Below are 56520 nucleotides of genomic sequence, written 5' to 3'. Positions count from 1 at the left end.
GCCTGGGCCAGCGCCGTGCCGAGGTTCACCGTCGTCGTCGTCTTCCCGACGCCGCCCTTCCCGCTCGCGATAGCATAGACCGTCTCGTGAGACATACTGGATACTGTCCGGACAGTGGAACGGCAGGACCTTAAAACGTGACCTCGGCACGCGACTCGACATCGGCCCGCAAATGGCGAGCGGGCGACCGCGAACGCGACGGTAGTCGCCCGCCAGGCCGCCGGTCGACATCGCCGTCTCAAAGAATACTTACCCACAGGACCGTTTCCTAGGGACAATGAGCCAGGAGGGCGAACAGGAGCAATCCGACCGGAAGAAATACGAGTTCCGGAAGGTTCTCGAGGATCTCAAGGAGTACGACGGCTCCGGGACGCAGCTCGTGACGATCTACATTCCCGAAGACCGTCAGATCAGCGACGTGGTCCAACACGTCACGCAGGAACACAGCGAAGCGGCCAACATCAAGTCAAAGCAGACGCGGACGGCCGTCCAGGACGCGCTGACGAGCATCAAGGACCGCCTGCGGTACTACGATACGTTCCCGCCGGAGAACGGGATGGTGCTGTTCTCCGGAGCCGTCGATTCCGGCGGCGGCCGCACCGAGATGGTCACGAAGGTCCTCGAGAGCCCGCCCCAGCCCGTCGAGTCCTTCCGCTATCACTGCGACTCCGAGTTCCTCACCGAACCGCTAGAGGAGATGATGGCGGACAAGGGCCTCTACGGCCTGATCGTCTTGGACCGCCGCGAGGCCAACGTCGGCTGGCTGAAGGGCAAGCGCATCGAGGCCGTCAAGTCCGCGTCCTCGCTCGTTCCCGGCAAGCAGCGCAAAGGTGGCCAGTCCGCCCAGCGATTCGCCCGCCTGCGCCTCGAGGCCATCGACAACTTCTACCAGGAGGTCGCGGGGATGGCGAACGACCTGTTCGTCCCCCGGCGCCACGAACTCGACGGGATCCTCGTCGGCGGTCCCTCGCCGACCAAAGACGAGTTCTTAGACGGCGACTACCTTCATCACGAGATCCAGGACAACGTCATCGGCAAGTTCGACGTCGCCTACACCGACGAGTCCGGCCTGAAGGACCTCGTCGACAACGCCGAGGAGGCGCTGGCCGACGCCGAGGTGATGAAGGACAAGAAGGTGATGGAGGAGTTCTTCGAGGAACTCAACGCCGGCGATCAGGCCACCTACGGGTTCGAGCAGACCCGCCGGAACCTGATGATGGGCGCGGTCGACCGGCTGCTCATCAGCGAGGACCTCCGCAAGGACGTCGTCACCTACGACTGTCCGGAGTGTGGCAACACCGACCGCGAAGTCATCGACCGCCGCAAGTCCACGCCCGACCACACATGCACCGACTGCGGCACCGAGGTCGAGGCGACCGAAGACGACCGCGAGGACGCGATCGACCACCTCATCGAAATCGCCGAACAGCGGGGTACCGAGACCAAGTTCATCTCGACTGACTTCGAGAAGGGCGAACAGCTCTACAACGCCTTCGGCGGCTTCGCCGGTCTCCTGCGGTACTCCACCGGCGTCTAAGCGCCCCGCGCTCGCTCCGTTCGCCCGTCCGATCGCCGATCCCTTCGCTCTCCTCCGGACGGACCGATTCGCTCGTCGACCGTCGTCGATCGAACGCGTTCCCCGTACGTGGCCGTTACCAGTCAGCTGTAATCTCTCCAGTACCGGGAGAAGGGGTGCATTCGCCGATTAGAAGATGTAACGGACTCGACCCTTTTCGATCGTTCGCCGCCGTCGATCGAGTATGTGGCAGACACCGACGCGCCGGGGGGTACTCGAGGGTGTCGCGGTCGGGGGACTCGTTCCCGTCGCCGCCACGGGGACCGCCGCGGCGCGGACGGCGATACAGGACGCACCGATCGACGTAACGATTCAGGGGACGAACAGTCCGGTCGAGACGGGGGCCGTCCTCGAGGTGACCGCGACGGTCGAGAACGGCGGCAGCGGGTCCCTGTCGACCGACGCCGTGCTCGTCGTCGGTCACGATCCGACGGTCGTCGACACGCAGTCGATACAGGTGGGAGCCGGGGGCACGGCGACCGTCGAACTCACGTTCGAGACGGCGATCGTCGACAACGATCAGGAGTTTCCCGTCTGGGTCGTCGTCGACGGAGCGACCGACAGCGCGGACGTCCTCGTCTACGCGGATACGCCGCCGGTCGCGATCGACATCTACCGGACGAACGACCCCCTCGCGACCGGCGAAGTCCTCGAGGTGACCGCACGGCTCGAGACCGAGGGCGACGTGTCGACGACGGAGACCGTCGAGTTGATCGTCGGCCACGATCCGACGACCGTCGATTCGGCGACCGTTTCGGTGCCGTCCACCGGCGGCCGACTGGTGACCCTGGAGTTCGAGACGGCCCTCGTCGCCAACACGCAGGAGTTCCCGGCCCGGGTGGTCGGCTCGTCCGATTCGGCCGAACGGACCGTCCGCGTGATCGGAACGAACGACGACCCCGTCGAGACGGAGGTGACCTTCACCTCGTGTACGCGGGCCGAGGTCTCGGGCACGTTCGGCGACGGCGACAACGTGGCGGCGAGCACCGGCTTCTACAACGAGGGCGGGGGCGAACCGCTCTACGGGAACACGCTCATCGAAGACTGGATCGAGATCGGCACCCACGTCGACGCGCCGTTCGCGGGCACGATCGTCTTCGAGATCGGCGACGAACGCGACGTCTCCGCCACGCCCGACGGCGCTCGCGTGGAAGTTCCGGATTACGGCGATCTCGGGACGGTGCTGACCGGGATCACGCTGCCACCGGACTACCCGACCGCGACGATCTCCCGCTCGAACCCGCAGGCCCGATCCTGTCTCGAAGAGATCGAGAGCGGGGCCGGTGGCGGCGGCGAGGGGACCCTCTCGGTTTCGATCTCCGGAACGAACACGCCGCTCAACGCCGGCGATTTCCTCGAGGTGACGGCGGTCGTCGAGAACACCGGCGACGGATCGGCCTCGGGCACCGTCGCGCTCGTCGTCGGTCACGACCCCGAACAGGTCGACTCGACGAGCGTCTCGCTCGAGTCGGGTGCGAGCACGACGGTGTCGCTGGGCTATACGACCTATCCCGCGGCCCGGACGACTCAGTTCCCGGTTCGGGTCGAGAGCCCGGACGACTCGGCCGTCCGGTCGGTCACCGTCTACGGCACCGAGAGCTAGGGTCGCAGGTCGCGAGGGCGGTCACGTCCGCCGCGGAGCGGTCCTCGAAGCGCGGCCGGCGACGGCGGCCTCGACTCGAGGCGCCGAGACGGCGATCCGACCGTCCCGATCGAGACGGCCCGACAGGCCGGAGGGACGAACTCGCGGTCGAGCGGCCAAAACTAGAGCGTTCCGCGGAGGTGGACCGCGTCGTCGGTGATCTCCGCGATGCTTCCCTCGTCGAGCGGGTGGGCCTCCTCGCTCCTGGATCCCCAGCCGAGTTTCGCCGCGATCGTGTCCGTCAGGCTCGGATCCGGTTCGACGTAGCCGCGTCCGTCGTGGACGTCGACCAGCCGGCCGACTTCGGTCCCGTCGGTGTTCAGGACCCGTTTCCCCTCGTCCGCTTCGGTGAGTGTCCTCTCGCTCATACTCGTTCGACGATGGTTCGCGCGTCGAGTCCGGTCCGGCGGCCGGACCGACTACCCGACGACAGGCAGACGCGAGCAATAAATCGCCGAAACCGTTCCGCCGGTCACCGGCCCGTTATCGCCCGCTCGCACGCTATCGCTCGAGTAGGCGCCGGTTACGGCGCGATAGTGGCGCTCGACGCCGCTCGACCCGGTGCACAACAGAAGGGTTATGCCGGTAGTCGCGTATTACCAGTCGATCAATGGACGAATCCCCTCCCTTCGCCGCGTCGTTCGACGACCCCCGGATCACGCCCCAGTTTTGCCGCCGGGTGCCCGGGTCGTCGGGCGACTGTATTCTTCTCGGCGTCGTCCACGACCACCCCGCAAGCATCGCGCGCGTTGATCACATCCTCGAGTCGGTCGACCCCGAGACGGTCGCCCTCGAGTTGCCGTCGGCGGCCCTTCCCCTGTACCGCGCCTACGCCCGCGACGGCTCCGCGTCGTCCCCGCCCCGCTTCGGTGGCGAGATGAGCGCCGCGATCAACGCGGCGCCCGAGGCCGACGTCGTCGGCATCGACGCGCCGAACTGGTCGTTCGTCCGGCGGCTCGTGGCGCGGCTGATCGCCGACCGCGTCTCGCCGTCGACGGCCCGCCGCGTCCTCTCGGGACTGGGCGGCGCGACGCGGGAGGCGCTGACCTGCCGCGTCGCGGCGACGCTGACCCACGCGACGTCGATGACCATCGCCTGCGACGATCCGATCGAATACGACTGCGACCACGACGACACGCCGGAGCGCCAGGCCGCCCACGAGCGCTCCCACGTCGCCAGCGTCCAGGCCCTGCTTGGCAGCGTCGCGACCGAGGGCAGCGCGCTCACCTACCGCGACGACACCCGCGAGCGCTGTATGATCGATCGGCTCGAGGCCCTGCGAACGGAGACCGAGGGCGACATCGTCGCCGTCGTCGGCGTCGATCACCTCGAGACGCTGGCAGACGCGCTGTCGGCGTAGAGCGGCCGAATCGCTTTTCGCGGCCGTCGGCGTCGCATCGGCGGTCCTCGCTTCGGAGGAGGCGAGGGTTCGTCGCCGACCGCCGTCACTACGGACGTGCCGGACCGTCGACGACCGACGAGAAGAGGGTTACCGCTTCGCGGGCGGTTCGATCAGGATTTCGCCGTCGCTCGAGACCGTCACGTAGTGGTCGCGGACGGTGAAGCCGAGCGAGCCGCCGCTTCGCTGGCGGCCGTCGTGGCGCGGGCGGAAGAGTCTGTCCAGAGCCTCGGGATCGATGGCGTCGTACAGCGAGACGTACCCGTCGGTGACGTCGGTACCCATGCAGTCGGCCAGCGCGTGGCTCACGGTCGTGCTGAGCCTGGCCGAACCGTCCGGGTCGTGCGTTGCGCGGTAGACCGATGGAGAGCGAGACTGCGAGGCGGGGGAGTGAGTAGGGTTTCCGTGCATGACTGTTCGTCGTCCCTGCCCACTGTGTGCTTGAAGACCAAAAGCGTAATCGTTCATTACTCGGCTATTTTGATGGATGTATCGGATATTTATTGAGTGGTCTGACAGTCCACTTTCCGAGAATGGCGAATCGCGGGGCGAAGGACCGACTCGAGGAAGGGTTCTCGATCGACTTCGGCGAGGTAGTCCCCGACCGTCGAGGCGGCGACCGGAATCGAGACCGATGCGACGGGCTCACCGGCGGAGCGCCGAGATGCAATTCCAGCAGTAGGTGAACGTCTGGTCGGCTTCGTTCCGGACGCCGCAGTGGGGACAGCGGATCGTCTCGCCGTCGAACTCGAGGTCGTAGTCGCCCTCGGGATCGTCGGGGTCGCCGATGTCGTCGACCGCGCGCGGATACCGGTCCGGTCCCGGCGGGGTGCGGGAACTCGCGCGGTCGGGGTCGGCGAACGAGGGCGAACTCGTGCTGTCGCCGTCGTCTCCACGGAGGTAAACGTAGTACAGTACCAGGTGGAGGAGGGCGAACAAGACCACGTAGCCGATGAGCCAGCCCCAGAGCTCCATCAGTGTGCGATAGGTTCTCAAGGCACTTGGATATTCCCCGCCTCAGGAATTGCTGAGAGTCAGCAGGGGGCGACTAACAGGCTCGACGAACGGTCAGCGGAGGTCGCGTTCGAACTCGTCGAAGACCTCGAGATCGTCGGGGAGGTCGTACTCGATGCGGCGCTGTTCCTGGCGGTTGACGCCGGCCTCGTCGATCGGCGTGGCGACGTCCTCCCAGCCGGGTTTGATCTTGACGCTCTTGGCGGGCGTGCCGATGGCGATGTGGTGGGCGGGCACGTCGTGCTGGACGATGCCGCGCGCGCCGACGATGGCGTTCTCGCCGACCTTACACCCCGCGCGGACCATCGCGTCGTAGGTGAGGCGGACGTCGTCCTCGACGACGGTGTGGTAGTTGCGGACCTCCGTCTGGTCGACGACGTCGTGGTCGTGGCTGTAGATGTGGACGCCGTCGGAGATCGAGACGCGGTCGCCGATGGTTAACTTCCCGCGGTCGTCCAAGTGGACGTCGTCGTGGACGACGGTGTTGTCCCCGATCGTGATGTTGTGGCCGTAGGTGAACGTGATCCCCTTGAAGAAGCGACAGCCGTCGCCGCAGTCCTCGAAGAGGTGATCGGCGAGCATCCGGCGGAATCGGAGCGCGAACTCGACGTTGTCCGCGATCGGCAGGCTGTCGAACTGCCGCCACAGCCACTGGAGGTGCTTCGAGCGGCGGAACTGTTCTTCGTCCTTCTCGGCGTAGTACTCGCTCTCGAGGGTCGTGTTACAGGGGTCGTAGCTCTGCAACCGAACGCGCTCGGCCGGCGAGACCGACTCGCCGTTCCGCCAGCGCTCGTAGGCCTCGCGGTCGCCCGAGAGATCGATCAGGACGTCCTCGACGACCGAACAGGTGTCCTCGTCGCTCGAGAGTCGCCGGTCGACCTCGTCGATGAACTCGCGCATTCCCGCCTCCGCCTCCCCGGGGAGCGAGACGTACCGCTTTGTCATAGTCTGAGGTATTGTCGCCGTGTTCATAGGAGATTCGATTGAGTAATCGGCTTGCCGGATCGATCTAAAACCGCGAGAAGCCGGCGAGCGGACCCGTCGGCGGCGATAGGACCGAAGACGGTCTCGAGACAGCGGCGGTCGGACCGGAGGCGGCCTCGAGGCGATAGCGCGAGTTCGCCGTGCCAATCGTGCCCAGTGAACACGAGGCGTCACAGTGAACGACGAGACGTCGGAACCGCCGTCGCTCGGTCGGTCGGCTGCGACGACAGTCACCGTAACCCGGGAAAACCCTCAATTCCGTGTCAATCGTACGCTCGGTACGCGCGCCCCGTTCGTCGGCGCACGGGTATCCAATGAGTGAACAACGTCAGCGAGAACCGAAGGGCATCGATCCGGAGTACGACCACCTCCGGGAGGACGGCGTCGACGAGGAGCGCCTCGAGTCGCTGCTCTCCGAGTACACGCTCCGCCGGGACGAACACGAGAACGCGCCCGGATTCGTGATCCGCCCGGACGACGTCCAGGAGGTGCTGGCGCTGTTGCGCGACGAAGCCGGCTTCGACCACCTTTCGTGTATCACCCCCCAGGAGTACGAGGATCGCTACGAGTCGATCCTCCACCTCACGAAGTACGGGAACCGCACCCACGAGGTGACGCTGGTGGTCCAGCTCCCGAAGCACGATCCCGTCTGTCAGACCGCCGAACCCGTATTTCGGACCGCCGACTGGCACGAGCGGGAGGCCTTCGACCTCGTCGGCATCGAGTACGAGGGCCACCCCGACCCGCGGCGCATCCTCCTGCCCGAGTCGTGGCAGGGCCACCCGCTCGCGCTGGACTACGACCAAGAGAAGCCCCAAGTGGTCAGCTACACCGAACACGCCAATCCGATCCAGCCGGACCACCGCGAGGCCGAGAGCGACACGATGTTCTTAAACATCGGCCCCCACCACCCGGCGACCCACGGCGTGCTCCACCTCGAGACGGTGTTAGACGGGGAGACGGTCGTCGACGTCGACCCCGACATCGGCTACCTCCACCGCTGCGAGGAGCAGATGTGCCAGAACGGCACGTACCGCCACCAGATCATCCCCTACGCGGACCGCTGGGACTACACCGCGAACCTCCCCAACGAGTGGGCGGTCGCCCGCGCCATCGAGGACCTCGCCGACATCGAGGTCCCCGAGTACGCCCAGATCCTGCGGACCATGTCCGTCGAGTTCGGGCGGATGCTCGGTCACTTCCTCGCGGTCTCGACGTTCGCGCTGGACGTCTACGGCGACTTCACCGCCATCTTCCAGTACGGGATGCGCGATCGGGAAGTCGTCCAGGACATCCTCGAGGACCTCACCGGCCAACGGATGATGTTCTACTTCTTCCGGCTGGGCGGCGTCGCCTGGGACCTCCCCGAACCCCGCGAGGAGTGGATCGAGAAGTGCCGGGACTTCCTCGACGAACTCCCGTCCAAGGTCGACGAGTACCACGACCTGCTCACCGGCAACGAGATCTTCCAGCTCCGAACGATAAACACCGGCGTTCTCGAACCCGAGGTGGCGAAGGACTACGGCTGTACGGGGCCCGTCGCCCGCGGCTCGGGCATCGACTACGACGTCCGCCGGGACGATCCCTACGGCTACTACGACGAACTCGAGTGGGACGTCGTCACCGAGGACGGCTGTGACAACCACGCGCGGGTCCTCGTGCGCCTGCGGGAGGTCGAGGAGTCGGCCAAGATCATCGAACAGTGTCTCGACCTGCTCGAGGACTGGCCCGAAGACGAGCGGACGGTCCAGAGCAACGTCCCCCGGACCCTCAAGCCGGACGCGGGCACCGAAACCTACCGCGCCGTCGAGATCGCCAAGGGCGAACTCGGCGTCTACGTCCGCTCGGACGGCTCGAACTCGCCCGCCCGCTTCAAGATCCGCAGCCCGTGTTTCCACAACCTCTCGGCGCTGCCGGAGATGGCGAACGGCGAGTACGTCGCCGATCTGATCGCCTCGCTCGGCAGTCTGGATATCGTCCTCGGGAGCGTCGACCGCTGAGACCCCCCGTTCTCGACCGCCTCACTCGGTTCTCGGCTGTTCGTCGCCGCCGCCCTCTTCGACGTACTCGAGGCAATGGTTCCGCGCGGAGAGGATGTGATCGACAGTCTCTCCCGACGCCTCCTCGGCTAATCCGTCGAGTTTCTCCGCGACCTCGACGATCCGATCGACCTTCGGTCCCGGTTCGGACTGGGTCAGGTGGCCCTCCTGTTCCTCGAAGACGCCCGCCGTGATCGAGTTCAACTGAGTGTCGATCGGACGGTCGGCGGTTTCGGTCGCCGCCTGCAGGCGCTCGCGCACCCGCTTCAGGTGTTCGTCGGCGCTCATACGTCAGTCGAGGGAGCGAGTGCGGAAGTGATCTCGCCCTGAATGGGACGCCCCGCCCGGTCGGTCCGGCGACACGCGTCGACGAGCCGCCGATCGGCGGAACGCTCGTCGCAGCGTACCGAAATACGCGGCGCGACCGCCGACGGAATCGAGAACAGTTAACTGCGACGTCACCCGAGCACGGGACACATGTCGATCGATGGCTGGCGGCCGACCGCCGTCGCCGCGATGAATCGCCGGAGGGGCCTCGAGCGCGACTGGCGGAGCGTCCGCGTCGGCGCGGCGATCGTCGCACCGGCGAGCGCGTTCGAACTGCAGGTCCCGCGGTGACACGATGAACGGCCGTCGACTGTTGCCGGGGCTGCTGGCCCTCTGTCTCGGCGCGATACTCGCCCGAGCGCTCGCCGTCTCGCTGGGGTTCAACCGGCTCCTGCTCGCGATCGCGCTCGGGTTCGTCGCGACGAACGCCGCGGGTATTCCCGACCGCCTCGAGCCCGGGATCGCGACGCACGGCCTGTGGCTGGCCGGGGGGATCGTGCTCATGGGCGCGTCGATCTCGCTCGGGACCGTCCTCGAGGTCGGCGGACTCGTCCTGCTGCTCGTGGTCGGCGTGACCGCGACGACGCTGCTCGCCGTCGAATTCCTCGCGCGCAACGTGTTCGGACTGGCCGATCGGATGGGGTCGCTGCTCGCGGCCGGCGCCAGTATCTGCGGCGTCTCGGCGGTCGTCGCGGTCGCGGGTGCCGTCAGCGCCCGCGAGGAACAGATCGCCTACGCGGCCGCGACGGTCCTCCTGTTCGACGCGATCACCATCGTCGTCTACCCGATCGTCGGCGACCTGCTGAACCTCTCCGGGATGGTGTTCGGCACGTGGGCCGGCGTCAGTATGTTCTCGACGGGCCCCGTCGTCGCCGTCGGCTTCGCCCACTCCGACGTCGCCGGCCAGTGGGCGACGATGACGAAGTTAGCGCGAAACGCCCTGATCGGCGTCGTCGTCCTCGCGTACGCGAGTTACTACGCCCACGCGGGTGGCGGCGGTCGCCCCTCCGTCCGGACGCTCTGGAACGAGTTCCCGACGTTCGTGCTGGGCTTTCTCGCACTCGCCGTCGTCTCGAGCGCGGGCGTCCTCTCTTCGGCCCAGGTGACCTCGATCGAGAACGCCTACGACTGGCTGTTCGTGCTCGCGTTCGTCGGCCTCGGAACCGAGATCAGACTCGCCGATCTCCGGGCGACCGGGCCGATGCCCGCCGTCGTCGTTCTACTGGCGTTGCTCGTCAGCAGCGGGCTCTCGCTCGCGGCGTTGCTGGTGCTGTTTTGACCGGGCGTCGAAGTAGCTACAGCTAGCACGCGTGTGCGCAGGCGCCAGCGACCCGGCGACCATCCTCACCGGTCGGCTCTCCCGGCCGCGAGCAACGCGCGCGCTCGAATCGGGCTCGCGCACGGAATATATTTGCCGTCGGCGCGCCACTGCGAACGTATGTCTGACGGTGCATTCGAAGGATACGGCGGGCGACACGTCCCCGACCCCCTGCAGGAGCCGCTCGAGCAGCTCGCGACCGCCTACGACGAGGTCGCCGATACCGACGACTTTCGATCGGAGCTACGCGGACTCCTCGAGGAGTTCGCCGGGCGACCGACGCCGCTGTACTACGCCGGCAACCTGAGCGACCGGTACGGCGCCGAGATCTACCTCAAGCGGGAGGATCTGCTCCACGGCGGCGCGCACAAGATCAACAACGCGCTCGGCCAGGCCCTGCTGGCTAAGCAATCCGGCCGAGAGCGGCTCATCGCCGAGACCGGCGCCGGCCAGCACGGCACCGCGACGGCGATGGTCGGCGCCCTGCTGGGCCTCGAGACGGAGATCTACATGGGGAAGAAAGACGTCGAGCGCCAGGAGATGAACGTCTTCCGGATGCGCCTGATGGGCGCCGAGGTCAACGAGGTGACCCGCGGCGACGAGGGGCTCGCGGACGCGGTCGACGCCGCGCTCGAGGACTTCGCCGAGAACGTCGAGAACACGCACTATCTGGTGGGTAGCGTCGTCGGTCCCGACCCGTTCCCGCGGATGGTCCGGGACTTCCAGAGCGTCATCGGCCGGGAGGCTCGCGAGCAGTTTCAGGAACGGACGGGCGACCTGCCCGACGCGGCGGTCGCCTGCGTCGGCGGCGGCTCGAACGCCATCGGGCTCTTCCACGCCTTCCGCGAGGACGACGTCGACTTCTACGGCGCCGAGGGCGGCGGCGAGGGGAGCGACTCGAGCAAGCACGCCGCGCCGCTCGCGAAGGGGAAAGACGACGTCATTCACGGGATGAAAACCCGCGTGATCGACGACGACGTCGAGGTCCACTCCGTCTCCGCCGGCCTCGACTACCCCGGCGTCGGCCCCGAACACGCCATGTTCCGCGCCGTCGGCCGCTGTGAGTACACCGGAATCACCGACGAGGAAGCCCTCGCCGCGTTCCGCGAACTGAGCGAAACGGAGGGGATCATCCCGGCCCTCGAGTCCAGCCACGCGATCGCGCGGGCGATCCAGTTGGCCGAAGCGGGCGACCACGAGACGATCCTCGTCAACCTCTCCGGCCGGGGCGATAAGGACATGGAGACCGCGGCCTCGAAGTTCGAACTGTAGACGTCTACCCGCTCTCCTCCTGCCGCTTACGGTCTGATCTGGTGCGATTCGCCAGCGCCGCGGCCGTCTCGAGATCGAGTCGATCCCGCGTCAACGAGGACCGTCCGTCGAGAACGACGGCGACCGCCTACAACAGCCCGTACTCCTCCCGAAGCGTCCGGTACTGCTCGAGGTATCGCTCGGCGACCGCCGAGCGGTCGTAGTCGGCGAACCGGTCGTCGAACGTCCGGTGTTCGAGGTCGCCGGCCGAGAGGATGGCGTCGGCGAGTTCGTCCTCGCTGGTCGTCCGGAACCCCCGCTCCCACCCCTCGACGAGTTCGTGGGCGCTCGAGTCGACGTGGTACTCGACGATGCCGACGCAGCCGGCGGCCAGCGCCCACAGCATCTCCGTGGGAAACACGCAGTGTTCGGCCGTCTGCGCGAAGACGTGGGCCCCGCGGTAGGCCGCGATCCGCTCCTCGAGCGAGCAGTCGCCGACGAAGGAGAGCCGGTCTTCGATCCGGAGGTCCCTCGCGAGTCGCTCGTAGGCCTCGCGTTCGGGCCCGTCGCCGATCACGGTCGCGGTCCAGTCGCGACCGCGGAGTTCCGCCAGCCCGAGCAGGACGCTCTCTAAGTTCGCCCCCTCGTCGAGCCGCCGGGCGTAGACCACGTCGACGCGATCGTCTGGCGTCACGTCCCGAACGCGCTCGAGGTCGATCGGGTTGGGTACCGTCTCGACGCGGTCGCCGTCGGCGCCGCGTTCGCGGACCCACGTGGCGACGAGCTCCGAGGGCGCGACGATCCGATCGGCCCGTCCCGTCGCCCGTCTGGTCCACCGATCGTCGTCGACGCCGCCGTCGCCGTACCACTCGGCGACCAGCGGCGCCCGCGCGAGCCGCGCCCCCCAGCCGGCCGCCAGCAGCGCGGTCGGCGGCCGTGCGTTCGCGTGGACGATATCCGGTCCGGCCGCCCCGAGGTCGAACGGGAGCCGCAGGCAAAACGAGCGCCGGGCGTCGGGGTCGTCCGTGACGGCCCGGTAGGTGACGTCGTCGCGCTCGAGCGTCGGCGAGTCGCCGTCCCAAAATCGCGCACAGAACAGGTGGACGTCGTGGCCCGCGTCGCCTAAGAGTTCAAGCGTCGACTGGAGGCGCCGGTTCGTCTCGGTATCGCGGTGGTGTACCGTTTCGAGCGAGACGAACGCGATTCGCATACTCGGTCGCCACGCACCCCCCGGCTATAAAGTCACTTTTTTCGTCCCGTTGACGCACCGACGCTCGTCGCGAGGTGACGTCGGTGCGGCTCGAGTCCCGCGAGCCGAGCGGCTCTCGCGAGAGACGATCGCGTACTGCTCCGGAACGAGAGACGAATAACACGAGCCGGGTCGGACGCTGAGCCGTCGAGCCGTTTCGAACCGATCACTCGCCGTCACCGACCGGGAGCACGTCGCTGAAGAGGCCGGTGATTCGATCGACGATGGAACTCCCGTCGTCGCCGTCGCCTTCCGCCGGGGTCGCCGCGTCTTCCGAACTGTCGTCCTCCGCCGACTCGGATTCACCGGCCGTGTCGTTTTCGTCGTCAGCACCGTCTCCGTCGCCGGCTTCAGCGTCCTCGTCCGACTCGTCACCATCCGTGTCGGTCTCGTTATTGTCCGTCTCGTTGCCAGACCCACCGTCCGCATCGTCCGTCTCGTCTTCCCCGCCGTTCTCATCGCCTTCGCTGCCTTCGTCTCCCGAATCGTTCTCCTCGTTTTCACCGTCCTCGTCGTCGATATCACTGCCGTCCGACTCGCTCTCGCTCGAGTCGTTCCCGTCGTCCGAATCGTTCTCGCCGTCCGAAACGTTTCCGTCAGCGCCCTCGTCTCGGTCCGGAGCGTCGTTGGCCGCGGCGTCCTCTGCTTCCTCGGCCGCAGCCCCGTCGTCCTCGAGCCCGTCGATATCGACCGACTCCTCGCTGTCGGTGGCCTCCGACTCGCCGGTCGAAAACCCGACGCCGATCGCGGCGATCGTCAGCCCGAACGCGACGAGCACGACGACCACCATCGCGAGGACCGCGCCGGTCGAGACGCGCTCGCCGCCGTCGGGTTCGCCCCCAGTATCTTGCATCGTATCGCAGGCTTTCGGCTCGAGGCAGTTTGTTACGCGTTGCGATCAGGCACCGATTCGCCGAGTCGAACGGCGCTCTGCGCGGGCGTGCGCGTCGCAGACGCCGGAATCGATCGTTTCGTCCGCGGGACTCGATCGCTCGCCGCTGTAAGATCACCCTAGCCGCGTTACGATGCCGAACCGATTTGGGACAACGCGGTTCGACGCGCGATCGCTCTCGACTGCGACCGGCGGCGGGCGGTCGGGGCTCGTCGATCCCCGGCAACGGCATCGCCTCAACCCAAACCACTACCCACTCGAGGCGTCATCCCCGTGTATGGGCAGCTACGACATCGAACGCTACCTCAATATTCGAAGCGCCTACGGGACCTCCTTCGGTCCGGACGGCGAGCGGCTCTCTTTCCTGATGAACACGACCGGGACGCCCCAGGTCTGGACCCTCGACGAAGCCCGCGCGTGGCCCGAGCAGCGGACCTTCTACGACGAACGGGTGACCTTCGCCTCGTGGTCGCCCGAGCGGCCGGAACTGATCTTCGGGATGGACGAGGGCGGCAACGAGCGCGCCCAGCTCTTCAGACTCGACGCCGAGACGGGCGAGATCGAGAACCTGACGGCGATGCCCGACGCCAAACACCGGTGGGGCGGCTGGAGCCACGACGGCGAGCGGTTCGCCTTCGCCTCCAACCGCCGCGACGAGTCGGTCTTCGACATCTACGTGCAGAGCCGCGACGAGCGCGGAGACGAGGCCAAACTCGTCTACGAGGGCGACGGCTGGCTCTCGCTGTCCGGCTGGAGCCCCGACGACTCTCGGCTGCTGGTCTCGCGGGCCTACTCGAACTTCGACCAGGATCTGTACGTGCTCGACCTCGCAGCCGACGAGTCCGACCTCGAGCACCTCACGCCCCACGAGGGCGACGTCCGCTACCAGAGCGCCAGTTGGACCCCGGACGGTGAGGGGATCTACCTCGTCACCGACGAGGGCGACGCCGACACGCTCTATCTCGCCTACCTCGACCTCGAGACCGGAACTCTCGAGACGGTCGCCGACGGAGACGGGTGGAACGTCGGCGGCATCGCGCTGGACGACGAGACGGGCCGGTTCGTCTACTCCCGAAACGTGGAGGGCTACACTGACCTGACCGTGGGCGAATTCGACGGGAGCGATCCCACCGCGTTCGAGACCTTCCCCGAACCCGACCTCCCGGGCGGCATCTCCGGCGGCGTGAGCTTCGATCCCGACGCCGAGCGCTTCGCGCTGTCGACGACCGGCGACGCGGTCAACACGAACGTCTTCGTCGTCGACGTCGAGAGCGGCGAGACCGAGCAGTGGACGAGCGCGCCGACGGCGGGCATCCCCACCGAATCGTTCGACGACTCCGAACTGGTCCACGTCGAGAGCTTCGACGGACTCGAGGTTCCGGGCTTCTTCACGCTCCCCGAGGACTCCGAGGAAGGGAATACGCCCGTCATCGTCGACATCCACGGCGGTCCGGAGAGCCAACGTCGGCCCTCCTTCTCGTCCGTCAAACAGTACTTCCTCGACCGGGGCTACGCCTACTTCGAGCCCAACGTCCGGGGCTCGTCGGGCTACGGCGCCGACTACGCCGCCCTCGACGACGTCGAGAAGCGGATGGACTCCGTCGCGGACATCGAAGCGTGCGTCGAGTGGCTGCAAGAGCACCCCGCGGTCGACCCCGACCGGATCGCCGCCAAGGGCGGTTCCTACGGCGGCTTCATGGTCCTCGCGGCGCTGACCGAGTACCCCGACCTCTGGGCCGCCGGCGTCGACGTCGTCGGCATCGCCAACTTCGTCACGTTTCTCGAGAACACGGGAGATTGGCGCCGGGAACTCCGCGAGGCCGAGTACGGCTCGCTCGCGGATGATCGCGAGTTCCTCGAGGAAATCTCGCCGACGAACAACATCGAGAACATCGAGGCGCCGCTGTTCGTCCTCCACGGCGAGAACGATCCCCGCGTCCCCGTCGGCGAGGCCGAACAGATCGCCGAGAAAGCCGAAGCGCAGGGCGTCCCCGTCCGCAAGCTGATCTTCGAGGACGAAGGCCACGGCTTCTCGAAGCTCGAGAACCGCATCGAGGCCTACTCCGAAATCGCCGACTTCCTCGACGACCACGTCTGAGCGACTCGAGACGGAGCCGGTTCACCGAGTGTATCATCGCAAAAAATCTGTTACTAGTTATCTATTCACTGAGCAAGGCTTACATTTCAGCGGTCGGGAAATACATGTATGACAGCTATCAAAACAGCCGCCCTGACCAAACGGTACGGCGAGGACGTCCTCGCGGTCGACGGCCTCGACCTGACCGTCGAAGACGGCGAAGTCTTCGGCTTCCTCGGCCCGAACGGCGCCGGGAAGTCGACGACGATCAACATGCTGTTGGACTTCGTTCGCCCCTCCGACGGAACCGCGACGGTGCTCGGACTCGACGCGCAAGACGACACCGACGAGATCCGCCACCGAATCGGCGTCCTCCCCGAAGGCGCGAGCGTCTACGACCGACTCACCGCGCGCGAACACCTCCAGTGGGTCATCGATACCAAGGGAACCGACGACGACCCGGACGCCCTCTTAGAGCGGGTCGGACTCACCAGCGAAGACGGCGATCGAGCCGCCGGCGGCTACTCGAAGGGGATGACCCAGCGACTGGGCTTCGGCATGGCGCTGGTCGGCGACCCCGACCTCCTCATCCTCGACGAACCCTCTTCGGGACTCGACCCCACGGGAATGCAGGAGATGCGCGAGATCATCCAGCAGGAGGCCGACCGCGGTACAACGGTCTTCTTCTCGAGTCACATCCTCGGCGAGGTCGAGGCCGTCTGCGACCGGATCGGAATCATGAACGACGGGAATCTGGTCGCGACCGGCACGCTCGACGACCTGCAGGGCGACCTCGACCTCGGCGCGCCGATCTCGCTCGAGGTCGCGACGGTGCCCGACTCGCTCGCCCTCGAACGAGTCGAGGGCGTCCGCTCGGTCAGCGTCGAGGGGACGACGATCACGGCGACCTGCGCCGACCCCTCGGTCAAGGTCGACGTCGTCGAGCGCGTCGCCGCGACGACGACCGTCGAAGACATCATCTCCGAGGACACCTCGCTCGAGCAGCTGTTCAACACCTACACGAACGGCGAGCGCGCGGCAGACGGAGACGAGGCCGAGATACCGGCGCCGGAGGTGTCGGCATGAGCACGTTGGCCGTCGCGAAGAAGGACTTCCTCGACGTTCGGCGAGCCAAGATCGTCTGGTTCGTCTCCAGCCTCTACGTGCTCATCGCGGTGTTGATGTTCTACTTCGGTCAGAATAACACTGAGAACCCCGAGTTCTACTACGCGCTGACCGGACTGACCGGCAACGGGGCGATGATCCTCACCCTCGTCGCGCTCGTGACCGCCTATCTGGCCATCGCCGGCGAACGCGAGTCCGGGAGCATCAAGTATATGCTCTCGATTCCGAACAGTCGCCGCGACGTCGTCCTCGGGAAGTTCCTCACCCGTTCGGCCGTCGTCGTGGGATCGATCCTCGTCGGCTTCGGGATCGGCGCCGTTCTCGGGGTCCTCTGGTATCCGTCGGTCGACGTCGAGATGTTCCTCGGAGCGCTCGCGCTGACGATCCTGTTTACCCTAACGTACGTCTCGGTCGCGATCGGCATCTCCGCCGCGACGGCCTCGCGATCGCGGGCGATGGGCGGGACGATCGGCTTTTTCTTCGTGACGACCGTCCTCGCCCTCTTCAGAATGGTGAGCTTCGCGCTCGACTGGGTCCTCAACGACCTCCTCGGCCTCGAGCTCTCCCAGAACGCTCTCACCTTCATCGAGGCGCTCATGAGTCCGATCATGGCCTTCTCCGGAGCGATCGAGCTCGTCTTCCCCGATCAGGCCGCACAGGCGGCGCAGTCGGCCGCGGAGACCCCGTGGTACCTCGAGGGCGAGACGATGGTCGTCATCTTGCTGGCGTGGCTGATCGTCCCGCTCGTGCTCGGTATCTGGCGGTTCGAACGCGCCGATCTGGGCTGATCGCCGTCCCTCACCTCGGCTCCAACCGATGTCAGTCGACCCGCGTTCCACAAATCAGTCGATGACGCCCGTTTTCGTCGCCACCTCGAGGGCGGCCCGCTCGTTCATCCCGTCGCCCAGAATGGTGTAACGGTCGCGGATCTCGTGGCAGGTCGTCAGCGCCTCGATCACGGTCTCGTCGTCGATGCCGAGTTCGACGGCGGTCGTCGGCGCGTCGATGCTCGAGAGGGCGTCCCGAATGTCCCGCCAGATACCGTCCTCGCCGCCGTGTAAGTAGGCGGTCATGATCGAGCCGACGCCGACCTGGTGGCCGTGGAGGGCCGCGTCGGGCGCCAGCCGGTCGAGTTGGTGCGAGAAGAGGTGTTCGGCGCCGCTGGCGGGCCGCGAGGAGTCGGCGATGCTCATCGCGACCCCCGAGGACATCAGCGCCTTGCTGACGACCCAGGCCGACTCCTCGAGTCCCGGGCGGATGAGATCGGCGTTGTCGACTAAGATCTCGGCGGTCATCTCCGAGAGCGCGGCGGCGTACTCGGAGTACTCGACGTCCTTGAGCCGCTTGGCGAGCCGCCAGTCCATCACGGCGGTGTAGTTGGAGATGATGTCGGCACAGCCCGCGGTCGTCAGTTCCCACGGGGCCTGCGAGAGCACTTCGGTGTCGGCGACGACCGCCAGCGGCGGCTTGGCCGCGACGCTGTGGCGGGTGTCGCCGTCCGGGACGGAGCCCCGATTGCTGATGACGCCGTCGTGACTGGCCGCCGTCGGCACCGACAGAAAGCCCATCTCGAGGTGGTGGCTGGCCATCTTGGCGATGTCGATGGCCTTGCCGCCGCCGATGCCGATCAGGTAGGCGGCCTCTGCGGCCTCGGCGGCCTCGATCACGTCCTCGACGGCCTCGAAGGACGCCGTCTCGACGGTGACGACGGCGGGGTCGATCCCGGCGGCCTCGAAATCGGCCGCGATCGGGTCCGCCGCGACGTCCTTCGGCGTCGGACTGGTCACGAACAGCGGCCGGCCCTGCAGGTGCAGATCGTCGACGACGTCGACGACCCGGTCGATGACGCCGTGCCCGACCACGACGTTGCGCGGCAGGCGAATCCACGTCGACTTCTCGAACATACTCGCTCTGAGTCACCCGCGGGCTATGTGTTTTTCCTGTCGAATCGAGCGTGACGGTTCGGTCGTCCGAGGAATCCGCGGGAGCGACCACGGATTGTGACCGATCCTCGCAGGCACTCAGAACGCGTCAGAACGTATCGAGAATCCCGAGCACGCGCTCCTCGGCCTCCCGATCGGGCCCGTGCTCGCTCCCGTCGCGGTCGCTCTCGAGGTGGGCGTCGACCGCCCGTTCCATCGCCTCGGCGGGCGGCGTCGCCTCCCAGCCGAGCGCGGCGAGTTTCGCCGTCGAGAGGACGTGCGGGTAGTCCCGATAGAGCACGTAGTCGTCGAGTTCGATGTCGCCGGCGGCGAGTTCGCGCGGGCCGGCGGTGACGATGTCGACGTCGGTCGCGAGTTGGTCCGCGATCAGTTCGACCATCTCCGAGAGCGTGACGAGCCGCCGATCGCCGACGTTGTAGGCCTCGCCGGGCTCGCCGCGCTCGGCGACGATCCGCAACGCGGCGGCGACGTCCTCGACGTACGCGCGGTGCCAGACGTTGGTTCCGTCGCCGGGGACGACGACGCGGTCGAAGCGGTTCACGCGGTCGATCCACCAGTCGAGGCGCTCCGTGTAGTCGTGAGGGCCGTAGACGACCGGCGGACGGACGCTCATCGCGTTCACTCCCTGCTCGGCGGCCGCGAAGACGGCCCGGTCGCCCTCGGCCTTCCGATTGCCGTAGCTCTCGCTCGAGTCGTCGGTCGCCTGGTCGGGCGTACAGGGCTCGAGGGGCGTCTCGCCCTCCCGCTTGGGAATGTCCTCGCGGCCGTAGGCCGAGCCGCTGGAGACGTAGACGTAGGCCTCGCAGTCCGCGAAGATCCGCGTCGCCTCGCGGACGTCCCGGGGCTGGTAGGCCACGCAGTCGAAGACCGCGTCCGGGTCGACGGTCGTCGCGGCCGCCTCGAGGGCCGCTTCGTTCGTCCGGTCGCCCTCGACGCGGTCGACCCGGTCGTCGTCCGCGAAGGGGTTCTCGTGAGTCCCCCGATTGAGGATCGTCACGTCGTAGCCGTGCTCGAGGAGCTCTTCGACGAGGTGGCGGCCGATGAAGCGCGTGCCGCCGATAACGAGTGCGTCGTCCATATCCGATCCTCGACGGTCGCGTGGAAAACGGTGGCGAACCGGACGACGATCAGAGCCGCTCGCCGTCGGCGAGTCCGGCCGACCGCCGCGACGGAAGTGACTACTCGACGCGGACGAAAGTCACTCGCGGAACGAACTGGTTCTTTTTCCCCGTTCGTCGTAGCCGACGGTATCCATGACGTCACAACAGCGGCCGGAGCGCTCTCCCGAGTATCCCCTCGAGTGCGACCACTGTCACTATCCGATCCCCGGCGAACCCGAAGAGACCGACGACGGGCAGTTCTGTTCGACGACCTGTCTCGAAGCCGACGAGGAGGGAGACGAGGTGCCCGATCCGAGCGCGTACAAGCGCATCGTCACGGGCGTCGAGCCCCTCGACTCACTGGTACCGAACGGCGTCCCCGCCGATTCGTTCGTCTGTCTGTCGGGGGAGGCGGGGACCCGCCGGAGCGAACTGCTGACCGAACTCGTCTGGCGCGCCGTCGAGCGCGGCGAACCGGCCGTCATCCTGACCGCGACCACGCCGCCGGCGGCGGTCCTCGAGCGCTTCTTCGAGAACGGCTGGAACGTCCTGCCGGCCCTCGAGGACGACCGTCTCCGACTCGTCGACTGCTTCACTCGCCGGCTCGCCGACCCCGACGCGTTCCGCGACCACCGCGGCGAGTGGATCGAGTTCGTCGGCGAGGCCGCCGCCGACTCGATCGTCCCGATCGAGGAGCCGACCGACGTCGAGCCGATCCTGCGGGAGCTGAACGCGGCGCTCGACGACCTCGAGATGACCGAGACCGGGCTGGTCGCGATCGATTCGCTGAGCGAACTCGCTCGCGGCCTCGAGACGGATCACGTCCACGAGTTCGTCACGGAAACGCGGGCGACGGTCTGCAAGGCGCGGTACGTGCCGATCTTCGGCGGCAGGACGGCCGGCGACGAGGGCGTCGCAATTGACGAATCGATCTTCGACGGCGTCGTCGACCTGCGGCTGGCCGATCACCTCGAGCCGGATACGCGACTCCGGCAGCTGGGCGTCCGGAAGCTCACCGGCGCCCGCTTTCTCCCCCAATGGATCACCTACGAGTACGAACCGGTTCGGGGCCTCCTCGCGTCCGTCGTGGAGACCGCCGGACAGGCGACGCCCGGCGGCCCGCCGTCGCGGGAAATGCAGGGCGTCCGGGAGCGGCGCTGACACGTTCGGGCGCGTGCACGCTAGCGCGCGCTTTCCTTTTATCCGCCCGGGCGGTCCACCACACGATGTCGACAGCACCGCGGTGCCGGCCCCGCCCGCGACCGGCCGGTAGCGCACGGCCAGGAATCGAGACGAGTGACCACCGAGCGACCACAGCGCCACCACAGTCACAGCCATGAACGACCGATACGACCGCGACCGACGAGACCGAGGCACCGACCGCTCGAGCGACGCCGAGCGAGACGATCGGTATCGCGAGTCCGAGGGACGACAGCACCACGACGACCGCGGCTGGTTACACGGACTCTACAGCCGCGGCGGCAGCGAGGACACGGGCGCGAACGGCCCGTCCCGAGACCGTTCCGAAGAGGCTTCTCGAGGCCGCTCGGAGGAGTGGCACAGTTCGGAGGAAGACGTCCGCGGGACCGCCGGCGAACCGGACTACGGCCGCCAGTCGGCCGGCGGGGACCGCCAGCGGGGTCGCCGCGAGGAGGCCGGCCGCGGCGAGCGAACGCAGCGCGGCCAGCAGGGCCGCGAGATGGGCGGCCAGCAGGGCCAACGCGGACAGCCTCAGCAGAATCGGGGCGGCCGAGGCCAGCAGGGCGGCCAGGAGAGCGGGTTCGAAACCAACGCGATTCGTGAGTCGAACCTCCAGTACGGCGGCGAGGCCCGCCACGAGCGTCAGCAGTCCCAGCCACAGGGGGGTCAGCGGCCCCAGCAGATGGGCGACCAACAGCGCCGGAGCGGCCGGCAGGGCCAGCAGGGTCAGCCCCAACAGCACGGCCAGCAGAGGCAGCCCCAACAGCGCGGCCAGCAGGGTCGCCAGCACATGGGTGAGCAGCAGCACGGACAGACGGGAGGCCAGCGCGGCCAGCAGAACCAACGAATGGGCGGTCGACAACGCGGCGGCCAGCAGACCCGTCAGGGAACGGGCGAACAACAGGGCGGGCAGCGAAGACAACAGTCGCCCCAGCGCGGGTCTCAGGGGTACGAACAGCGCGGCCAACAGGGACAGGGCCGCGAGCGAACCGGGCAGTACGAGCAACACGGCGGTTACGAACAGTCCCGCCGCGAACGACAGCGCCAGCCCGGGAGCCAGTTCGAACCCGACGTGAGCGACGAGGCAGACCTCGAGTACGGCGCCGAAGCGCGCCGGCGACAGAGCGGCGCCCAGTCCCAGCCCCCCGAAGGCCGACGAGAGCAGCGCGGTCAACAGCGCCAGCAACAGACCGGCGGTCAACAGCGTCGGCGACAGACCGGCGGTCAGCGCGGTCGCCAGGGAATGGGCGGCCAGCAAAATCGCCAACAGACGGGCGGCCAACGCGGACAGCAGACGAGCGGTCAACAGCGCGGGCGGCGAGAACGCCAGCAGACGGGACGACAACAGGGCCAGCGCGGCCGGTCCCACCAAGGTCAGCAGAGCGGCTTCGAGACCGACGCGATTCGGGAGTCGAACCTCCAGTACGGCGGCGAGGCGCGTCACGAGCGCCAGCAGTCCCAGCCGCAGGGCGGCCAGCAGCCCCAGCAGATGGGCGACCAGCAGCCCCAACAGATGGGCGACCAGCAGCGTCGTCCCGACCAGCGGGGCGGGCGCGAACGCGGAACCAACGAACGAATGCCCCGCGGCGAGACGGAGATGCGGGACCAACGGAACCAGCAGGACCGCCGCGAGCGCGGCGATCGGGGCCAACAGCAGGACCAGCGACGCCAGCGCGGGCACGGCGACGCCTCTCAGCAGGGCGGCAGCCAGCAGGGCTTCCAGCGCGGGCACGAGCGCCGTAACGAGGCCCGGCAGGGCGACGCCCAGCGCGGCCAACGAGGTCGTGGACAGCAGTCCGATCGCGGTCAGGGCCAGTACAACCAGCAGAGTCAGGGTCAACGCGGCCAGCAACACCAGGGCCAGCGCGGCCAGCCCCGCGCCGGCCGCGCACAGCAGGGCGGCGGCCAACGGACCGGCGACCGGGGCGATACCGGCTCTCCCGAACAGTATCAGCCCGAGAATCGGTCCGGCGGCGGCCTCGAGCACCAGCCCCAGAGCCGGCGCTCCGAGCAGGGCGACTGGACCGACGAACCGGAGTTCGACCGGGAGTACCGGAGCCCGAACGATCGGGCGTCCCGGCGCGCCGACGACCGCGGCGAGCAGGGCCACAACCGCGACTGGAACCGCGAGCGCGATCAGCCCTCCTCGACCGACCGCGGCGACCAGTCGAGCCAGGGGCTCCCCGGCGGCGGCGACGAGCACCAGCAGAGCCAGCACGAGGACGAGGACATGGGCAGCCGACGGCACGTCCACGAGAACGATCCCGTTCCGCGAGACGACGAGCAGGATCGCGATCGCTAACGGCCGTTTCCGTCTCCGTCCGCCTCGAGTCGATCCAAGTCGATCCGACCCCACCGCGTTTCGAACCGACCTCGTTTTTGTCGCTTCGCGCCCGACGCTCGACTATGAGCGAGAGCGGCACCTACGTGCTCGTCGTCGACGTCCCGCGAGCGACGACCCTCGAGGTCGGTGCGCTGGGCGAGCGCGACTTCGCCGACGGAACCTACGCTTACGTCGGCAGCGCCTTCGGTCCCGGCGGCTTCGCTCGAATCGATCGCCACCGCGAACTCGCCCGCGGCGAGCGCGACACGCGACACTGGCACATCGACTACCTGCTCGGACACGATGAGACGCGTCTCGAGGCCGCGGTTACGTTCCCCGACGCCGACCGGGAGTGCGAACTGGCGACGTCGCTACCGGGCGAACAGGTCGACGGCTTCGGGGCTTCGGACTGTGACTGTGCGGGGCACCTCCTCGCCACGTCGGACGCCGAGACCATTCGGACGGCCGCCGTCGCTGAGGGCGGTCGTCTTCGTTTCGAGTAGGCCCACTATCTCAAACTCTCGACTGCGACGGGTCGACACGGCGATTTATGGGCTATCGTGTGGAGTGGTGTCCATGACCAAAAGCGACGCCGAGGAGGTCGATCCTGAACTGCGCGACGACGCGATGAACCGGTTTCCGGTCCCCGACCTCGAGAACCTGCCCGAAGACCTCAGGGAACGCATCGCGGACGAGACCGAGCGAGCGGGATTCACGCCCAACGTGTTCGCGGCGATGGCGTACAAACCCTCCCACTTCCGCGCGTTCGTCGACTACCACGACGCCCTCGTCGAGGACACGGCCCTCGAGCGCGAGGAGATCGAGATGATCGTCGTCGCCGTCTCGGGGGTCAACCACTGCTACTACTGCAACGTCGCCCACGGTGCGCTCGTGCGGATCTACGCCGAGGATCCGCTCCTCGCGGACCAACTGGTCGCGAACTACCGGACCGCCGATATCAACGACGCCCACCGCACGATGCTCGACGTCGCCGTGAAGCTAACCGAGCGGCCGACCGAGGTCGACCGCGAGGACCTCGAGGCGCTCCGTCAGGCGGGGTTCGACGAGGAAGCGCGCTGGGACATCGCGGCGGTGACCGCGTTCTACAATCTTAGCAATCGGCTGGCGATGTTCGCCGATATGCGACCCAACGAGGAGTTTCACACGCTGGGCCGAGAGTGAGATTCAGAACGGGCGGGACGGGTTCCCTCAGAAACAGCGGAAAACGAACGGACGGTCGAATTACGGGCGACCGCTCAGTCGTCGCTCGCCGCGAAGCTGGTCGATTCGGCCTCGGCGGACACCTCGGGCGCGCCGGGGAGTTCCTCGCGGACGTCGTCGCTGCCCTGCTCGGTGATCGCCTCGTGGTAGGCCTCGGGCATCACCTTCACGAAGGCGTCGAGCGCGCGCTCCCAGTTCTCGAGCAGGAGTTCGCCCCGCTCGGAGCCGGTGTAGGCGACGTGGTTCTCGACGAGTCGTCGGAGCATCTGCTCGTCTTTCTCCTCGAGGGCGTCGTGCAGCGAGACCATGCCGGTGTTGGCCTTCGCTTCGAACTCGCCGTCGGGGTCGTAGACGTAGGCGACGCCGCCGGACATCCCTGCGGCGAAGTTCTTGCCCGTCTCGCCGAGCACGGCGACGACGCCGCCGGTCATGTACTCGCAGCCGTGGTCGCCGACGCCCTCGACGACGGCCTTGGCGCCGGAGTTGCGGACGGCGAAGCGCTCGCCGGCGACGCCGTTGACGTACAGCTGGCCGTCGGTCGCGCCGTAGAGCGCGACGTTGCCGATCGAGATGTTCTCCGTCGGATCGTAGCCGGCCGTTTCGGGCGTGCGGATCGTGATCTTGCCGCCCGAGAGACCCTTGCCGACGTAGTCGTTGGCGCTGCCGTCGAGGTGCATCGAGACGCCGCTGGCGAGGAACGCACCGAAGCTCTGCCCGGCGGTGCCCTCGAGGTCGACCGTGATGGTGTCCTCGGGGAGTCCGGGTTCGCCGTAGCGGCTGGTGATGCGGTTCGAGAGCATCGCGCCGACGGTACGGTCGACGTTCGTGACCTCGGCGTCGATCGAGACCGGTTCCTGCTCCTCGATGGCGTCGGCCGCGGCCTCGATCAGGTCTCGGTCGAGTTGCTCCTCGAGTTCGTGGTCCTGCTCGCGGATCTTGCGGCGGACGTCGCTGCCGGGGTCCGCGAGGACCTCCGAGAGGTCGACGTTGCGGGCCTTCGGGTGGTCGACGTCGTCGCGCTGCTCGAGCACGTCGACCTGACCGATCATCTCGTCGAGGGTCTCGAAGCCGAGTTCGGCCATGATCTCGCGCAGTTCCTGCGCGATGAACGTCATGTAGTTGATGACGTGCTCGGGCTCGCCGGGGAACCGCTTGCGCAGGTCCTCGCGCTGGGTGGCGACGCCGACCGGGCAGGTGTTCTTGTGACACTGCCGGGCCATCACGCAGCCGCCGGTGACCAGCGAGGCGGTCCCGAAGACGTACTCCTCGGCGCCCAGCAGGGCGGCGACGGCGACGTCGCGACCGGTCTTCATCCCGCCGTCGGCGGAGACGCGGATGCGGTCGCGAAGGCCGGTCGCACAGAGCATCTGGTTGGCCTCCGCGAGACCGAGCTCCCACGGGAGGCCGGCGTTCTTGATCGAGGTGCGCGGCGAGGCGCCGGTACCGCCGTCGTGGCCCGAGATGTGGACCACGTCGGCGTTAGCCTTGGCGACGCCGGCGGCGACCGTGCCGATGCCGGCCTCGCTGACCAGTTTGACGTTGATATCGGCCTCCTCGTTTGCCGCCTTGAGGTCGAAGATCAGCTGTTTGAGGTCCTCGATGGAGTAGATGTCGTGCAGTGGCGGCGGCGAGATGAGGCCGACGCCCGGCGTGGACTTGCGGACGTGGGCGATCATCTCGTTGACCTTCGAGCCGGGAAGGTGGCCGCCCTCGCCGGGCTTGGAGCCCTGGGCCATCTTGATCTGGAGCTCGTCGGCGGAAGAGAGGTACGTCGAGGTGACGCCGAAGCGGCCCGAGGCCACCTGCTTGACGTTACACTCGCGTTCGGTGTCGAACCGCTCCGGGGGCTCGCCGCCCTCGCCGGAGTTGGACTTGCCGCCCAGCCGGTTCATCGCGATCGAGTTGTTCTCGTGGGCCTCCGGCGAGAGGCTCCCGAGGCTCATCGCGGCCGTCGAGAACCGCTCGACGATGTCCTTGATCGGCTCGACGTCCTCGAGCGGGATCGACTCGCGGTCGGAATCGAACTCGAGCAGCCCGCGCAGGGTCTGGAGGTTCTGCTGTTGGTCGTTGATCTTTTCGGCGAACTCCTGGTAGCGCTCGTAGTCGTTCGAGCGGACGGACTGCTGGAGCGCGCCGACCGTGTCGGGGTTCCACTGGTGGTGGATTCCGCCCGAGCGGTGTTCGAACTCGCCCTGTCGCTGGAGGTTCGGATCGTCCTCGTCGACGAAGGCGGTCTCGTGGCGCTCGCGGAGATCGGCCTCGATCTCGGGGAGGCCGATCCCTTCGGTGCGGTTCTCGGTGCCCTCGAAGTACTCCGCGACGAGGTCGCTATCGAGCCCGACGGCCTCGAAGATCTGGGCGCCCTGGTAGCTCTCGACCGTCGAGATCCCCATCTTGGCCATGATCTTCAACAGGCCGTCCTCGACGGCGCCGACGTAGGCGTCGATGGCGACCTCGGTGTCCGCGCCGTCCTCGCCCGCGGTGATGTCCGCGATGGTCTGGTAGGCGAGGTACGGGTTGACCGCACCGGCACCGTAGCCGACCAGCGTCGCGAACTGGTGGACGGTGCGCGGGTCGGCCGATTCGACGACGAGGCCGACGTGGTTGCGCAGCCCGTTGCGAACGAGGTGGTGGTGGACGCCGCCCGTCGCCAGCAGGCTCGGGATCGCGACCCGATCCTCGTCGACGCTTCGGTCGGACAGGACGATCACGTCGTGTCCGTCCTCGATCGCTTCGACGGCGTCCTCGCGGACGCGTTCGATCGCGTCGCGGAGGTCGTCGCCCGGCTCCTCGCGTTCGGGCTCGTAGGTGATGTCGATCGTCGCGGCCGTGATGCCGTTGGCCTCGCAGTCGCGGATCGACTCGAGTTCGGCGTCGGTCAGGATCGGCGAGTCGAGCACGAGCTGGCGGGCGTGCTCGGGGGACTCGTCGAGCAGGTTGCGCTGGTAGCCGAGCCGCGACTCCATCGAGGTGACGAGTTCCTCGCGGATGTAGTCCAGCGGCGGGTTGGTGACCTGCGCGAACAGCTGCTTGAAGTAAGAGAACAGCGGTCGGTTGAACTCCGTCAGAACCGACAGCGGCGTGTCGTCGCCCATCGAGCCGACGGGATCCTTCCCCTTCTGCATCATCGGCTCGATCAGGTTCTCGAGTTCGTCGTGGGTGTAGCCGAAGGCGGCCTGGTAGTCGCGGAGGTCGTCGACCGACTGCCGGGGCGCGCTGTCGTCGGTCGTCCGGATGTCGTCGAGGTGGACCTGCTCCTGCTCGACCCACTCGCCGTAGCGGTCGTCGGTGAGGTCGTCGAAGACCTCCTCGTCGGGGATGACACGCCCCTCGTTGGGGTCGGCGAGGAACAGCTGTCCGGGCTGGAGGCGGCCTCGCTCCTCGATGTTTTCGGGGTCGGTGTCGAGGGCGCCGGCCTCGCTGGCCATGATCAGGCGGTTGTCGGACGTGACGTCGTACCGGCAGGGACGCAGACCGTTGCGGTCGAGGACGGCGCCGACGCGTTCGCCGTCGGTCGCCGCGACCAGCGCGGGGCCGTCCCACGGCTCGACGAGCGAGGCGTGGAAGTCGTACCAGTCCTTCCGATCCGGGTCCATCGCGTCGTCGCCGCGCCAGGCCTCGGGGACGAGCATCCGTAGGGCGTGCGCGAGGTCGCGCCCGTCCTGCATCAGCAGTTCGAGGGCGTTATCGACGCTCGCGGTGTCGGACTGATCCGGGTCGTCGATGATCGGCTTGACCGCCTCGAGATCCTCGAGTACCTCGCTCTCGATGTCGGTCTCGCGGGCTCGCATCCAGTTGATGTTGCCCTGAATGGTGTTGAACTCGCCGTTGTGGATGATGTTCCGGTAGGGGTGGGCGAGGTGCCAGGCGCCGAGCGTGTTCGTCGAGAACCGTTCGTGGACCATCACGAACGTCGACTCCATGCGCTCGTCGGTCAGGTCGGGATAGTAGGTGGGGACCTGAACGCTCTTCAGTAGCCCCTTGTAGACGATCGTCTTCGAATCGAGCGAGACGACGTAGAAGCGCTCGTAGTACTTCGGATCGACGTCCTCGACGGCGTTTCCGCGAGCATCGCGAGCGGAGGCTCGTTGAGCACGTTGCTCAACGGCGTTCTCGAGGGCTCGGCGACCGACGTAGAGGCGCCGATCGAACGTCTCCTGATCGATGTCGTCCTCGGGAGCGACGACGACCTGCCGGACGTCCGGTTCGGAGTCGACGGCGGTCTTCCCGAGCTCCGCGTTATCCGTCGGGACGTCGCGCCACTCGAGAACCTCCAGATCGTAGGTCGAAAGCGAGTCCTCGACGAGCGAGACGAGCGCCGCCCGGGCCGCGTCGTCTCGGGGCAGAAAGAGCGATCCGACGGCATAGAGTTCGGGGAGATCGGTCTCGAGAACGTCCTCGAAGAAGGCGTCAGGTCGCTGCAGCATGATACCCGCGCCGTCGCCGGTGTTCTTCTCCGCGCCGGTGGTCCCGCGATGTTCGAGGTTGACGAGTAGTTCTAGTCCGTCGGCGACGACGTCGTGTCCCCCATCCCCATCGAGGTCCATGACGACGCCGACGCCGCAGTTCGACCGCTCGTCCGCGGGGTCTACGAGCCCCCGCGAACGCTCGGCGGATGACGCTATCTGTGGCTGTGTCATACACCCTCATTACGAGAACTGCTATAAGAGATTGATCCATTATGGCTAAGTGTATTATAAACACATATAACCGGATATAAGGTCTATGGCCATACTATACAAGTATCATAATTGATCAGCTCAATCCGTCGCTGAGGATGCGTTCCGGTCGTTCAACGCCGAAATTGGTGCGCGAAACCCGTCTCTACAAAGCGGCTACTGTCTTCGAAAAGCGACGTTCTCGAGCGGGAAAGGATCGCTGCCCGGGCAGGGCAGCAGTGTCAGAGGCACGTAGTGCTCACCCACCAGAGTGAACACCACATCCCTTCGTACACACTCTTTCCGTAAGGAAGATTCGGTTAAAGAGTTAGGTTCGGGTGGCTATACCGGTTCGCTATTCGCGGCAGTCCCGCTACCGAACCCACTTGCGCCGACTGCGGATCGAGAACCGAGTGCTGCCTCGAGTCGACGAGAGTATCTCGTCCGAGAGAAACGTGAGTAACAGCCCGAAGCGGACGGCGAAACGACCTGACCGGCGATCAGTACGACTTCGCGAAGTAGGCGATCTCGTCGGCGGGGTCGCCGCAGACGCCGCACTCGTCGTGCTCGGGTTCGGGCACCTCGCCGCTCGACTGCCCGCCCGCGTCTTCGAGCGGTTGCATGACGATCTCGGCGGCGATCTTCTCCTTGATGGCCTCCTCGCAGGCCTCGTCGCCGCACCACGGCGTCTTCACGTAGCCGCCGTGTTTGCCGATCGTTCCGAGGATCTCCTCGGGGCTGTGGGCCTCGCGGATGTTCTCTTCTAGGTTCTCCTCGGCCGTCTCGTAGAGCTTGTCGTAGATCTCGTCGAGGTGCTCGTCGACGCTCTCGACGATTTCGTCGCGGTCCTCGACGGACTCCTCGTTGTCCGGCCGGTGGACCATCGTGACCTCCTCGTCTTCGACCTCGTAGGGGCCGATCTCGAGTCGCAGCGGCACGCCGTTGAGCTCGTGCTCGTTGAACTTGAAGCCGGGATTGCGCTCGTCGCGGTCGTCGAGTTCGACGCGGAAGCCGGCGTCCTCGAGGTCGTCGGCGATGTTCTCGGAGTACTCGAGGACGTCTTCTTTGGTGTCCTCCTGCCAGATGGGGACGATGGCGACCTGCGTGGGCGCGATCGTCGGCGGGAGCACGAGCCCCTGGTCGTCGGAGTGGGTCATGATGAGCGCCCCGATCGCGCGCCAGGAGACGCCCCACGAGGTGGTGTAGGCCGTCCGTTCTTCCTCGTCCTCGTCGGCGAAGGTGATGTCGAACGCCTCGGCGAAGCTCTGGCCGAGGTTGTGGCTGGTGCCGCCCTGGACGGACTTCCCGTCGGGCATCAGGGCCTCGACGGTCGTCGTCGTGTCCGCGCCGGGGAACTTGTCGTGCTCGGGCTTCTTTCCGCGCAGCACCGGGATCGCGAGCACGTCCTCGTAGAGGCGTTCGTACTGGCCCAGTCGGGTCCAGACCTCGTCCCAGGCGCCCTCGTCAGAGGCGTGGGCGGTGTGGCCTTCCTGCCACATGAACTCCTTCGTCCGGAAGAAGGGCTTGGTCTCGGTGGCCTCCCACCGGACGACCGAACACCACTGGTTCAGGCGCAGCGGCAGGTCGCGGTGGCTGCGCGTCCAGTCGGCCATGAAGGGCGCGATGATCGACTCGCTGGTCGGCCGGACCGCCAGCCGCTCCTCGAGTTCCTCGTGGCCGCCCTGGGTCACCCAGGCGACCTCGGGGTCGAACCCCTCGACGACGTCCTTCTCGCGCTCAAGGAAGGACTCGGGGATAAACAGCGGGAAGTAGACGTTGTCGACGCCGGTCTCCTTGAACCAGCCGTCGAGCGCGTTCTGAATACCCTCCCACAGCGCGTAGCCGCGGGGCTTGGTGACGATGAATCCGCCCATCGGCGCGTAGTCCGCGAGGTTGGCCTTCTGGACGACTTCGGCGTACCACTCGCCGGGTTTGTGCGATTTCGACTCGGTGATTCCGAGTTCCTGGCTCTCGTCGCTCATTGGTACGTCATCCAGTCAGCGCGGTCTTAAACCATGCGAAGGCCGGACGCTCGGTGGCGCTCGAATCCGAGACGGAGCGCGAGTTTCCGGCGGCGGTCTCGAACCTACCTCGTCTCCGCCGTCGCTCCCCGGCGGACGGCGTTTACCGCCGCGCCAAGCAGTATCACGACGCCGCCGAAGTAGAGCCACGTGACGAAGAGCAGGACGGCGCCGATCACGCCGTAGGCCGCGTATTGGCCGGCGTTGGCCGCGTAGATCCGGAACCCGACCTGCAGGAGTACCCAGCCGATCGCGGCGATGATTGTGCCCGGGAACACTTCCGATATCGAGACGCTCACCGGCGGAAGCACGTAGTATATCGGCAGAAACGCGATCGTCAGTACGACGATCAGTACGAGCGTTCCGACCGCGTTGGCGAACGGGAATTGCAGGCGCAGTATCGAGAGCGCAACGCCGACGGCGACGACGAGCGCGACGGCGAGTGCGATCCCGACGAGGACGACGATGGCGTCCCGGATCTGGCCCAGGAGCGACGCGTCGACCGCGCCCGCGTACACCTCGTCGAACGCCTGGTCGAGACCGCGAAAGAGCTTCAGGGCGCTCCACGCCAGCGCGAGGAACCCGACCACGGACGCGGCCGCCCGGCCGGACGGGTCGGTCAGCGCCCGCGACACCATCTGCTGTCCCGAAGACGACAGTTGCTGACTGAGCATGCTGGCCACGCGATCGGCCAGCGCTTGTCCCCCGACGAACGAGGCGATCGTCACGGCGAGCAGCAGCAACGGTATCGTCGAGACGAACGCGTAGTAGGCGATCCCCGCGGCCAGAAACGTGAGATTCCGATCCCTCGCGAGAGCGACGACGGAGCCGACGGTCGACATGGCCGTCGTAGGACGGCTGCCCAGTTGAACCCGCTCGTGGCAGTCGCAACCGTCTCGGTTCGTTTCCCGCTCGACGACGATGAACGCTCCCTCGGTTTCGTCCGGTTCTGACAGCGTTATGTGTGCGACGCCGGTACACGCATTCGGTATGAAAGCGATCGAAGTCACCGAGTACGGCGACAGCGACGCGCTCGAGGTCGTCGACGCAGACCTGCCGGAGCCGAACGCGGGCGAGGTCCGCATCGAGGTCGAGGCGGCGGGGATCAACTTCGCGGACATCATGCAGCGCCGCGGGGTCTATCCGGACGGTCCCGACGCGCCCTACGTCCCCGGGATGGAGGCCGCGGGGACGGTCGACGCGGTCGGCGAGGGCGTCGACGACGTCTCCGAGGGCGATCGCGTCGTCGCGATGCTGAACACCGGCGGCTACGCCGAGTACGCGGTCGCGAACGCGCAGATGCTCTTCCCCGTTCCGGAGGGGATGAGCCTCGAGGAGGCCGCCGGCTTCCCCGTCCAGTTTCTCACCGCTCACTGCTGTCTGTTCGAGTGGGGCGGCCTCGAGGAGGACGAATCGGTCCTGATCCAGGCCGCCGCGGGCGGGGTCGGGACGGCCGCCGTGCAACTCGCCTCGAACCACGGCGCGGAGGTCTTCGGAACCGCGAGCACCCGGGAGAAGCTGGATCTCGCCGCCGACCTGGGCTGTGACCACCCGATCAACTACACGGAGACGGACTTCCGCGACGTCGTCGACGACGAAACGGACGGCGAGGGCGTCGACCTCGTCCTCGAGAGCGTCGGCGACGACGTCTTCGAGCGCAGCCTCGACGCGATGGCCCACTTCGGCCGGATGGTCACCTTCGGCGTCGCCAGCGGCGTCCCCGCCGAGGTCCAGAACCGACGCCTGCTCTTCGAGAACAAGACGGTCAAAGGATTCCACCTCGGTCAGGCCTCCGTTCACGACCCGAGTACGGTCATGGCGGCCGTTCCCGATCTCACCGAGGGGTTGACCAGCGGCGACCTCGAGGTGATCCTCGGCGAGTCGTTCGCGCTCGAGGACGCCGCCGAGGCCCACCAGTACATCGAGGACCGCAAGAGTTCCGGGAAAGTCGTGCTGAAGCCGTAAACGCCGATCGCACCGGGGTGACGTGCTGACTACCCGGAGTCGTTCGAGTCTTCTCCGTCGTCGGTTTCGTCGTCCGTATTCTCCCCATCGTCTGTGCTGTCTCCATCGTCTGTGCCGTCCCCTTCATCTGTGTCGTCCCCATCGTCAGATGATCCGTCTCCATCGTCCGTTTCGGACGACCCGTCGTCGTCAGACGATCCGTCTCCGTCATCCGTCTCCTCGTCCGATGATCCGCCGTCGTCCGTGGGCTCCGCGTCAGTGTCGTCGCTCGTCTCGCCGTCGCCCCCGTCGTCTTCCGAACCGCTCTCGCCATCACCGTCGCTCCCGTCGTCGTCTTCCGAACCGCTCCCGCCATCGCCGTCGTCGTCTTCAGCGTTCGTCTCTTCGCCACCGTCTTCGTCCGAATCGTCCTCGCTGGTATCGTTCTCGTCTTCGTCCGCACTGCTATCGTCTCCCTCATCGTCGTCTCCCTCTTCGTCCGCCTCGCCGTCATCCTCGTCCGATCCGTCGTCAGCGTCGTCTTCATCCGCACCGCCGTCGCTCTCCGATTCGGTCGCTTCGTCGGGGCCGTCGTCCCCGTCCGCGCCGTCCGTCTCTCCGCCGTCATCGCTCCCGTCCTCGCCGTCATCGCTCTCGTCGGAGCCATCATCGTCCCCGTCGTCCGTCGCCTCGTTCGCGTCGCTTCCGTCAGCGGACTGGCTCGAGTCGGTGTCTCGGAAGATTCCGTTCTCGGTGCTCTCCTCGCTGTCCTCGTGGGTCTCGCCCAGACAGCCCGCGAGCGCGCCCACGGTGCCGACAACCGCTGCGACGAACGTCCGCCGAGGCGTCGTCTCGGTCATATTCTCGGGTCGACCGTCCACGAGCGGATAGAAGAGTAATCAGGCGGTACTCAAGTCGGGGTCCGTATCGTCCGTAGTGATTACAGCCCACCTCTGGTAGAAGTACAGTTTTCCGAGAAAGACTGGTTCGATATCATTTCGAGGGGAGAATCCGGTCGGAGCGACGATCGACCGGCCACGGACGCCGGCCGTCGAGTCACGGGTTTCGGTCGTCGGAATTCGCCTCGAGGTCGACGTCCCACTCGAGGTCGTGATCGACGAAGTCGGCTTCGTCGAGCGGCGTGCCACCCTCGAACCGGAACTCGCCGGCGACCGTCCGCCCCTCGAGGACGCCCGGCAGCCAGAGGTAGTCGTCGTCCCACATCCGGTCGTAGGGCACCTCGCCGACGGGGATCCACTCCGGCCGGGCCTCCTCGCTGGCGGTCGGCTCGCCGGCGAACGATCGCGTCCGATAGACGTGACAGAACGTGTGTTCCGTCCCGTCGAGCACGAACTCGAGTTCGCCCGCCTTCTCGAGGGCCGCGGGATCGACCTCGAGGCCGACTTCCTCGCGGGTCTCGCGGACCGCACACTCGCGGGGCGTCTCGCCGGCCTCGAGTTTGCCGCCGGGGCCGTTGTACCAGCCCGCGCCGAGCCCCCGGCGTTTCTCGATCAGGAGCACCTCGTCGGTCCCGGTCGGTTCGCCGTCGCCCGCCGCACCGCCGTCGACGTCGCGGCTCCGCAGCGGAAAACACAGCGTCGTCTCGGTCATACGGCATCGTTCGACCCGGTCGGGATAAAGCGCCCGCACTCGAGCGAACGGGCCCGCCGTCCGATGCTCCGCCCGTTGGCGGACGCGTACTATGCCACGCGATCGCATTCATCCGTTGTCATCTTCCCGGGAATCCTCGCCGCCTTCGACAGCCGTTAAGGTGTCTCCCCCCGAGCATCCGTATGGAGTATCTGGTGTGGGTTCTCGTCGCGCTCCTGGCGTACTCCGCGGTCGCGCCGCTGACGAGTTACGTCACGGAGGACGTCCCGGCGGCGCCGGGGCTGTTTCTCGCGACGCTCGTCTTCCTCGCGATCGCGACCGTCGTGATGGTCGCCACGGGCACCGCCGATCCGTCCCTCGCGACCTCGGCCGGCGCGGGCTACGTCTACGCCGGCGGCGTCTTCCTGACGGTCGGCATCCTGGCGTACACGGCCGCGCTCGAGGCCGGCCCGGTGAGCGTCGTCGTTCCGATTTACGGACTCTTTATCGTCGGCAGTTCGGTCATCGGCATCCTGTTTCTCGACGAGACGCTGACGCTGACTCGAGCGGCCGGCATCGGCTGCGCGGTCCTCGCGATCGTCTGTAGCGCGGGTGGTGAGCAGTGAAGCGCAACTACCTCGTCCTGTCCCTGCTGGCGTTCGCGACGTACAGTCTGGTCGCGCCCCTGCTGAAGATCGCGATGGAGTCGATCCCGAGCACGACCGCGGTCTTCCTGTCGAACGGACTCATGACCGTGCTGATCGGCGCGCTGATGGCCTACCGGGGAACGTCGCCGTGGCGGTACCTCTCACACCCGAAAGCGCCCTACATCGCGGTCTGGGGCGCGTTCCTCGCCGTCGGCCTGCTGGCCTACTACCGGGCGCTCGCGCTCGGTCCGGTGAGCGTCGTCGTTCCGATCTACGGCCTGTTCATCGCGATCAGTTCCGTCATCGGGATCGTCGTCCTCGAGGAGTCTCTGACGGTCAGGAAGGGGCTGGGGATCGCCTTCGCCGTGCTCGCGGTCGTCCTCATGTCGCTGTGACCGCGTCGCGGGTCGGCGCCGGCTACCAATCCCGTCGCTCAGTTCGAGTCGATCGCCGCCGAATCAGAGAATCCCAATAGAGTCGATCGCCCTCCGCAGTCAGTCGTCGCTCGAGGTCTCGAGGTCGTCGGGCCCGCAGCCGAGCGATCGGTGGGGACAGTGCCGGCAGTGGTCGCCCGGCGTCGTCTCCTCGAAGGAGGGATCGTCGACCGCCGCGAGCCGCTCGCGAACGGCCGGCCACGGGGGAAGCTCGTCCGCGTCGAGCAGGTCGACGCGCGGCCCGGCGGCCTCGCTCACGTAGACGTAGCCGACCGCCGACACCGGCTCGTCGAACCGCTGTTCGCAGGCGCGGGCGTACAGCGCCAGCTGCGTGGCGTCGGCCGGTGCGATCCGCTCGGCCGTCGCCTTGTAGTCGAGCACCGCCAGCTCGCCGTCGGGCGTCCGCCGAATCGAGTCGATATAGCCCACGACGTCGCCGGTCACGTCGGTGACCGCCTCGAGCGAGAAGGGCAACTCCGCGGCCACCGGCTCCCAGTCGGCGACCGGCGCGTCGTAGTCGGCCGCGGCGGCCTCGAAGAAGCGATCGATACAGTCCAGGACGCCCTCGCGGTACTCGAGTAAGTCCCGCGCGGTGAGCTGGCGGACGGCGGCCTCGCGCCACGCCTCGCGGGTCCGGTACTCGCGGTAGAACGCCTCCTCCGCGACGTCGTGGAAGACGGTGCCGACGAGCCGGGAGCCGGACTCGAGCGGGTGATCCGCCGTCGCTGCGTCCGTCTCCGCCGCGTCCGTCGTCGACGTGTGCGTCTCCGGCCGAGTCGTCGTTCCGTCGACGCCCGCCGTCGGATCGTCGAACGCCCGCACGACGTGATCGAGGTAGTGCTTTCGCGGACAGGTGTCGTGGGTCTCGAGCGCGGTGTAGCTGTGGCGGAGCGCGACCGGCAGCGTCGTCGCGTTCGCGAGCGTTTCGACGGGGAACCGAACGGTGTCGGTCGTCAGCGCGGAGAGCCGGCGACCGGTCGGGACCTGCCGACCCGGATCCGCCTCGCCGTTCGCACCGGTCTGGCCGGCCGCACTGTTTCCGTCACACCAATCGCTCCCGGCGGTCTCGAGTCCGTGACTCGCCGCGTCGGCGGCCGCCAACAGCGTTTCCCCGCGGAGCAGCCGCCCCAGTCGGTGGACCGTCCGAATCGCGTCCCGCGTCTCGAGGGGTTCGACGTACCGGTCGTCGTAGCCGGCGTAGTAGGTGATCGTCCCCGGATCGACGCTGGCCGCGGCCGCGAGTTCGTCGGTTCGGTCGACGACGGTCTCGGGATAGGTCTCACGCACCCGCTCGAAGCTCGCGCGGAGCGACGACCACAGCTCCATCCGCTCGCCGGCGACCGACCACTCGATGTCGTCGGAGAGGCAGGCGTCGGCGGTCGCACAGCCGAGTTCGTCCTCGTCGCCGTCGTAGTCGTACTCGCTCCCGAAGACGAACAGGTGGTTCTCGGCCCGGGTGAGCGCGACGTGGAGCACGCGCCACTCCTCGCCGACGGTCTCGGTCGCGAGGTCGGCCAGCAGCGGCGACTCGACCTCGTCGTCGAGCGTCGCCGCGAGCAGCCGGTACCGCGCGCGTTGCGCGTAGTCGCGCTCGACGCACCACTCCTCGTCGGAGAGGTACGGGACGAGGACGGTGTCGAACTCGAGGCCCTTCGCCTGGTGGACGGTCATCACGTCGACCGAGTCCGAGGACTGGGTGCCACGCGTTCGCTCACCGCTCCCGCCCTGGAGGGTTCGTTCGAGCGCGTCGACGAACGACGGCGTCAGCGTCCCGATCACCGAGTCGCCGGTGTAGGCGTCGACGAACCGCTCGATGCGCTCGAGTTCCTCGCGCTCGTCGCCGGTGAGGAACCACTCGAGGTGAGTCACCTCGCGGAACCGCTGGACGAACCCCGACAGCGGGTAGACGTCCCGCACGTCCTCGAGTTCCGCGAGGTGGTCGCGCGCTCGCCGGACGCGATCGGGATCCTCGAGCGCCGCGGACTCGACTTTCTCGGTCGAATCGATTCCCATCACGGCGTCGTACAGCGAGCCGTCCGCGCGCTGCAGCGTCGCGAGGTCGGCCTCGGAGAGCCGGTACCGGTAGAGCAGCACGCGCCGGAGGTGCGCGTCGGCGTCGGGATCGACGAGGACCCGGAAATACGAGACGAGCGTCCGGATCCCGGGGTCGATCTCGCCGCGCGGCGAGCCGGAGAGCTCGTAGGGGATCCGTCGCTCCCGGAGCTCGTCGGCGACGGCCTGTGCGTGGCGATTCGTCCGGACGATGACCGCGATGTCCGCGAGCGAGCGCCGGGGAACGTTTTCGGCTTCGCCGTTCAGCAGCCGCGAGACGGTGGTCGCGACCTGATCCGCCGGCGACGGGCCGAGCTCGCCGCTTTCGATCTTGACGACGCGATCCGGGCGGTCTTCGCCGGGTTTACTACCGGTTTCGTGACCTGCCGTCGCGTCGCCCTCCGTTCGGTACTCACCGGGGGCCCGCCCGACCTCGCGGAGCCGTTTCGAGGACTGGGGCCCGTAGTCGCAGTGGTTGGTGAGATCGAGGATCTCCTGGCGCGACCGGAAGTTGAGCTCGAGTTCGATCCCACGGTGGTCGTCGTAGGCGTCGGCGAGCCGGTCGAGCCCCTCCCGGTCGGTGCCGCGCCAGCCGTAGATCGCCTGGTCCTTGTCGCCGATCGCGAGCAGGTCGGGTCGGTCAGGTCCGTCCGTGAGTTCGGTGATGAGCCCGAACTGAGTCTCGTCGGTGTCCTGGAACTCGTCGCAGTAGACCTGCGTCCACTCGCCGGTGATCTCGTCGGCGATCGCCGGATCGTCCAGCAGTCCGGTGGCCGTCCGGACCAGTTCGTCGAAGTCCAGCGCGCCCTCCGCAGCGAGGGCGTCGTGGTAGTCTGCGTAGACCTCGGCGTAGTGGCGGGCCAGCCGCAGGAATTCGACGTAGTGTTTCAGCCGGCCGAACGGGCTCTGCTCGACGCGCTCGGTCGCGGTCCGCCAGATCTCGTTGCCGAACAGCGCCCGCGGCAGCTGTTTGGTCGTCCGATCCTCGAGCGAGAGCGCTTCGATCGTGTTCGTCACGGTGTTCTGCACGACCCGAAGGTAGCGATCGATGTCGCGAACGACGGCGTCCTCGCGGAACGGTTCCGGCGCCTCGGCGATCTTCTCGCGGCAGTACTCCAGCAGCTTGCCGTACTCGACCAGCGACGAGCGGGACTCCTCGAGGTGGTCGTCGGCGTTGAAGTAGCGAAGCGCCTCGTTGTCGAAGGAGAGTTCCTGGCCGGCGGTCCGCTCGAGCCAGAGGACGAACTCGTTGCAGAGCTCGAGGGTGCGGACCTCGGGGAGCCGCTCCCGGAGTTCGTCGGGCGTGACGTCCTCCTGGCTCATCGACTGGATGAAGTCGTCGACGGCGGCGGTGAGGTCGTCGGGCGAGCCGTCGCCCCGCGTCGCGGTCGCGAAGCCGTAGTCGTTGGTCGCGAGCAGTCGGCCGACGATCCGGCGTCGCTTGCGCTCGGTGACGACGTCGAACTCCGGCGAGTAGCCCAGGTAGTAGGCGTACTCCCGGACCAGTCGGTAACAGAAGGAGTGGTAGGTGTAGACGTCGATCGCCGCCGCGGCCGCGGGATCGAGGCGCTCGGCGACCGCCTCGCGGATGCTCCCGGCGGCCTCGTTGGCGAAGGTCAACACCAGCACGTCGTCGGGATCGACCTCGCCGCGCTCGATCGCCCGCTCGATCCGCATGAGCATCGTCGTCGTCTTCCCGGTGCCGGCGCCGGCGTCGACGGAGGTGCAGTCCGCCCGGCTCTCGATGACCTTTCGCTGATTCCCCTTCGGCTCGAGGGCGCCCAGAGCATCGGCGACGCTCGAACCCGCGGTCTCCTCGGCGTCCGAACGCGGTCCGCGCGCGTCCTCGTCCTCAGCCATCGAACCGCACCTCCGCGGCGATGTAGTCCTGACAGCAGACCGTGTAGTCGCAGTCGGGACAGGCCTCGCTCGAGATCTCGTCCCAGCGGCCGGTGTCGGTCGGATCGAACGCGCCGGCGACGAGGTCGGCGACGACGCGTGCGAGGCGATCGTCGACCGTCCGATTGCGGTGTTCGTGGGTCATGCCGTAGGTGTGGTGATCGATGTAGCGGTCGGTCAGATCCATCGTCTCGAGGCTCGTCTCGACGGTCTCGCGGACCCAATTGACGGCAGTCGTCGACCGGTCCGCCAGCGGGATCTGGACGTACCGGCAGGTCCGGTCCTCGAGGCCGAGCCGGGCACAGCGGTTCCGGAGGCCGTCGAGGACCGTCGCCGTTTCGAAGAGCGCGGCGACGAACGACGGCTCGAAGGCGTCCGCGTCGGGGTCGAAGTGGTCCGTGAACTGGCCGGCGATATCGCCCGCCCACTCGGAGCGGTAGCGCAGCAGTCCCAGCGGCGCCAGCGTCGGGACGAAGCGAACGCCGACGACCGACGAGCCGTCCGCGTAGACGTAGTCGACGGTCGCGTCGATCGCGACGCTGTCGGGGATCGCCCCCGTATCGGCGGTCCCGTCGTCGTCCCCGTCTCGCTCGGGCAGCGATATCGTACTCGAGAGCGGCAGGTTCGGACCGATCAGCTCGCCGCCCGCCGCGTCGGCCGCGAGCGCCTCGATGCCGGCGGCGTGCTCGGTGCCGACCGCCTCGACGTAGGCCTCGAGGGTCGCCTCGAGTACCCGCCGTTCGTGTCGGCGCTGAGCCAGCGAGTGGAACCGCTCGTCGTGGTCGTCCCAGAGCGCCTCGAGTCGGTTGCGGGCGGCCTCGAGGAGGGACTCTCGATCGGCCTCGCCGCGTCGCAGCGCGTCGCAGATCGCGGTCCGCAGGAGGTCGACGCGGTCGTCGATCGACGACTCGTCGCCGTCGCCCTCGAGATCGTACGCGTGGGCGAACTCGTACCGGCGAGGACAGTGGAGGGCGGTCGCGACGGCGTCGGTGGAGAGCGCGTCGGGAACGGGATTCGGATCCGATTCCGAGCCCGGGTCCGCGTTCGGCCGAGCGCCGTCAGTCATCGCGGATCACCTCGCCCGCGGCGAACTCGAACTGCGAGCGGACCGCCTCGGCGAGTTCGTCGTCGACGTCGCCCTCGGCGAGCACGACCGCGATCTCCTCGAACAGTTCCTCGGTCGCGCCGAGGTCGGCCTCGCCGCCGGTGCTGGCCTCCCGGAGGATGCGCTCGAGTTCCCCGCGGGGCTGGGCGAGCAGCGCCTCGAGGGCGTTGGACTCGCCGTGGATCGCCGCGTCCGTGTCGGCGTCGACGGCCCGGAGTTCGAGCCCGGGCGTCGCCTCGAGTTCCTGCAGGTAGCGCGACTCGTCGTAGGTCCGCCGCAGGCCGCCGGCGCCGCGTTCGTACGAACAGCAGTAGAGGCGGCTCCGCGCGGCGCGGGCCCCGAGCGCGAGGCACCGACGGGAGCGCTGGGCGTGATAGGTCTCGAACGGATCGCCGACGCCGTCGCCGTCGACGGTAGCGAACGTCGCCGTCACGTCCTCGACGCTTGGGTCCGTGACGGCCGGGTAGCTGTCCATCTCGCGGAGCCACGCCGTCGGGAACAGTTGCGTGAGGAACTGTTCACCTGGATAAGTGTCGTCGATCAGGTCCAGCAGGAAGACGGCCTCCCGCGAGTCGTACTTGAGATCGTCGACGGCGCAGACCGTCACGCCGCCGGTCGGCGGCTGGGTCTCGACCGCGTGGACGTACGGCGCGTCGTACTGGATCGTCCGCCGGAGCATCCGGCGCAACCCGCCCCAGTCCGGGCCCACGAGGTCGGTCTCCTCGACGAACCGGGCGATCTCGAGGACCCGACGAACCCCCGCGTACCCCTCGCGGGCGTCGATCCAGTCCTCCTCGCGGGCGATCCGCCCCTTCAGATCCGTCCGTCGGAGCCACCGCTCGAGCGACCGCGAGACGCTCGCGCCGGCGCAGTCGGCCAGCAGGTCCGGCGAGAAGTCGTCGACGCGGGCCCGAAGCCGCTCGAGGGCGACCGTCTCCGGGTCGTCAGGGTCGCGGTCCGGAGAGCCGCGGTCGCCGGCGAGCGCGGCGTCGATCCGGTCGTCGCCGTCGCGATCGCGTGCGCACTGCAGCGTCACGAACGCGTAGAGTTCGTTGACGGCCGGATCCTCGGCCAGCGACGGCGTGCCGATCGTCGCCGTCGGGATCCCGGCCTCGCGGAGTTGCGTTCTGGTTTCGGGAACCCGCTCGATCCGGGGGACGGCGACGGCGACGGCGTCGTAGCTCCAGTCGTTCCGATCCCGGAGCGCCTGGATCTCGGTGGCGACGGCCCGGACCTGTTCCCTGGCGGTCCGGGTGCGGATTCGGCGGGCGTACCCGGCGGTCGATCCTCCGATCGTCGATGGCCCATCGATCGCCCGGGGCGCCCCGCCGGTCGTCCGCAGTGCACCGCCGGCCGTTCGCGGCGTTTCGCCCGTCGCCAACAATCGCGTTACGGAGCGGTGCGGTGACGCCGCGGTCTCGCTTCCGTTCTCGTCCGATTCGAGGATCTCGATTTCCAGCCCGTCGCCGACGTGATCCTCGATCGAGCCGGACTCGATGCGGGTGCGTTCGACGCTGGCGTGGCGCTCGCCGAGACAGACGAGGTCCGCGTCGGCGGTCAGCGCCGCGAGGTAGCGCCGGTCGAGCCGTCGGTACTCCTCGAACTCGACGGCGAGGACGGCGTCGATCGACTCGCCGATCCGCGTCCGCAGGTCCTCGGTGTTCGCCTCGAGCGCGTCGACGGTTCGGGGGATCACGTCCGCCCGTTCGACGTAGCCCCGGTCCTCGAGTTCGGCGTGGAACCGGTCGTTCATCGCGTACAGAAAGGCCAGACAGTCGTGGGGGTCCTCGCCCTCGACGTCCGCGAGGCGCAGCCGCTGGCGGGTCGCCTCGAGCAGCAGTTGCCCGACGTCGCGGGCGAAGCTCTCGTGGTCGGCGGCGCGCTCGAGGTACGGCGGCACCTCGCGGCTGGCACCGTCGATCACCAGCGAGATTAGCTCGATGCGCTCCTCGTACTCGAGTCGGTCGAGCGTCGGGTCCAGCGCCTCGAGGACCTTCGAGGCGTGCTCGGGCAGCGACTCGACGCGCGGGGATTGAGGCGTGCCCTCCGTCGTTCCGGCGTCGGCCAGCGCGTCCGCGAGGCGCTCGAGGCCGGCGGGATGGCGTTTCAACACCAGCACGTTCCGCGGGCCGTACTCGGCCGCGAGGGCGGCGTACTCGCCGGCGATCCAGTCGAAAAGCTCGTCGCTGGGTGCCGGTTCGGCGCGGAGTTTGCAGGTCCCCTGGAGGGAGGCCGGTGACGGAGCCATCGATCGGTCTGTCACCCAGTATAGCCGAGTTCGTACTTAAACCTGCGCCGCGGACTGAACGTGGTTTTCGCGGGTCGGCGTGTCGATATGTTGACCGATCGACGGTCGCGCGCGTCCCGATCGAGCCGTCGACCATCGGCGAACGACTCGACTTCGACAATTCTTATAGTGTATAAAGAATACAGATGTGTATGGAGGATATTTTCGTCGGACGGGTCATGTCCTCGTCGCTTCACACGGTGACGCGGGAGACGCTCGTCGAGGAAGCCGCACAACTGATGCTGGAGAACGAGATCGGCTCGGTCGTCGTCACCGACGACGATAACCGACTGGAGGGGATCCTGACGACGACGGACTTCGTCCGCATCGTCGCCGAGCAGAAGCCGAAGGATCAGACGCCGGTCTCGAAGTACATGACCGAGGACATCACTACAGTCTCGGCCCAGGACAGCATCCGCGACGCCGCGGACGTCATGGTCGAGCACGGGTTCCACCACCTCCCCGTCGTCGACGACGAGGTGGGCGTGATCGGGATGGTCACGACGTCCGATCTGACGTCGTATCTCTCCCGCGAGGAGACGCCGAGCCCCGAGTAGTTCTTTTCGCCGCCGGTCGGCTTCGGTCACGGTGTCCCGTAGCGGCCTCGGCTACCCGATTCGTGTGGCGGTCGCTCTCGAGGCCGTCACGACGACAATGAGCGATGACGAGTTCCCGTTCCCGTTCGTCGGGATCCGATCGATAGCGCGGCATCACCGGGAGTGGCGTGGCGTCAGCGCTCCGGGTCGCCATCGCCGTCCGGCATCCAGCGGATCGTCTCGTCGAGGCGATCCCGGAGCCGTCGAGCCTCCGCCGGCGTCAGTTCGACGTCGGCGTGGCCCGTGCCGTGATCGCCCGCCATCGCGTCGATGCTCACGACGATCCGGTCCCCCTCGTCCGACTCCGGTCGGACGGAGACGTCGGCCCGGTCCGGATAGTCCCGCGGCGGCCCGATCTCGAGGTCGGTCTCGCCGCGGGTGACGCCCACGCGGACGCGCTCGGTGAGTTCCAGATCGATCGCGTCCGTCGGATCCTCCTCGATCGGCTCCGGTTCCCGCTCGTCGGCTCCGTCGTGAGTGGTGTCCTCACCCATGGGTGATCGTTGGATCGCATCCGCCTTGGGTGTACGCCCGGACTCCATCGTTCGAGAACCGACGGCGGAGAAGACGGGACGTCGAACTGCGGTGTGTTCAGCGTGTCCTGCACTCGCGTCCGCTCGGAACGGGCGACGGCCGTCGTCGCGGTGACTCTCACTCGAGTTCGATCCGGTGGCCGTCGTCGCCGTCCTCGGCGATCGGCAGGCGGACCTCGAGGACGCCGTTGTGGTAGGTCGCCGTGATCTCGTCGGCGACGATTTCTTTCGGGACGGGAACGTGGCGGCCGACCCGGCGGGATCGGACGGATTGGGCGGTGTCGGTGCCCGACTCGACGTCGGTCCGCGCGTCGATCGTCAGACGACCGTCTGCGTAGCCGAGGTCGATGTCCGTCTTCTCGAAGCCCGGCAGGTCCATCACGAAGACGTAGGCGTCGCCCTCGTCCTCGAGGGTCGCCGCGTCGCCCATCGCGGCGCCGGTCTGCGATCCGAAGCCGCCGAAGACGGGCCACTGCGAGCCGGATACGGGGCGTCCGGACTCGAGGGACGAGCCGTCGGATCCGAGAGTCCGGCGGTCGGTTTCAGGCGCGTATCGATCCGACTCGAACCCGGCGTGGCCGGACTCGAGGGTCCCGCCGAAGCCGGGCGACGCGAACTCGCGCATCCAGGTCGTGCGGAGCTGGTCGAACGCGCGGTCCATCTCGCGAAACATGCGGTTCATTTCGTCGAAGGATGTCATCGATAATCGACGTTCTATTGGACACGATTAATAATAAGGATTACTGGACACGTGATAGCACGCGTCTACAGCGCGGGATCGCGCGAATCGGGGCCGACGCACTGCTGGCGCTCCTCGAGTTCGGCGCAGGCCTCGCGGAAGAGTCCGTCGAGGATCTCGGGCGTGGTAGGGTGGTAGGCCCGGTTGGGGACCTCGCGGACGTCCAGCCCCATCTCGACGACGACCTGCATCGTCTTCGCCATCACGTCGGCGTGCAGGTGAATGCCCTGATAGCCGAGGACGGCCCCGCTACTGGCGTCGATCACCAGCGTCGCCCGCCCCTCCGGGTGATTCTTCGTCTCAAATACGCCGTCGGACGACGCCTCGCGGGTGACGACGAACGTGTCCATTCCCGATTCGGCTGCCGTCGCGGGCGTGTGGCCGACCCTGGCGACGGGGTAGACGCCCAGCCCCGAGAAGATCACGTGGTGGGGAACGTTCGCGTAGGGCTCGAGGTCGTCGCCGCGAGCGTGGTGGACGACGTTCGCCGCGGCCGCGAAGCCCTGCTCCTTGGCGACGTGGAGGATCGGCTCGCGACCGTTCGCGTCGCCGACGACGAAGACGCGCTCGTCGTCGGTCGCCTGCATCGTCGACCCGACCCAGCCGTCGCCGGGCTCGAGTCGCGTGTCCTCGAGGCCAAGTCCCTCGAGGTTCGGGTTGCGACCGGTGAAACAGTAGAGTTCGTCGGCCTCGACGGTCAGTTCCTCGCCACTGTCTCCCCGCCCGCTCTCGCCAGCCCGCTCGGCGAACAGCCGGACGCCGCCGTCGTCGGTCGGCTCGAGGCGCCGCTCGTCCGCGGTCGTCACCACCTCGATCCCGAACTGGTCGCGATAGATCTCGAGGAGGGCGTCGCCGTAGGCGTCCGGAAACGCGTCGAGCGGCCGTTCGTCGTGCTCGATCACGGTGAGGTCGACGTCGCCGACCTCGCTCAGGTAGGGGCCGAGCTCGAGGCTGATGTAGCCGTTGCCCAGCACGACCCCGGAGTCCGGAAATTCGGTCGCGTCGAGGACGTCCGCGCTCGTCCGCACCGGGACGTCGTCGATGCCGGGCAGATCGGGGATGTTCGGTACGGAGCCCGTCGCGACCACGACGTAGTCGGGTTCGATCCGGCGGTCGCCGACCGCGAGGACGCGGTCGTCGACGAACCGCGCCGTCTCGCGGAGCAACTCGACGCCCTCGCGCTCGGCCAGGTCGCGGACGTGATCGCGGCGGTGTTCGGCGAATCCCGAAACGTGGTCGTCCTTCCGGGCGACGACCGCCTCCGGATCGACGTCGGGGACGCCCTCGAGCCGGTCGTCGTGGCGCGCCTGGTAGCGGTGCTGGCCGGCCGAGAGGACGTCCTTGCTCGGCATGCAGCCCCGCAGAATGCAGAGGCCGCCGCCGGGGTCGCCGTCGTCGATCAGCGTCAGTTCGAGGTCGGAGAGCTCCCCGCGGCGCTCGAGGAGTTCGTCGGCGACGGCGACCCCCGCACTGCCGTACGCGCCGACGATCGCGACGTGTACCATAACCCGCTGTACGCCGGCGCGACAAAAAGGCGTTCCTCAGGAGGTAGGTGAGCGAAAGCGTTCGATACACTGAAAACGCGGTGCGGGGCGGACGGCGGAGACGTTAGCTGTGGACGCGAGCGCCGACGCCGATCAGCGCGGCGACCAGCGCCGCGACGGCGCCGAAGCCGGGGAGGCTGTCGTCGCCGCTCTCGACGTCGTCCGCGTTCTGGATCGCCACGTCTCGCTCCGAGAAGTGGTCGATCGCGACGAGCACGTCGGCGGCCGCCTCGGCGTCGCCCGAGGAGGTCACCATGTAGCGGGGCTCTTCGCCGATCCCGCCCTCGAGTTCGCCGTACGAGGAGGCCTCGGCGGCGGCCTCGCCGTCGACGGTCACCGCGAGGTCCTCGGCGCTCCCGACGGCCTCGAGGGCGGCCTCGGAGACGGAGACGATCACGACCTTCCCCTCGCTCTCGGCGCGTTCGACGGTCATCTCGAGGCGCTCTTCGGCCTCGGCGCCGGTCTCGACGGCCGTGTCCTGACCGTAGGTCGCGACGTCGACGACGCGCTCGCCGTCGACCGCGTCGGCGTAGACCTCGGCGGTCGCCGTCCCCTCGGCGATCAGCCGTTCCTGCTCTTCGGCGTTCTCGTCGCGCTCGCCGTCCTCGTACGAGCGGAAGACCAGCGTCGACTCGCTGCCGAGGTCGGCGGTCACGTCGCCGTTGTCGTTGACCGCGACCTCGCCGTCGCCGGCGACGACGAGCGCGCCGGTTCGGTTCTCCGTTTCGACGAGGACCCGGTCGCCCTCGTCGCTGGCCGTCGCGTTGCTCTCCTCGGAGAGGGTCAGCTCGACGTACTGGGCGTCCTCGCCCGCGTCGACGGTGAGGATGCCGCGTTCGGTGTCGTGAGCGGACAGCGACGCCGAGCCGTCGGTCGCGACGTCGGCGCGCGTCTCGCTCTGTGCGTCGAGGGAGAGTCCCAGACCGGAGAGATCGACCACGGCCGAGAGCCGGGCGTCGGCGCCGGCCTCGGTCCGGCTCTGGTGGTCGCTCTGGCTGGCGACGGTCACGTTCTCGAAGACCGTCTCGTCGTCGACGCGGTAGTCGACGATCGCGTTACTCGAGGTCTCGAACGCGACGTGGGTGCCGGCGTACGCCTCGCCGTCGGCCGTCGCGTCCTGGGCGGTCATCGCGTGCGATTCGGAGGGCTGTGCTGCGCCCGCAGCGCCGACGACGGCGACCGACAGGGTCGCCATCGTCACGAGGGCTGCGAGTGCAACGGCTGCGATTCGGGACATTGCACTCCGCCGGGAGACACCGGGGTGTAAAGGTCCTTTTGACAAAGTCGTCCAACTGTGGGATACGACCGCACGGTTGTGTACTCATCTAGCTGTACAAGTCATTCTCGGCAAATAATATTTGGAAAAGAGATCCGAACTCGAACGGATCGATTCGCGCGCTCATCGGCTCGGCTCGCACCGACGGGCGTCACTCAGTCCTGCAGTCGGGCGAACAGGCCGGCGACGGCGATCGCGACGACGGCGACGCCGACGCCGAAGCCGGGCATCCCGTCGCCGCCGTCCGCACCGGCGTCGCTTTCCTCACCGTCGTCGGCGTCGCTGCCGTCCGCATCGCTTTCGCTCCCGTCGGTCGTCCCGTCCTCTGCAGTCGCGTCCGTCTCGTCGTCCGTCCCGCTATCGTCGCCGTCGGTCCCGTCCGTCTCGTCGCTATCGTCCGTCCCGTCGGCTCCGCCGTCCGAGTCGTCACCGTCGGCGCCGTCGATCGTCGCCGTTCGCTCGGAGAAGTGGTTGACGGCGATGTAGACCGTCGCCTCGGCCGACGCCTCCGACTGCTGGGCGACCATGTACCGGGACTCGTCGCTCCCGATCGCGCCCTCGAGCTCGCTCTTCGAGGAGACCTCCGTGGCGGCCTCGCCGTCGATCCGGACCTCGAGGTCCTCGAGGCTGCCGACGGCCTCTTCGGAGACGGTGGTCAGCACGACCGTCCCCTCGTGGGTGGCGCGGTCGATGGTGACGTCGACCCGATCGCGCGCCTCGGTTTCGACCTCGGCGCTGGTCTCCTGGCCGTACGTGACGGCCTCGCCGACCGCCTCGCTGTTCCGGTCCTCGACGTGGACCTCGACGGCGGCGTTCCCGTCGGCGATCAGCGATTCCTCGTACTCGTCGGTCTCGTCGCGCTCGCCGTCCTCGTACGACCGGAACGCCAGCGTCGCGTTCTCGGCGAGTTCGGCCGTGACGTTGCCGTCGTCGGTGACCGTCACCTCGCCGTCGCCGACGACGAGGACGGTGCCCTCGTGGTCGCCGGTCTCGACGCGAACGCGGTCGCCCTCGTCGCTGGCCGTCGCGTCGGCGGCGAGTTCGGCCCGAACGTACTGACCCTCCGAGCCGCTCTCGACCACGAGCGTGCCGCGTTCGGTGTCGTGGGCCGACAGCGTCGCGCCGCTCTCGGCCTGCACCTGGGCGCTCGTCTCGGACTGGGCGGCCAGCGAGAGGCCGGCGCCCTCGAGGGTCGTCAGCGTCTCGAGGTCGACCTCGGCGCCGAGATCGGCACCGGCTCCGGCGTCGCTGGTCGACTGGACGGCCACCGAGGAGAACGTCTCGTCGCCGCCGATCCGGTAGTCGATGACTGCGTCGCCCTCGACGTCGAACGCGACGTGGGTGCCGGCGTAGGCCTCGCCGCCGGCCGTCGCCGCGCTCGCCGTCTCGGTTTCGCCGTCGGTGGTCGTACTCGATTCCGCGCCGGTCGACGCGCCCGCGCCGGCTCCGAACGCCGCGCCGACGGCGCTCGTCGCCAGGAGCAGCGCCACGATCACTGCGAGTCCACGATTCATGACGGTCGCAGCTTCCGACCGGGATATAACATAGCTTCTGGCAAACCCGTCAAAACGAACGCCGCGAAGAGACGGGGACCGGCACGTGGAGCGCCACGAGAGCCCCCTCGGGGCCGGCTTCGGAGACGCTTCGAATCTACCGGGAGAGGTCGGTCCCGCCCGATTTGACGACCGCGTCGACCTCCTCCTTGGAGACGAGCGCGACGTCGCCCGGAATCGTCCGCTTGATCGCCGCCGTCGCCGCGGCGTACTCGAGGGCGGTCGGGACGTCGTCGCCGTGGAGGCGACGAGCGATGAACGCGCCGGTGAAGGCGTCGCCGGTGCCGATCGACGAGACGGTGTCGGTCTCGTAGGCCGCCTGTTCGTGGACGACGCTGTCGTGCCAGCCGATCGCGCCCTCCGCGCCGCGGGTGACGACGACGGTCGTGAAGTCGTACTGCGAGCCCAGCCGGTGGGCCAGTTGGCGCGGATCGCCCTCGATGCCGAGGACCGTCCGGGCGTCGCGGGCGGCGATGACGAGCACGTCGATCCCCGGGAACAGCTGCGTCAGGGTCTCGCGGGCCTCGTCGGGTGACCAGAGCTTGTTCCGGTAGTTGAAGTCGAAGGCGGTCGTCGTTCCGCCCTGTCGGGCCGCCTTGAGCATGTTCGCCGTCGTCTCCCGGAGCGTCGACGAGAGCGCGGGCGTGATTCCGGTCGTGAAGAAGACGCGCGCGTCCTGAATCCGATCGATGTCGAATTCGCGAGCCTTCGCCGTCGAAACGGCGGTGTTCTCCCGATCGTAGATCACGTTCGTCCCGCGGGGCTTGCCCGCCCGCTCGAGGTAGTACGTGCCCTGACGCCCGCGGTGGCTCCAGACGACGTCGGTGTCGATCCCGTGCTGGCGGAGTTCGCCGACGACGCGCTTCCCCAGCGGCGTCTCCGGCACCTTCGAAATCCACGTCGCCGTCGCGCCCAGCCGACTCGCCGCGATCGCGACGTTGCTTTCGGCCCCCGCCGCTCGGACCTCGAACTCGTCGACGTCCTCGAGGCGCTCGTTCCGGGGCGGCGACAGCCGGAGCATCGTCTCCCCGAACGTGACGATATCGCTCACCGATCGGCCCCCCGGACCGAGTCGCCGGTACTGTCTGCGTCGGTCATACCCGGATCAACGGACGGCTGTGGTATAAGTTATGGCGATAAGTTAACCGATGCGTAAGAGCCGCTGACCGCGGTTCCAGGCCTCGAGTCAGGAATCGACGGTCGAGTCGACCGTCACTAGCGCCGGTCGAGCGGCATCGTCCGCAGGAGCGGTCTCGCCGTCGGCGCTGCTCGTCACGTCGCGCTCGAGGTCGAGCGCGATATCGGCGCCGAAAGCCTCGAGTAATTCGCGACTCGTCGCTACGTGGTCGGTGACGGCGGGGATCCGGACGCGACCGCCCGCGAGCGCGAGGAAAACGAGTAACTGATCGGCCATGTGGCGGTCGACCGGTGGCGCCGGCACGCCCCCGTTCCCGCCTCCGTTCTCGACATCGCGTCTCAGGAAGCGGTTCGCGGCGTCGGCGGCGTCCTCGCCGACGCGCTCGGCCGGCGTGCCGCGCTCGCCCAGCGCGGTGAACCCTGCGATTCCCGTCCCGTGATCGATTCGGAGCACGATCGACGAACCGGGCGAGGGGCTCTCGACCGTCCGTTCGCAGCGGTCGACGACCTCGAGGTCGGTCTCCGCGAGCGCCAGCCGCTCGAGGGCGCCCTCGGCCTGCCGGTGAGCCACGTCTCGATCGGCCAGCGACGCGGACTCGGTCGAGTAGAGTCGAACGCCCTCGAGCGGACCGCGCTCCGCGAGTTCGATGGGCTCGAGCGTCGAGGGCGCGAGCTGCAGCGTGGCTCGCCCGCCGCCGTCGGGGTAGAACCCGCGACGATCGACCTCGACGGCGGCGGTGAGACCGAATCGGCGGAGCAGCGGCAGTTTCACGCGTCGCGCGTAGTCCACCGGCGGCGACCACTGGACGTCGGTGCCGCCGGTGACCGTCACCGACAGCTGCGACTCGAGCACCGACGCGAGCGGCAGGAGCGCGTCGAACAGCAGCGTCGCGCTCCCCGCGGTGCCGATGTCGACCTCGTAGCTGCCGCCCGCGAGCCGGCCGCGTCCGGCGCCGCCCCAGCCGCTGGCGTCCGCGGTCGACTCGAGGTCGGGCTCGAAGTCGATCGTCTCGGCGCCCAGTTCCGCGCCCGACACGTCGGCGTCGCAGACGGCGGCCATCGTCTCGAGGACCGCCAGGTGCTGGTGGCGCAGCCCCGGCGTGGATCGGTTCCCGCGAACGTTCTCGATGCGGACCGGTTCGTTCTCGAGGACCGACAGCGTGAGCGCGGTCCGGACGAACTGGCCGCCCGCGTCCGCGCCGTCGAGATCGATCGTCATGCGCGGCCGTTCGGCGTCGATCCCCGTACCGTTGCCGATGCCGGTGCCGGCGCTCGAGCGACTCGCCGCGCTCGAGCGGCGTCGGTTACGGCGACCGCGACGGAACGACGGACGATCGGGGCGTCCGATACCGGGCGCGTTACCTACTGATACGGGGATACACGATCTAACGGCGCCGTTGCAGGCCGTCCCGTTACAACGGCCGCTCGCCAAGCGTCGCCCATGACTGAACTCGGCGATCGACTCGTCATCCTCGTCATCGCGGTGACGGGCGTGCTCGTGTTCGCCCTCGGCTGGGCGGGGGGGCTGGTCGAAGCGGAAGCGTCGTCCGAACTCGCTCTGTTCGTCGGGCTAGCGCTGCTGGCCGGCCTCATCGTAGTCGGGATCTGGAAAGGGTTCGACCGGATCAACAGCCGGCCGGACTGAGTCCGGGCTCGAGCCCGGAGCGTCGGTCCGAACTCGGTCGGCTCAGCCCTGATGGCCCGGGTAATCCCGCTCGAACCGATCCTCGATCTCGCGCTCGTCGAACCGAACGATCACCGGCCTCCCGTGCGGACAGGCGTACGGATTCTCGCAGTCGTCCAAGGCCTCGAGGAGATCGACCACCGATCCCTCGGTCAGCGACGTGTTCCCCGTGATCGACGGGTAACAGGCCAGATCGCCGAGGAACTCGTCGGCCAGCGCGTCGACCGTCTCCGCGCCCGCCTCGCGGTCGCCCTCGACGAACGACGCGAGGACGTCCCGCAGGCGCTCGGGCTCGAGCGTCTCGTCGAAGACGGCGGGAACGGTCGTCACGGCCACCGTCCGGTCGTCGGTCCGGTCGGCGTAGAACCCCAGCCGCGAGAGCGCCTCGCGGTAGCCCTCGAAGGCCTCGGCCTCGGCGGCGGTCAACTCGAGTTCCACGGGCTCCGCAAGCGCCTGCGCGGCGGGGTCGTCGGCGAACGCCCGCTGCAGACGCTCGTAGTTGACCCGCTCGTCGGCGGCGTGCTGGTCGATCAACACGAGGCCGTCGTCGGTCTCGCAGACGAGGTAGGTGTCGTCGAGCTGTCCGAGCACGCGTAAGGCGGGCAGCGAGTCGAACGCGGTCTCGTCGCCGGTCGCGGGCTCGCCGTCGAGGGTCCGCTGTTCGGTGGCCGCGGCGAACTTGCGCTCCGGCTCGCGGCCGGTCCGATCGGAATCGTCACCCCCGCGATCGACGCTCGAGTCCGCTCGAGACGTCGTCGACTCGGTCGCCGAAGCGCCACTCGAGTCGCTATCTGTCGGCTCGCTCGAGGTTCGGTTCGCTGACCCGCTCGAGACGGTTCCCGCCGGAGTTCCAGACGTCCCGCTCGAGTCGCTGCCGGGCGGACCGCTCGAAGCGGTTCCCGACGGGCCGCTCGAGGCGCCGCCGGCCGGCGGTGATCCGGCCGAACCAGTCGTCGAACCGCCGTCGGCGGAGTCGGCGTCGACCGTCGACGGCGACCGCGACGATGCCGCTGCGGTATCGTCGGCCGTCGGCTCGGACGACGAATCGGCTCCCGATTCCGACTCGCCGTCGCCCTCGAGCGCGGCCGGGAGGTCCTCGGCCGTCGGCTCCTTGTCGCTCGTCCCGCGAGCGGCGTCGCCGGGAACGACGCTGGCCTCGCCGGGCGCCGACCGGCCGCGGGGCGCACGCGAGCGCAGCAGGCCGTGCTCGAGCAGCGCCGATTCGACTGCGGCGTCGACCTGCCGGCGGACGGAATCGTCGTCGTCGAACCGGACCTCCCGCTTTCGGGGGTGGACGTTGACGTCGACGGCCTCGCCGGGCACCTCGAGGAAGAGCGTCACGAAGGGGTAGCGATCGCCGCCCAGTTGGGCGCCGTAGGCGCCCATGATCCCCTCGCGGACGGCGTCGGCGGTGACCGCCCGGCCGTTGACGTAGGTCGCGAGGTACTCCGGGCTCGAGCGGTTGGTCTCGGGGTGGGAGACCAGCCCGGAGACCGACTCGAGCGGCCCCGGGGGGAGATCGTCGCCGTCGGCCTCGACGGGGATCATCGCCGAGGCGACCTCGCGGCCGTAGACCGCCATGACGGCGGCCTGGAGGTCGCCCTGTCCCGTCGTCGCGAACACCTCGCGATCGTCGTGGGTCAGCGAGACCGCCACGTCGGGATTGGCCAGCGCGTAGCGCGTGACGACGCGGTTGACGTGGGCGAACTCCGTCGCCGTCGTCTTGAGGAACTTCCGACGGGCGGGCGTGTTGTAGAAGAGGTCCTCGACCTCGACGATCGTTCCCTCGGGACAACCCGTGGGTTCGACGCCGGTCACCTCGCCGCCCTCGTAGGTCAGTTTCGTCCCCGCACCGGTCTCGTCCGCATCGCGTGGGCGCGACTCGATGGTTACCCGCGAGACGGAGCCGATGGTGTGTAGGGCTTCGCCGCGGAATCCCAGCGTGGCGACGCCCGACTCTAGGTCCTCTAACCCCTCGATCTTGCTCGTCGTGTGCTCGCGGACGGCCGCGCGGACGTCGGCCTCGCCCATCCCGCGGCCGTCGTCGGCGACCCGTATCAGTTCGGTGCCGCCCTCCTCGACGGTGACGTCGACGCTGTCGGCGTCCGCGTCGAGGCTGTTCTCGACGAGTTCCTTCACCGCGCTGGCGGGGCGTTCGACGACCTCGCCGGCGGCGATGCGGGCGACGGTGTCCTCGTCTAGCTGGCGGATCTCGGTCTCCTGTGGTGGCTCGTCGGTCATGGCTCGGTCCCCGCGTGCGAACGGTCGGGTGACTCGAGGAGCGGTGTGGAACTGCGGAGCCCTGCTCGAGTCAGGCCGAGTCCGTTCGCTCGGTTCATGGCGGTCGCTCTCGCTCGAGCGAGGTTAATCTGTGGATTAGTGACTGTCCGGGTCGTCGGAGCGTCTCGGTAGACGATATCGGCGCCGTAGAGGGACCTACTCGCTCGTTTCGAGCAGCCCGTCGACGGCGTTTCCGATCGTCTCGCGGCCGTCCTCGTGGACCTCGACCAGCGGCGGACGGACGGCGTCCGAGGGGATCACGCCGCGGTACTCGAGGGCCGTCTTCGCCGCCGGCGCGAACCCGTAGGTGGCGCAGGCACCGAACAGTTCGCTGACGGCGTCCTGCAGTTCGTCGCCGCGCTCGTCGGCGGACGCCTCGTACAGTTCGGTCAACTGCTCGGGCACGGCGTTCGAGAGCGCGTTCACGCCCCCGTCGGCACCCATGCGCAGCGCGGGGACGAGTAAGGCGTCGTACCCCTGCAGCATTAGGAAGTCGTCGGGCGTCCGGCGCACGACCGACAGGAAGTACTCGAGGTCGCCGCTCGAGTCCTTCAGACCGAGAACGTCGTCGTGGGCGGCGACGGCCGCGACGGTCTCCGGTTCCAGTCGCTGACCGGTACAGGCCGGGATGTTGTACAGCAGGAGCGGCAGCGGGGATCGATCGGCGATCCGCTCGAGGAACCGCTGGTTCCCCTCGGGCGCGTTCGCCGTGTGGAAGTACGGTGGCGTGACGACCGCCGCGTCGGCGCCGATCGCGGCCGCGTCCTCGGCGTAGTCGACCGCCTCGGCGACGCTCGTGGCCGCGGCGCCCGCGAGGACCGGCACCTCGCCGTCGACCGCGTCGACCGTGATCTCGTGGACGCGGTTCCGTTCCTCGGGCGTGAGGCTGGCGAACTCGCCCGTGGTGCCACAGGGGAAGACGGCGTCGATGTCGTTCTCGAGGAGGTGCGCTATGAGGTCGCGGAGCGCGGCCTCGTCGATATCGCTCGCGTCGTCGAACGGGGTGACGAGCGGGGTCGTGATTCCGCGGAGTGCCTGCTGGAGTTCCATACGTGGGTGTTTCCCGTGGGGTGCAAAAACGTACTCCTCTCTCGGTCTCCGAGGTGGAGTGCTCGAGCCGGTCTCGGGAACGCGCTCGAGTGCGATGCGGTTCGACCGCGCTGCGTCTCGGAGCGCTACGTGTTACTCGAGCCCCAGATCCTGCGACATCGAATTCCCGGCCCGAGGAACGCCCTTCGCGGTCACGGTCTCGCCGTTCATGAACGAGGCGGCGGGGCTGGCGAGGAACTGAACGACGTCGGCGATCTCCTCGGGGTGGCCGATGCGACGTTCGGCTTTCTCTCGAGGCGGCATGTCCTCGCTGTCGATGCCGAGCGTCTCGGCGACGCCCGGCGTTTGAACGAGCCCCGGCGCGACGCAGTTGACGCGGATGTCGTGTTCGGCCCACTCGACGGCCAGCGTCTCGGTCAGCCGGATGATCGCCGCCTTCGAGGCGCCGTAGTGGCTCTCGCCGGGCGCGGCGTGCTGGCCGTTGACCGACGAGAGGTTGACGATGACGCCGCCGGACCCCTCGCGCATGACCTCGCCGGCCAGTTGCGTGCAGTGGACGGTGCTGTTCAGGTTGAGGTCGACGATCGTCTGCCAGCCGTTCTCGGAGATCTCCTCGAAGGGGGCGACGAACTCGCCGCCGGCGTTGTTCACGAGGATGTCGACGTCGCCGAACTCGTCGACGGTTTCGTCGACCAGATTCTGTACCTGCTCGCGCTCGCGGACGTTGCACTCGACGGCCAGCGCCTCACCGTCAGCCTCGCTCTCGTTGATCTCCTCCGCGACCGGTCCCACGCGGTCCATCGAGCGCGAA

General features: G+C 68.1%; 47 protein-coding genes (2 of these 47 only partly in view). 19 read left to right on the top strand and 28 right to left on the bottom strand.

What is annotated here, in order from left to right:
• Window positions 1–95: the start of a cell division ATPase MinD gene (gene minD, locus HTZ84_RS20705; RefSeq protein WP_174682402.1), read on the bottom strand. It extends 763 nt beyond the left edge of the window; the window shows 95 of its 858 coding nt (coding positions 1–95); the start codon lies at window positions 93–95; the stop codon falls past the left edge of the window.
• Between the two features lie 182 nt (window positions 96–277).
• On the opposite strand from minD, the gene prf1 reads away from it, so the two are divergent.
• Together prf1 and HTZ84_RS20695 are read left to right on the top strand one after the other, a co-directional pair.
• Window positions 278–1537 (top strand): peptide chain release factor aRF-1, encoded by a 1260-nt coding sequence (gene prf1, locus HTZ84_RS20700; RefSeq protein WP_174682401.1) that lies wholly within the window; start codon window positions 278–280, stop codon window positions 1535–1537.
• 223 nt (window positions 1538–1760) lie between these two features.
• On the top strand, window positions 1761–3179 hold the full coding sequence (locus tag HTZ84_RS20695; RefSeq protein WP_174682400.1) for a CARDB domain-containing protein: 1419 nt from the start codon (window positions 1761–1763) through the stop codon (window positions 3177–3179).
• Window positions 3180–3340: 161 nt separating this feature from the next.
• Here the strand turns inward: HTZ84_RS20695 and HTZ84_RS20690 are convergent, their stop codons facing one another.
• The gene (locus HTZ84_RS20690; protein ID WP_174682399.1) at window positions 3341–3586 is read right to left on the bottom strand and encodes a PRC-barrel domain containing protein; all 246 of its coding nucleotides are present in this window, start codon (window positions 3584–3586) and stop codon (window positions 3341–3343) included.
• Between the two features lie 242 nt (window positions 3587–3828).
• Between HTZ84_RS20690 and HTZ84_RS20685 the strand changes: the two genes are divergently transcribed.
• Complete coding sequence (locus HTZ84_RS20685; protein WP_174682398.1) at window positions 3829–4578, top strand: hypothetical protein; 750 nt, start codon at window positions 3829–3831, stop codon at window positions 4576–4578.
• A 129-nt stretch (window positions 4579–4707) separates the two neighbouring features.
• Here HTZ84_RS20685 and HTZ84_RS20680 read toward each other — a convergent pair whose 3' ends face one another.
• From HTZ84_RS20680 to HTZ84_RS20670, 3 genes are all read right to left on the bottom strand, one after another.
• Window positions 4708–5028, bottom strand: a complete 321-nt coding sequence (locus HTZ84_RS20680; RefSeq protein WP_174682397.1) for a HalOD1 output domain-containing protein — start codon at window positions 5026–5028, stop codon at window positions 4708–4710.
• 234 nt (window positions 5029–5262) lie between these two features.
• On the bottom strand, window positions 5263–5592 hold the full coding sequence (locus tag HTZ84_RS20675; RefSeq protein ID WP_174682396.1) for a DUF7577 domain-containing protein: 330 nt from the start codon (window positions 5590–5592) through the stop codon (window positions 5263–5265).
• Between the two features lie 93 nt (window positions 5593–5685).
• Window positions 5686–6576 (bottom strand): acyltransferase, encoded by an 891-nt coding sequence (locus tag HTZ84_RS20670; protein WP_174682395.1) that lies wholly within the window; start codon window positions 6574–6576, stop codon window positions 5686–5688.
• 353 nt (window positions 6577–6929) lie between these two features.
• Here HTZ84_RS20670 and HTZ84_RS20665 point away from each other — a divergent pair, with 353 nt between their 5' ends.
• Window positions 6930–8615, top strand: a complete 1686-nt coding sequence (locus HTZ84_RS20665; protein ID WP_174682394.1) for an NADH-quinone oxidoreductase subunit D — start codon at window positions 6930–6932, stop codon at window positions 8613–8615.
• 21 nt (window positions 8616–8636) lie between these two features.
• On the opposite strand, the gene HTZ84_RS20660 is transcribed toward HTZ84_RS20665, so the two are convergent.
• Window positions 8637–8942, bottom strand: a complete 306-nt coding sequence (locus HTZ84_RS20660) for a DUF7553 family protein (protein ID WP_254611791.1) — start codon at window positions 8940–8942, stop codon at window positions 8637–8639.
• A 189-nt stretch (window positions 8943–9131) separates the two neighbouring features.
• Here HTZ84_RS20660 and HTZ84_RS20655 point away from each other — a divergent pair, with 189 nt between their 5' ends.
• The 3 genes from HTZ84_RS20655 (at window position 9132) to trpB (ending at window position 11571) form a co-directional block, all read left to right on the top strand.
• Window positions 9132–9272 (top strand): hypothetical protein, encoded by a 141-nt coding sequence (locus tag HTZ84_RS20655; RefSeq protein ID WP_174682393.1) that lies wholly within the window; start codon window positions 9132–9134, stop codon window positions 9270–9272.
• Window positions 9273–9276: 4 nt separating this feature from the next.
• Entirely contained in the window at window positions 9277–10260 is a 984-nt protein-coding gene (locus HTZ84_RS20650) for a YeiH family protein (protein ID WP_174682392.1), read from the top strand.
• 159 nt (window positions 10261–10419) lie between these two features.
• Window positions 10420–11571 carry a tryptophan synthase subunit beta gene (trpB, locus tag HTZ84_RS20645; RefSeq protein ID WP_174682391.1) on the top strand — a complete coding sequence of 384 codons (1152 nt, stop codon included), beginning with the start codon at window positions 10420–10422 and terminating at the stop codon, window positions 11569–11571.
• Between the two features lie 127 nt (window positions 11572–11698).
• On the opposite strand, the gene HTZ84_RS20640 is transcribed toward trpB, so the two are convergent.
• Complete coding sequence (locus HTZ84_RS20640) at window positions 11699–12760, bottom strand: glycosyltransferase (RefSeq protein ID WP_174682390.1); 1062 nt, start codon at window positions 12758–12760, stop codon at window positions 11699–11701.
• 205 nt (window positions 12761–12965) lie between these two features.
• Complete coding sequence (locus HTZ84_RS20635; RefSeq protein ID WP_174682389.1) at window positions 12966–13652, bottom strand: hypothetical protein; 687 nt, start codon at window positions 13650–13652, stop codon at window positions 12966–12968.
• 316 nt (window positions 13653–13968) lie between these two features.
• On the opposite strand from HTZ84_RS20635, the gene HTZ84_RS20630 reads away from it, so the two are divergent.
• From HTZ84_RS20630 to HTZ84_RS20620, 3 genes are all read left to right on the top strand, one after another.
• On the top strand, window positions 13969–15789 hold the full coding sequence (locus HTZ84_RS20630; RefSeq protein ID WP_174682388.1) for a S9 family peptidase: 1821 nt from the start codon (window positions 13969–13971) through the stop codon (window positions 15787–15789).
• A gap of 108 nt (window positions 15790–15897) precedes the next feature.
• A complete protein-coding gene (locus HTZ84_RS20625; RefSeq protein WP_174682387.1) occupies window positions 15898–16854 on the top strand; it encodes an ABC transporter ATP-binding protein in 957 nt (318 codons plus the stop codon).
• On the top strand, window positions 16851–17681 hold the full coding sequence (locus HTZ84_RS20620; protein WP_174682386.1) for an ABC transporter permease: 831 nt from the start codon (window positions 16851–16853) through the stop codon (window positions 17679–17681). Before HTZ84_RS20625 ends, HTZ84_RS20620 begins: the two co-directional genes overlap by 4 nt.
• Window positions 17682–17735: 54 nt before the next feature.
• Here HTZ84_RS20620 and HTZ84_RS20615 read toward each other — a convergent pair whose 3' ends face one another.
• Window positions 17736–18797 carry an NAD(P)-dependent glycerol-1-phosphate dehydrogenase gene (locus HTZ84_RS20615; protein WP_174682385.1) on the bottom strand — a complete coding sequence of 354 codons (1062 nt, stop codon included), beginning with the start codon at window positions 18795–18797 and terminating at the stop codon, window positions 17736–17738.
• Window positions 18798–18924: 127 nt separating this feature from the next.
• Window positions 18925–19914: an NAD-dependent epimerase/dehydratase family protein gene (locus HTZ84_RS20610; protein ID WP_174682384.1), complete on the bottom strand. Its 990-nt coding sequence runs from the start codon at window positions 19912–19914 to the stop codon at window positions 18925–18927.
• 175 nt (window positions 19915–20089) lie between these two features.
• Here HTZ84_RS20610 and HTZ84_RS20605 point away from each other — a divergent pair, with 175 nt between their 5' ends.
• The 4 genes from HTZ84_RS20605 (at window position 20090) to HTZ84_RS20590 (ending at window position 24641) form a co-directional block, all read left to right on the top strand.
• On the top strand, window positions 20090–21097 hold the full coding sequence (locus HTZ84_RS20605) for an RAD55 family ATPase (protein ID WP_174682383.1): 1008 nt from the start codon (window positions 20090–20092) through the stop codon (window positions 21095–21097).
• A gap of 175 nt (window positions 21098–21272) precedes the next feature.
• Window positions 21273–23438 (top strand): hypothetical protein, encoded by a 2166-nt coding sequence (locus HTZ84_RS20600; RefSeq protein WP_174682382.1) that lies wholly within the window; start codon window positions 21273–21275, stop codon window positions 23436–23438.
• Between the two features lie 104 nt (window positions 23439–23542).
• Window positions 23543–23962: a GIY-YIG nuclease family protein gene (locus HTZ84_RS20595; protein ID WP_174682381.1), complete on the top strand. Its 420-nt coding sequence runs from the start codon at window positions 23543–23545 to the stop codon at window positions 23960–23962.
• A 73-nt stretch (window positions 23963–24035) separates the two neighbouring features.
• On the top strand, window positions 24036–24641 hold the full coding sequence (locus HTZ84_RS20590) for a peroxidase-related enzyme (RefSeq protein WP_174682380.1): 606 nt from the start codon (window positions 24036–24038) through the stop codon (window positions 24639–24641).
• A gap of 74 nt (window positions 24642–24715) precedes the next feature.
• Here the strand turns inward: HTZ84_RS20590 and gltB are convergent, their stop codons facing one another.
• From gltB to HTZ84_RS20575, 3 genes are all read right to left on the bottom strand, one after another.
• Window positions 24716–29320, bottom strand: a complete 4605-nt coding sequence (gene gltB, locus HTZ84_RS20585) for a glutamate synthase large subunit (protein ID WP_174682379.1) — start codon at window positions 29318–29320, stop codon at window positions 24716–24718.
• Between the two features lie 518 nt (window positions 29321–29838).
• Entirely contained in the window at window positions 29839–31320 is a 1482-nt protein-coding gene (gene proS / locus HTZ84_RS20580) for a proline--tRNA ligase (RefSeq protein ID WP_174682378.1), read from the bottom strand.
• A 104-nt stretch (window positions 31321–31424) separates the two neighbouring features.
• Entirely contained in the window at window positions 31425–32201 is a 777-nt protein-coding gene (locus HTZ84_RS20575) for a YihY/virulence factor BrkB family protein (protein WP_174682377.1), read from the bottom strand.
• Between the two features lie 148 nt (window positions 32202–32349).
• On the opposite strand from HTZ84_RS20575, the gene HTZ84_RS20570 reads away from it, so the two are divergent.
• On the top strand, window positions 32350–33324 hold the full coding sequence (locus HTZ84_RS20570; RefSeq protein WP_174682376.1) for a quinone oxidoreductase family protein: 975 nt from the start codon (window positions 32350–32352) through the stop codon (window positions 33322–33324).
• A 29-nt stretch (window positions 33325–33353) separates the two neighbouring features.
• Here HTZ84_RS20570 and HTZ84_RS20565 read toward each other — a convergent pair whose 3' ends face one another.
• Together HTZ84_RS20565 and HTZ84_RS20560 are read right to left on the bottom strand one after the other, a co-directional pair.
• Window positions 33354–34163: a hypothetical protein gene (locus HTZ84_RS20565; protein WP_174682375.1), complete on the bottom strand. Its 810-nt coding sequence runs from the start codon at window positions 34161–34163 to the stop codon at window positions 33354–33356.
• A 196-nt stretch (window positions 34164–34359) separates the two neighbouring features.
• Window positions 34360–34914 carry an 8-oxo-dGTP diphosphatase gene (locus HTZ84_RS20560; RefSeq protein WP_174682374.1) on the bottom strand — a complete coding sequence of 185 codons (555 nt, stop codon included), beginning with the start codon at window positions 34912–34914 and terminating at the stop codon, window positions 34360–34362.
• A gap of 182 nt (window positions 34915–35096) precedes the next feature.
• Between HTZ84_RS20560 and HTZ84_RS20555 the strand changes: the two genes are divergently transcribed.
• Both HTZ84_RS20555 and HTZ84_RS20550 read left to right on the top strand, forming a co-directional pair.
• Window positions 35097–35519, top strand: a complete 423-nt coding sequence (locus HTZ84_RS20555; protein WP_174682373.1) for an EamA family transporter — start codon at window positions 35097–35099, stop codon at window positions 35517–35519.
• Window positions 35516–35935, top strand: a complete 420-nt coding sequence (locus tag HTZ84_RS20550) for an EamA family transporter (RefSeq protein WP_174682372.1) — start codon at window positions 35516–35518, stop codon at window positions 35933–35935. The genes HTZ84_RS20555 and HTZ84_RS20550 overlap by 4 nt, the downstream gene beginning before the upstream one ends.
• Window positions 35936–36034: 99 nt before the next feature.
• Here HTZ84_RS20550 and HTZ84_RS20545 read toward each other — a convergent pair whose 3' ends face one another.
• Genes HTZ84_RS20545 through HTZ84_RS20535 form a run of 3 tightly spaced genes read right to left on the bottom strand, consistent with a single transcriptional unit; the run spans window position 36035 to window position 43278 of the window.
• Window positions 36035–39886: an ATP-dependent DNA helicase gene (locus HTZ84_RS20545; RefSeq protein ID WP_174682371.1), complete on the bottom strand. Its 3852-nt coding sequence runs from the start codon at window positions 39884–39886 to the stop codon at window positions 36035–36037.
• The gene (locus HTZ84_RS20540) at window positions 39879–40991 is read right to left on the bottom strand and encodes a PD-(D/E)XK nuclease family protein (protein WP_174682370.1); all 1113 of its coding nucleotides are present in this window, start codon (window positions 40989–40991) and stop codon (window positions 39879–39881) included. Before HTZ84_RS20540 ends, HTZ84_RS20545 begins: the two co-directional genes overlap by 8 nt.
• Window positions 40984–43278 (bottom strand): hypothetical protein, encoded by a 2295-nt coding sequence (locus HTZ84_RS20535; RefSeq protein ID WP_174682369.1) that lies wholly within the window; start codon window positions 43276–43278, stop codon window positions 40984–40986. The genes HTZ84_RS20540 and HTZ84_RS20535 overlap by 8 nt, the downstream gene beginning before the upstream one ends.
• Window positions 43279–43469: 191 nt before the next feature.
• On the opposite strand from HTZ84_RS20535, the gene HTZ84_RS20530 reads away from it, so the two are divergent.
• Entirely contained in the window at window positions 43470–43874 is a 405-nt protein-coding gene (locus HTZ84_RS20530; RefSeq protein WP_174682368.1) for a CBS domain-containing protein, read from the top strand.
• A 173-nt stretch (window positions 43875–44047) separates the two neighbouring features.
• Here HTZ84_RS20530 and HTZ84_RS20525 read toward each other — a convergent pair whose 3' ends face one another.
• The 7 genes from HTZ84_RS20525 to rtcA all read right to left on the bottom strand — a co-directional run bounded on the left by HTZ84_RS20525 (window position 44048) and on the right by rtcA (window position 51914).
• A complete protein-coding gene (locus tag HTZ84_RS20525) occupies window positions 44048–44407 on the bottom strand; it encodes a hypothetical protein (RefSeq protein ID WP_174682367.1) in 360 nt (119 codons plus the stop codon).
• A 157-nt stretch (window positions 44408–44564) separates the two neighbouring features.
• A complete protein-coding gene (locus HTZ84_RS20520; protein WP_174682366.1) occupies window positions 44565–45146 on the bottom strand; it encodes an Hsp20/alpha crystallin family protein in 582 nt (193 codons plus the stop codon).
• A 65-nt stretch (window positions 45147–45211) separates the two neighbouring features.
• Complete coding sequence (locus HTZ84_RS20515; RefSeq protein ID WP_174682365.1) at window positions 45212–46690, bottom strand: dihydrolipoyl dehydrogenase family protein; 1479 nt, start codon at window positions 46688–46690, stop codon at window positions 45212–45214.
• Between the two features lie 103 nt (window positions 46691–46793).
• Window positions 46794–47966 carry a hypothetical protein gene (locus HTZ84_RS20510; RefSeq protein ID WP_174682364.1) on the bottom strand — a complete coding sequence of 391 codons (1173 nt, stop codon included), beginning with the start codon at window positions 47964–47966 and terminating at the stop codon, window positions 46794–46796.
• Between the two features lie 194 nt (window positions 47967–48160).
• Complete coding sequence (locus tag HTZ84_RS20505) at window positions 48161–49519, bottom strand: PGF-CTERM sorting domain-containing protein (protein ID WP_174682363.1); 1359 nt, start codon at window positions 49517–49519, stop codon at window positions 48161–48163.
• 136 nt (window positions 49520–49655) lie between these two features.
• The gene (gene kdgK1 / locus HTZ84_RS20500) at window positions 49656–50609 is read right to left on the bottom strand and encodes a bifunctional 2-dehydro-3-deoxygluconokinase/2-dehydro-3-deoxygalactonokinase (protein ID WP_174682362.1); all 954 of its coding nucleotides are present in this window, start codon (window positions 50607–50609) and stop codon (window positions 49656–49658) included.
• Window positions 50610–50744: 135 nt separating this feature from the next.
• Window positions 50745–51914, bottom strand: a complete 1170-nt coding sequence (gene rtcA / locus HTZ84_RS20495) for an RNA 3'-terminal phosphate cyclase (RefSeq protein WP_174682361.1) — start codon at window positions 51912–51914, stop codon at window positions 50745–50747.
• Between the two features lie 222 nt (window positions 51915–52136).
• On the opposite strand from rtcA, the gene HTZ84_RS20490 reads away from it, so the two are divergent.
• On the top strand, window positions 52137–52340 hold the full coding sequence (locus HTZ84_RS20490; RefSeq protein WP_174682360.1) for a hypothetical protein: 204 nt from the start codon (window positions 52137–52139) through the stop codon (window positions 52338–52340).
• Window positions 52341–52382: 42 nt separating this feature from the next.
• Here the strand turns inward: HTZ84_RS20490 and mutL are convergent, their stop codons facing one another.
• The 3 genes from mutL to HTZ84_RS20475 all read right to left on the bottom strand — a co-directional run.
• A complete protein-coding gene (mutL, locus tag HTZ84_RS20485) occupies window positions 52383–54620 on the bottom strand; it encodes a DNA mismatch repair endonuclease MutL (protein ID WP_174682359.1) in 2238 nt (745 codons plus the stop codon).
• A gap of 195 nt (window positions 54621–54815) precedes the next feature.
• Entirely contained in the window at window positions 54816–55709 is an 894-nt protein-coding gene (gene dapA, locus HTZ84_RS20480) for a 4-hydroxy-tetrahydrodipicolinate synthase (RefSeq protein ID WP_174682358.1), read from the bottom strand.
• A gap of 132 nt (window positions 55710–55841) precedes the next feature.
• Window positions 55842–56520 carry the 3' portion of an SDR family NAD(P)-dependent oxidoreductase gene (locus HTZ84_RS20475; RefSeq protein ID WP_174682357.1) on the bottom strand. The gene runs 119 nt beyond the window's last position, so the window shows 679 of its 798 coding nt (coding positions 120–798); its start codon lies beyond the right edge, outside the window; its stop codon occupies window positions 55842–55844.

The sequence above is a fragment of the Haloterrigena gelatinilytica genome (assembly GCF_013342145.1).
GTDB lineage: Archaea > Halobacteriota > Halobacteria > Halobacteriales > Natrialbaceae > Haloterrigena > Haloterrigena gelatinilytica.
This window is presented reverse-complemented; position numbering and strand designations above follow the sequence as displayed.

What these genes read in the sequence shown, in the direction of transcription:
- trpB (WP_174682391.1), top strand. Translation starts at nt 10,420, where the DNA reads ATGTCTGACGGTGCATTCGAAGGATACGGCGGGCGACACGTCCCCGAC.
- HTZ84_RS20685 (WP_174682398.1), top strand. Translation starts at nt 3,829, where the DNA reads ATGGACGAATCCCCTCCCTTCGCCGCGTCGTTCGACGACCCCCGGATC.
- proS (WP_174682378.1), bottom strand. Translation starts at nt 31,320, where the DNA reads ATGAGCGACGAGAGCCAGGAACTCGGAATCACCGAGTCGAAATCGCAC.
- HTZ84_RS20695 (WP_174682400.1), top strand. Translation starts at nt 1,761, where the DNA reads ATGTGGCAGACACCGACGCGCCGGGGGGTACTCGAGGGTGTCGCGGTC.
- HTZ84_RS20570 (WP_174682376.1), top strand. Translation starts at nt 32,350, where the DNA reads ATGAAAGCGATCGAAGTCACCGAGTACGGCGACAGCGACGCGCTCGAG.
- HTZ84_RS20680 (WP_174682397.1), bottom strand. Translation starts at nt 5,028, where the DNA reads ATGCACGGAAACCCTACTCACTCCCCCGCCTCGCAGTCTCGCTCTCCA.
- HTZ84_RS20635 (WP_174682389.1), bottom strand. Translation starts at nt 13,652, where the DNA reads ATGCAAGATACTGGGGGCGAACCCGACGGCGGCGAGCGCGTCTCGACC.
- HTZ84_RS20650 (WP_174682392.1), top strand. Translation starts at nt 9,277, where the DNA reads ATGAACGGCCGTCGACTGTTGCCGGGGCTGCTGGCCCTCTGTCTCGGC.
- HTZ84_RS20610 (WP_174682384.1), bottom strand. Translation starts at nt 19,914, where the DNA reads ATGGACGACGCACTCGTTATCGGCGGCACGCGCTTCATCGGCCGCCAC.
- HTZ84_RS20555 (WP_174682373.1), top strand. Translation starts at nt 35,097, where the DNA reads ATGGAGTATCTGGTGTGGGTTCTCGTCGCGCTCCTGGCGTACTCCGCG.
- HTZ84_RS20520 (WP_174682366.1), bottom strand. Translation starts at nt 45,146, where the DNA reads ATGACATCCTTCGACGAAATGAACCGCATGTTTCGCGAGATGGACCGC.
- prf1 (WP_174682401.1), top strand. Translation starts at nt 278, where the DNA reads ATGAGCCAGGAGGGCGAACAGGAGCAATCCGACCGGAAGAAATACGAG.
- HTZ84_RS20530 (WP_174682368.1), top strand. Translation starts at nt 43,470, where the DNA reads ATGGAGGATATTTTCGTCGGACGGGTCATGTCCTCGTCGCTTCACACG.
- HTZ84_RS20630 (WP_174682388.1), top strand. Translation starts at nt 13,969, where the DNA reads ATGGGCAGCTACGACATCGAACGCTACCTCAATATTCGAAGCGCCTAC.
- HTZ84_RS20595 (WP_174682381.1), top strand. Translation starts at nt 23,543, where the DNA reads ATGAGCGAGAGCGGCACCTACGTGCTCGTCGTCGACGTCCCGCGAGCG.
- HTZ84_RS20665 (WP_174682394.1), top strand. Translation starts at nt 6,930, where the DNA reads ATGAGTGAACAACGTCAGCGAGAACCGAAGGGCATCGATCCGGAGTAC.
- rtcA (WP_174682361.1), bottom strand. Translation starts at nt 51,914, where the DNA reads ATGACGATCGATCTCGACGGCGCGGACGCGGGCGGCCAGTTCGTCCGG.
- mutL (WP_174682359.1), bottom strand. Translation starts at nt 54,620, where the DNA reads ATGACCGACGAGCCACCACAGGAGACCGAGATCCGCCAGCTAGACGAG.
- HTZ84_RS20575 (WP_174682377.1), bottom strand. Translation starts at nt 32,201, where the DNA reads ATGTCGACCGTCGGCTCCGTCGTCGCTCTCGCGAGGGATCGGAATCTC.
- HTZ84_RS20690 (WP_174682399.1), bottom strand. Translation starts at nt 3,586, where the DNA reads ATGAGCGAGAGGACACTCACCGAAGCGGACGAGGGGAAACGGGTCCTG.
- HTZ84_RS20590 (WP_174682380.1), top strand. Translation starts at nt 24,036, where the DNA reads ATGACCAAAAGCGACGCCGAGGAGGTCGATCCTGAACTGCGCGACGAC.
- HTZ84_RS20545 (WP_174682371.1), bottom strand. Translation starts at nt 39,886, where the DNA reads ATGGCTGAGGACGAGGACGCGCGCGGACCGCGTTCGGACGCCGAGGAG.
- HTZ84_RS20625 (WP_174682387.1), top strand. Translation starts at nt 15,898, where the DNA reads ATGACAGCTATCAAAACAGCCGCCCTGACCAAACGGTACGGCGAGGAC.
- HTZ84_RS20655 (WP_174682393.1), top strand. Translation starts at nt 9,132, where the DNA reads ATGTCGATCGATGGCTGGCGGCCGACCGCCGTCGCCGCGATGAATCGC.
- HTZ84_RS20660 (WP_254611791.1), bottom strand. Translation starts at nt 8,942, where the DNA reads ATGAGCGCCGACGAACACCTGAAGCGGGTGCGCGAGCGCCTGCAGGCG.
- HTZ84_RS20600 (WP_174682382.1), top strand. Translation starts at nt 21,273, where the DNA reads ATGAACGACCGATACGACCGCGACCGACGAGACCGAGGCACCGACCGC.
- HTZ84_RS20565 (WP_174682375.1), bottom strand. Translation starts at nt 34,163, where the DNA reads ATGACCGAGACGACGCCTCGGCGGACGTTCGTCGCAGCGGTTGTCGGC.
- HTZ84_RS20510 (WP_174682364.1), bottom strand. Translation starts at nt 47,966, where the DNA reads ATGTCCCGAATCGCAGCCGTTGCACTCGCAGCCCTCGTGACGATGGCG.
- HTZ84_RS20560 (WP_174682374.1), bottom strand. Translation starts at nt 34,914, where the DNA reads ATGACCGAGACGACGCTGTGTTTTCCGCTGCGGAGCCGCGACGTCGAC.
- HTZ84_RS20540 (WP_174682370.1), bottom strand. Translation starts at nt 40,991, where the DNA reads ATGACTGACGGCGCTCGGCCGAACGCGGACCCGGGCTCGGAATCGGAT.
- gltB (WP_174682379.1), bottom strand. Translation starts at nt 29,320, where the DNA reads ATGACACAGCCACAGATAGCGTCATCCGCCGAGCGTTCGCGGGGGCTC.
- HTZ84_RS20670 (WP_174682395.1), bottom strand. Translation starts at nt 6,576, where the DNA reads ATGACAAAGCGGTACGTCTCGCTCCCCGGGGAGGCGGAGGCGGGAATG.
- HTZ84_RS20535 (WP_174682369.1), bottom strand. Translation starts at nt 43,278, where the DNA reads ATGGCTCCGTCACCGGCCTCCCTCCAGGGGACCTGCAAACTCCGCGCC.
- HTZ84_RS20525 (WP_174682367.1), bottom strand. Translation starts at nt 44,407, where the DNA reads ATGGGTGAGGACACCACTCACGACGGAGCCGACGAGCGGGAACCGGAG.
- HTZ84_RS20490 (WP_174682360.1), top strand. Translation starts at nt 52,137, where the DNA reads ATGACTGAACTCGGCGATCGACTCGTCATCCTCGTCATCGCGGTGACG.
- HTZ84_RS20640 (WP_174682390.1), bottom strand. Translation starts at nt 12,760, where the DNA reads ATGCGAATCGCGTTCGTCTCGCTCGAAACGGTACACCACCGCGATACC.
- HTZ84_RS20615 (WP_174682385.1), bottom strand. Translation starts at nt 18,797, where the DNA reads ATGTTCGAGAAGTCGACGTGGATTCGCCTGCCGCGCAACGTCGTGGTC.
- HTZ84_RS20620 (WP_174682386.1), top strand. Translation starts at nt 16,851, where the DNA reads ATGAGCACGTTGGCCGTCGCGAAGAAGGACTTCCTCGACGTTCGGCGA.
- dapA (WP_174682358.1), bottom strand. Translation starts at nt 55,709, where the DNA reads ATGGAACTCCAGCAGGCACTCCGCGGAATCACGACCCCGCTCGTCACC.
- HTZ84_RS20505 (WP_174682363.1), bottom strand. Translation starts at nt 49,519, where the DNA reads ATGAATCGTGGACTCGCAGTGATCGTGGCGCTGCTCCTGGCGACGAGC.
- HTZ84_RS20515 (WP_174682365.1), bottom strand. Translation starts at nt 46,690, where the DNA reads ATGGTACACGTCGCGATCGTCGGCGCGTACGGCAGTGCGGGGGTCGCC.
- HTZ84_RS20675 (WP_174682396.1), bottom strand. Translation starts at nt 5,592, where the DNA reads ATGGAGCTCTGGGGCTGGCTCATCGGCTACGTGGTCTTGTTCGCCCTC.
- HTZ84_RS20605 (WP_174682383.1), top strand. Translation starts at nt 20,090, where the DNA reads ATGACGTCACAACAGCGGCCGGAGCGCTCTCCCGAGTATCCCCTCGAG.